At 64.3% G+C, this 57,671-nt stretch carries 49 protein-coding genes (2 of these 49 only partly in view); 26 read left to right on the forward strand and 23 right to left on the reverse strand.

The features are described 5' to 3' along the window. Both CGLAU_RS02545 and CGLAU_RS02550 read left to right on the forward strand, forming a co-directional pair. Positions 1-1,175: the 3' portion of an amidohydrolase gene (locus tag CGLAU_RS02545; protein WP_095659343.1), read on the forward strand. 37 nt of this gene lie to the left of the window's left edge; the window shows 1,175 of its 1,212 coding nt (coding positions 38-1,212); the start codon falls outside the window, past its left edge; the stop codon is at positions 1,173-1,175. A 74-nt stretch (positions 1,176-1,249) separates the two neighbouring features. Beyond that, positions 1,250-2,656, forward strand: a complete 1,407-nt coding sequence (locus tag CGLAU_RS02550; protein WP_095659344.1) for an NAD(P)H-quinone dehydrogenase — start codon at positions 1,250-1,252, stop codon at positions 2,654-2,656. Between the two features lie 28 nt (positions 2,657-2,684). Here CGLAU_RS02550 and CGLAU_RS02555 read toward each other — a convergent pair whose 3' ends face one another. Beyond that, positions 2,685-3,959, reverse strand: coding sequence for a short-chain fatty acyl-CoA regulator family protein (locus tag CGLAU_RS02555; protein WP_095659345.1), 1,275 nt, complete (start codon positions 3,957-3,959; stop codon positions 2,685-2,687). A gap of 224 nt (positions 3,960-4,183) precedes the next feature. On the opposite strand from CGLAU_RS02555, the gene prpD reads away from it, so the two are divergent. The 4 genes from prpD to CGLAU_RS02575 all read left to right on the forward strand — a co-directional run bounded on the left by prpD (position 4,184) and on the right by CGLAU_RS02575 (position 11,397). Further along, positions 4,184-5,695, forward strand: coding sequence for a 2-methylcitrate dehydratase PrpD (prpD, locus tag CGLAU_RS02560; protein ID WP_095659346.1), 1,512 nt, complete (start codon positions 4,184-4,186; stop codon positions 5,693-5,695). Beyond that, complete coding sequence (prpB, locus tag CGLAU_RS02565) at positions 5,695-6,627, forward strand: methylisocitrate lyase (RefSeq protein WP_095659347.1); 933 nt, start codon at positions 5,695-5,697, stop codon at positions 6,625-6,627. The genes prpD and prpB overlap by 1 nt, the downstream gene beginning before the upstream one ends. Before the next feature lie 39 nt (positions 6,628-6,666). After that, positions 6,667-7,809 carry a bifunctional 2-methylcitrate synthase/citrate synthase gene (locus tag CGLAU_RS02570; protein ID WP_095659348.1) on the forward strand — a complete coding sequence of 381 codons (1,143 nt, stop codon included), beginning with the start codon at positions 6,667-6,669 and terminating at the stop codon, positions 7,807-7,809. A gap of 159 nt (positions 7,810-7,968) precedes the next feature. Beyond that, positions 7,969-11,397, forward strand: a complete 3,429-nt coding sequence (locus CGLAU_RS02575; protein ID WP_095659349.1) for a pyruvate carboxylase — start codon at positions 7,969-7,971, stop codon at positions 11,395-11,397. A gap of 70 nt (positions 11,398-11,467) precedes the next feature. Here CGLAU_RS02575 and CGLAU_RS02580 read toward each other — a convergent pair whose 3' ends face one another. The 3 genes from CGLAU_RS02580 to CGLAU_RS02590 form a co-directional block, all read right to left on the reverse strand. Next, positions 11,468-11,956 carry a GNAT family N-acetyltransferase gene (locus tag CGLAU_RS02580; RefSeq protein ID WP_232507164.1) on the reverse strand — a complete coding sequence of 163 codons (489 nt, stop codon included), beginning with the start codon at positions 11,954-11,956 and terminating at the stop codon, positions 11,468-11,470. A 2-nt stretch (positions 11,957-11,958) separates the two neighbouring features. Continuing rightward, positions 11,959-13,743, reverse strand: a complete 1,785-nt coding sequence (locus CGLAU_RS02585) for an acetyl/propionyl/methylcrotonyl-CoA carboxylase subunit alpha (protein WP_095659350.1) — start codon at positions 13,741-13,743, stop codon at positions 11,959-11,961. Positions 13,744-13,849: 106 nt separating this feature from the next. Next, positions 13,850-14,785 carry a sulfurtransferase gene (locus CGLAU_RS02590; RefSeq protein WP_095659351.1) on the reverse strand — a complete coding sequence of 312 codons (936 nt, stop codon included), beginning with the start codon at positions 14,783-14,785 and terminating at the stop codon, positions 13,850-13,852. A gap of 217 nt (positions 14,786-15,002) precedes the next feature. Here CGLAU_RS02590 and CGLAU_RS02595 point away from each other — a divergent pair, with 217 nt between their 5' ends. Beyond that, positions 15,003-16,067, forward strand: a complete 1,065-nt coding sequence (locus tag CGLAU_RS02595; protein WP_095659352.1) for a Cj0069 family protein — start codon at positions 15,003-15,005, stop codon at positions 16,065-16,067. A gap of 63 nt (positions 16,068-16,130) precedes the next feature. Here the strand turns inward: CGLAU_RS02595 and CGLAU_RS02600 are convergent, their stop codons facing one another. After that, positions 16,131-16,829 (reverse strand): hypothetical protein, encoded by a 699-nt coding sequence (locus tag CGLAU_RS02600; RefSeq protein ID WP_095659353.1) that lies wholly within the window; start codon positions 16,827-16,829, stop codon positions 16,131-16,133. 274 nt (positions 16,830-17,103) lie between these two features. Between CGLAU_RS02600 and CGLAU_RS02605 the strand changes: the two genes are divergently transcribed. Together CGLAU_RS02605 and CGLAU_RS02610 are read left to right on the forward strand one after the other, a co-directional pair. Beyond that, positions 17,104-17,505: a hypothetical protein gene (locus CGLAU_RS02605; RefSeq protein WP_095659354.1), complete on the forward strand. Its 402-nt coding sequence runs from the start codon at positions 17,104-17,106 to the stop codon at positions 17,503-17,505. 171 nt (positions 17,506-17,676) lie between these two features. Next, complete coding sequence (locus tag CGLAU_RS02610) at positions 17,677-17,979, forward strand: DUF4282 domain-containing protein (RefSeq protein WP_095659355.1); 303 nt, start codon at positions 17,677-17,679, stop codon at positions 17,977-17,979. A 269-nt stretch (positions 17,980-18,248) separates the two neighbouring features. Here CGLAU_RS02610 and CGLAU_RS02615 read toward each other — a convergent pair whose 3' ends face one another. The 6 genes from CGLAU_RS02615 to CGLAU_RS02635 form a co-directional block, all read right to left on the reverse strand. Further along, on the reverse strand, positions 18,249-18,656 hold the full coding sequence (locus CGLAU_RS02615; protein WP_095659356.1) for a DUF3151 domain-containing protein: 408 nt from the start codon (positions 18,654-18,656) through the stop codon (positions 18,249-18,251). A gap of 10 nt (positions 18,657-18,666) precedes the next feature. Beyond that, positions 18,667-19,257: a Maf family protein gene (locus tag CGLAU_RS02620; protein WP_095659357.1), complete on the reverse strand. Its 591-nt coding sequence runs from the start codon at positions 19,255-19,257 to the stop codon at positions 18,667-18,669. Positions 19,258-19,261: 4 nt separating this feature from the next. Continuing rightward, positions 19,262-19,489 (reverse strand): acyl-CoA carboxylase subunit epsilon, encoded by a 228-nt coding sequence (locus tag CGLAU_RS02625; RefSeq protein ID WP_095659358.1) that lies wholly within the window; start codon positions 19,487-19,489, stop codon positions 19,262-19,264. Between the two features lie 57 nt (positions 19,490-19,546). Next, a complete protein-coding gene (locus CGLAU_RS02630; protein WP_095659359.1) occupies positions 19,547-21,103 on the reverse strand; it encodes an acyl-CoA carboxylase subunit beta in 1,557 nt (518 codons plus the stop codon). A 67-nt stretch (positions 21,104-21,170) separates the two neighbouring features. Continuing rightward, positions 21,171-21,320: a hypothetical protein gene (locus tag CGLAU_RS12230; protein ID WP_157731241.1), complete on the reverse strand. Its 150-nt coding sequence runs from the start codon at positions 21,318-21,320 to the stop codon at positions 21,171-21,173. Then, on the reverse strand, positions 21,313-21,726 hold the full coding sequence (locus tag CGLAU_RS02635) for a DoxX family protein (RefSeq protein WP_095659360.1): 414 nt from the start codon (positions 21,724-21,726) through the stop codon (positions 21,313-21,315). The genes CGLAU_RS12230 and CGLAU_RS02635 overlap by 8 nt, the downstream gene beginning before the upstream one ends. Positions 21,727-21,756: 30 nt before the next feature. Here CGLAU_RS02635 and CGLAU_RS02640 point away from each other — a divergent pair, with 30 nt between their 5' ends. After that, the gene (locus CGLAU_RS02640) at positions 21,757-22,752 is read left to right on the forward strand and encodes a hypothetical protein (protein WP_095659361.1); all 996 of its coding nucleotides are present in this window, start codon (positions 21,757-21,759) and stop codon (positions 22,750-22,752) included. Here CGLAU_RS02640 and CGLAU_RS02645 read toward each other — a convergent pair. Beyond that, complete coding sequence (locus tag CGLAU_RS02645; RefSeq protein ID WP_095659362.1) at positions 22,749-31,820, reverse strand: type I polyketide synthase; 9,072 nt, start codon at positions 31,818-31,820, stop codon at positions 22,749-22,751. The two genes, CGLAU_RS02640 and CGLAU_RS02645, sit on opposite strands and share 4 nt — an antisense overlap. Positions 31,821-31,863: 43 nt before the next feature. Continuing rightward, entirely contained in the window at positions 31,864-33,489 is a 1,626-nt protein-coding gene (locus CGLAU_RS02650) for an acyl-CoA carboxylase subunit beta (protein WP_095659363.1), read from the reverse strand. Between the two features lie 145 nt (positions 33,490-33,634). Here CGLAU_RS02650 and acpS point away from each other — a divergent pair, with 145 nt between their 5' ends. The 3 genes from acpS (at position 33,635) to CGLAU_RS02665 (ending at position 35,299) form a co-directional block, all read left to right on the forward strand. Next, positions 33,635-34,012 carry a holo-ACP synthase AcpS gene (gene acpS, locus CGLAU_RS02655; RefSeq protein WP_095659364.1) on the forward strand — a complete coding sequence of 126 codons (378 nt, stop codon included), beginning with the start codon at positions 33,635-33,637 and terminating at the stop codon, positions 34,010-34,012. 74 nt (positions 34,013-34,086) lie between these two features. Continuing rightward, complete coding sequence (locus tag CGLAU_RS02660) at positions 34,087-34,806, forward strand: biotin--[acetyl-CoA-carboxylase] ligase (RefSeq protein ID WP_095659365.1); 720 nt, start codon at positions 34,087-34,089, stop codon at positions 34,804-34,806. Positions 34,807-34,843: 37 nt separating this feature from the next. Continuing rightward, complete coding sequence (locus CGLAU_RS02665) at positions 34,844-35,299, forward strand: hypothetical protein (RefSeq protein WP_095660989.1); 456 nt, start codon at positions 34,844-34,846, stop codon at positions 35,297-35,299. Here CGLAU_RS02665 and budA read toward each other — a convergent pair. Beyond that, positions 35,296-36,033, reverse strand: coding sequence for an acetolactate decarboxylase (gene budA, locus CGLAU_RS02670; protein ID WP_095659366.1), 738 nt, complete (start codon positions 36,031-36,033; stop codon positions 35,296-35,298). The genes CGLAU_RS02665 and budA overlap by 4 nt on opposite strands. 37 nt (positions 36,034-36,070) lie before the next feature. Between budA and CGLAU_RS02675 the strand changes: the two genes are divergently transcribed. Genes CGLAU_RS02675 through CGLAU_RS02685 form a run of 3 tightly spaced genes read left to right on the forward strand, consistent with a single transcriptional unit; the run spans position 36,071 to position 38,243 of the window. Further along, positions 36,071-37,264, forward strand: coding sequence for a 5-(carboxyamino)imidazole ribonucleotide synthase (locus CGLAU_RS02675; RefSeq protein WP_269768548.1), 1,194 nt, complete (start codon positions 36,071-36,073; stop codon positions 37,262-37,264). A 3-nt stretch (positions 37,265-37,267) separates the two neighbouring features. Further along, entirely contained in the window at positions 37,268-37,768 is a 501-nt protein-coding gene (gene purE / locus CGLAU_RS02680) for a 5-(carboxyamino)imidazole ribonucleotide mutase (protein ID WP_095659368.1), read from the forward strand. After that, a complete protein-coding gene (locus tag CGLAU_RS02685; protein ID WP_232507165.1) occupies positions 37,761-38,243 on the forward strand; it encodes a YdcF family protein in 483 nt (160 codons plus the stop codon). Before purE ends, CGLAU_RS02685 begins: the two co-directional genes overlap by 8 nt. Here CGLAU_RS02685 and CGLAU_RS02690 read toward each other — a convergent pair. Beyond that, on the reverse strand, positions 38,149-39,288 hold the full coding sequence (locus CGLAU_RS02690; protein WP_095659369.1) for a DUF418 domain-containing protein: 1,140 nt from the start codon (positions 39,286-39,288) through the stop codon (positions 38,149-38,151). The two genes, CGLAU_RS02685 and CGLAU_RS02690, sit on opposite strands and share 95 nt — an antisense overlap. 246 nt (positions 39,289-39,534) lie before the next feature. Here CGLAU_RS02690 and CGLAU_RS02695 point away from each other — a divergent pair, with 246 nt between their 5' ends. After that, positions 39,535-40,617: an HNH endonuclease signature motif containing protein gene (locus CGLAU_RS02695; protein ID WP_095659370.1), complete on the forward strand. Its 1,083-nt coding sequence runs from the start codon at positions 39,535-39,537 to the stop codon at positions 40,615-40,617. On the opposite strand, the gene CGLAU_RS02700 is transcribed toward CGLAU_RS02695, so the two are convergent. From CGLAU_RS02700 to CGLAU_RS02725, 6 genes are all read right to left on the reverse strand, one after another. Beyond that, complete coding sequence (locus CGLAU_RS02700; RefSeq protein WP_095659371.1) at positions 40,614-41,402, reverse strand: acetoin reductase; 789 nt, start codon at positions 41,400-41,402, stop codon at positions 40,614-40,616. The genes CGLAU_RS02695 and CGLAU_RS02700 overlap by 4 nt on opposite strands. A gap of 141 nt (positions 41,403-41,543) precedes the next feature. Next, complete coding sequence (locus CGLAU_RS02705; protein ID WP_095659372.1) at positions 41,544-42,365, reverse strand: carbohydrate ABC transporter permease; 822 nt, start codon at positions 42,363-42,365, stop codon at positions 41,544-41,546. Further along, on the reverse strand, positions 42,362-43,492 hold the full coding sequence (locus tag CGLAU_RS02710; RefSeq protein WP_095659373.1) for a carbohydrate ABC transporter permease: 1,131 nt from the start codon (positions 43,490-43,492) through the stop codon (positions 42,362-42,364). Before CGLAU_RS02710 ends, CGLAU_RS02705 begins: the two co-directional genes overlap by 4 nt. 147 nt (positions 43,493-43,639) lie before the next feature. Continuing rightward, positions 43,640-44,938, reverse strand: a complete 1,299-nt coding sequence (locus tag CGLAU_RS02715; RefSeq protein WP_095659374.1) for an ABC transporter substrate-binding protein — start codon at positions 44,936-44,938, stop codon at positions 43,640-43,642. Positions 44,939-45,052: 114 nt separating this feature from the next. Continuing rightward, positions 45,053-45,751 (reverse strand): TIGR03089 family protein, encoded by a 699-nt coding sequence (locus tag CGLAU_RS02720; RefSeq protein WP_095659375.1) that lies wholly within the window; start codon positions 45,749-45,751, stop codon positions 45,053-45,055. Between the two features lie 19 nt (positions 45,752-45,770). Beyond that, a complete protein-coding gene (locus CGLAU_RS02725; protein ID WP_232507166.1) occupies positions 45,771-47,348 on the reverse strand; it encodes an LCP family protein in 1,578 nt (525 codons plus the stop codon). A 55-nt stretch (positions 47,349-47,403) separates the two neighbouring features. On the opposite strand from CGLAU_RS02725, the gene CGLAU_RS02730 reads away from it, so the two are divergent. From CGLAU_RS02730 to CGLAU_RS02740, 3 genes are all read left to right on the forward strand, one after another. Next, positions 47,404-48,321, forward strand: coding sequence for a glycosyltransferase family 2 protein (locus tag CGLAU_RS02730; protein WP_415877141.1), 918 nt, complete (start codon positions 47,404-47,406; stop codon positions 48,319-48,321). A 50-nt stretch (positions 48,322-48,371) separates the two neighbouring features. Next, positions 48,372-49,469 carry a mannose-1-phosphate guanylyltransferase gene (gene manB, locus CGLAU_RS02735; protein WP_095659377.1) on the forward strand — a complete coding sequence of 366 codons (1,098 nt, stop codon included), beginning with the start codon at positions 48,372-48,374 and terminating at the stop codon, positions 49,467-49,469. Positions 49,470-49,831: 362 nt separating this feature from the next. Beyond that, on the forward strand, positions 49,832-50,080 hold the full coding sequence (locus CGLAU_RS02740) for a WhiB family transcriptional regulator (RefSeq protein ID WP_187370955.1): 249 nt from the start codon (positions 49,832-49,834) through the stop codon (positions 50,078-50,080). 67 nt (positions 50,081-50,147) lie between these two features. On the opposite strand, the gene CGLAU_RS02745 is transcribed toward CGLAU_RS02740, so the two are convergent. Next, the gene (locus CGLAU_RS02745) at positions 50,148-50,630 is read right to left on the reverse strand and encodes a metallopeptidase family protein (protein WP_095659379.1); all 483 of its coding nucleotides are present in this window, start codon (positions 50,628-50,630) and stop codon (positions 50,148-50,150) included. 95 nt (positions 50,631-50,725) lie between these two features. Here CGLAU_RS02745 and CGLAU_RS02750 point away from each other — a divergent pair, with 95 nt between their 5' ends. From CGLAU_RS02750 to manA, 4 genes are read left to right on the forward strand one after another with little or no spacing between them, the layout of a single operon-like run. After that, positions 50,726-51,250 carry a DUF3499 domain-containing protein gene (locus tag CGLAU_RS02750; protein WP_232507168.1) on the forward strand — a complete coding sequence of 175 codons (525 nt, stop codon included), beginning with the start codon at positions 50,726-50,728 and terminating at the stop codon, positions 51,248-51,250. A gap of 10 nt (positions 51,251-51,260) precedes the next feature. Then, positions 51,261-52,622, forward strand: a complete 1,362-nt coding sequence (locus CGLAU_RS02755) for a phosphomannomutase/phosphoglucomutase (protein WP_095659381.1) — start codon at positions 51,261-51,263, stop codon at positions 52,620-52,622. 10 nt (positions 52,623-52,632) lie between these two features. Beyond that, entirely contained in the window at positions 52,633-53,646 is a 1,014-nt protein-coding gene (locus CGLAU_RS02760) for a hypothetical protein (protein ID WP_095659382.1), read from the forward strand. Between the two features lie 53 nt (positions 53,647-53,699). Further along, the gene (gene manA / locus CGLAU_RS02765; protein ID WP_095659383.1) at positions 53,700-54,878 is read left to right on the forward strand and encodes a mannose-6-phosphate isomerase, class I; all 1,179 of its coding nucleotides are present in this window, start codon (positions 53,700-53,702) and stop codon (positions 54,876-54,878) included. Here manA and CGLAU_RS02770 read toward each other — a convergent pair. Further along, entirely contained in the window at positions 54,875-55,789 is a 915-nt protein-coding gene (locus tag CGLAU_RS02770; protein WP_095659384.1) for a hypothetical protein, read from the reverse strand. The genes manA and CGLAU_RS02770 overlap by 4 nt on opposite strands. Positions 55,790-56,049: 260 nt before the next feature. On the opposite strand from CGLAU_RS02770, the gene CGLAU_RS02775 reads away from it, so the two are divergent. Both CGLAU_RS02775 and ahcY read left to right on the forward strand, forming a co-directional pair. Beyond that, positions 56,050-56,421 (forward strand): DUF4259 domain-containing protein, encoded by a 372-nt coding sequence (locus tag CGLAU_RS02775; RefSeq protein WP_095659385.1) that lies wholly within the window; start codon positions 56,050-56,052, stop codon positions 56,419-56,421. A gap of 148 nt (positions 56,422-56,569) precedes the next feature. After that, a protein-coding gene (gene ahcY, locus CGLAU_RS02780) for an adenosylhomocysteinase (protein ID WP_095659386.1) crosses the window boundary here: on the forward strand, positions 56,570-57,671 show its 5' portion. The gene runs 353 nt beyond the window's last position; only the first 1,102 of its 1,455 coding nucleotides appear in the window; its start codon is at positions 56,570-56,572; its stop codon lies beyond the right edge, outside the window.

Below are 57,671 nucleotides of genomic sequence, written 5' to 3' on the forward strand. Positions count from 1 at the left end.
TGGGTGCGCACCTAGACACCGTCATTGGGTGGCGCCGCCACATCCACTCGCACCCGGAGCTGTCCAACCAAGAGGTGGACACGACCGACTTCATCGTTGAGGTGCTGGCCCAGCACGGGCTCCAGGCCGTGCGGTTTCCGGGGACCGGCTGTTACGTGGACATCGGGCCCGACGGCGGAGAGCGCCTGGCGTTTCGCGCGGACATCGACGCGCTTCGCGTGCCTGAGCAGACCGGGCTGGACTTCGCCTCGATCATCCCGGGCATTTCGCACGCGTGCGGCCACGACGTGCACACCACGGTGGTGCTTGCGCTCGCGTGCGCGCTGGCGTCGGTGGACATTCCTTTCGGCGTGCGCTGCATTTTCCAGCCGGCCGAGGAAGTGATGGGCGGCGGCGCGCTCGATGTCATCGAATGGGGTGGGCTGAACGGGGTCGCGGCGATCTTCGCGCTGCACGTGGAGCCGAAGCTGCGCGTGGGCCAGATCGGCGTGCGCGCCGGTGCGATCACCTCTGCCGCTGATGTGATCCGGGTGCGCCTAGACGGCCCCGGCGGGCACACTGCGCGGCCGCATTTGACCTCGGACGTGGTCTACGCGCTCGGCGCGTTAGCGACGCAGCTGCCTGCGCTGTTGTCGCGGCGCGTCGACCCGCGCACCGGCACTGTGCTGGTTTTCGGCCACGTCGAAGCGGGCGACGCGCCGAATGCGATCCCGAAGCAGGGACTGCTTGCCGGCACGGTGCGCACGGCGGACATCGGCACGTGGCGCGCGTTGGAGGATCTGCTCACCGACCTCATCGACCTCATCGTTGCGCCGACAGGCTGCACCTACCAGCTCGATTACATCCGCGGCGTGCCACCCGTGCTCAACGACGACGCCGCCACCGCACTCGCCGTCGAGGCCGGCCGCGCGATCGACCCGCACGCGATCGTCGCCGCACCGCAGTCGTCCGGTGGCGAGGACTTCTCCTGGTACCTCGAGCACGTCCCCGGCACCATGGTTCGTCTCGGTGCGTGGGACGGCAAGGGGGAAAAGCCAGACCTGCACCAGGGCAATTTGCTTATCGACGAACGCGCTATCGGCGTCGGAGTGCGACTCTTCGCCTCGATCGTGGAGAAGTACTACGCCGCAAACCACGCGGAGCGTGACTCCCGCCACGATATTGCCAGCGAATAGCCAGGAGTTCACCTAGACTGGCCTGCGTATTTTTGCACGGTAACCACGAACTTGAACACAGGAGAGTACGCAACGTGTCCAAGAAACTCGTCATCATGGGTGGAGGCCCGGCAGGCTATGAGGCGGCGCTTGTCGCATCGAAGTACGGTGCGGACATCACACTGATTGAAGACCAGGGCGCGGGTGGCTCGGCGATTCGGAAGGACGTCGTGCCGTCAAAGGGGTTCATCGCCGGCGCGAACATTAAGACCGACCTGCGACGCGCCGACGACATGGGCCTGAACCACGGCCTGGGCGACGCATCGCTGTCCCTGTCGGCGTTGAACAACCGCGTGGTTGCGCTCGCCGCGGAACAGTCGCGCGACATTTATGCGCAGCTCGACCGTGTCGGCGTGCGAATTTTGAACGGTCGCGCACGCTTCGCCAGCGAGCAGTCGGGCCACACCACCCATCGTGTGGTGGCACAGCTTGCCGACGGCAGCGAGGAGCGCATCGACTGCGACATGGTGCTGGTGTGCACCGGCGCGTCACCGCGCGTACTCAAGGGCGCCGAGCCGGACGGCGAGCGCATCCTCAACTGGCGCCAGATGTACGACCTGATCGAGATGCCGACGCACCTCATCGTGGTCGGTTCCGGCGTGACCGGTGCCGAGTTTGTCTCCGCCTACGCGGAGCTCGGTGTGCCAGTGACCATGGTGGCGTCGCGCGACCGCATCCTTCCGCACGACGACGCGGACGCCGCCGACGTGCTGGAGACGGTGCTGCAGAACCTCGGCGTGAAGCTGGAGAAGGACGCCCGCGTGGACAACGTGGAAAACACCGGCGAGGGCGTCATCGTGCGCACCACCGACGGTCGCGAGATCGAAGGCTCCCACGTCATGATGTCCATCGGCTCCATCCCGAACACCGCCGACCTCAACCTCGAGGCCGCAGGCATCGAGGTGACCCCGTCGGGCCACATCCACGTCGACCGCGTGTCGCGCACAAACGTGGCTGGCATCTACGCCGCCGGCGACTGCTCCGACCTCATGCCGCTGGCCTCGGTCGCGGCGCAGCAGGGTCGCATCGCCGTCGACCACGCGCTCGGCGAGGGCGTCGCCCCGATCCGCCTGAAGACGGTGGGCAACGCCGTGTTCACCCGCCCGGAGATCGCCGCGGTGGGTGTGACCGAGCAGCAGATCACCGACGGCGAGGTCGAGGCCGATATCTACAAACTCCCGCTGGCCACCAACGCGCGCGCGAAGATGCGCTCGCTGCAGCACGGTTTTGTGAAGATCTTTGCTCGCAAGGGTTCCGGCGTGGTCATCGGCGGCGTGATTGTCGCGCCGACTGCGTCCGAGCTCATCCACTCCATCACCATCGCCGTGACCAACAACCTCACCGTGCGCCAGCTGGCGAACTCGATGGCGGTTTACCCGTCGCTGTCCGGCTCCATCACCGAGGCGGCGCGCCGCCTGATCAGCCGCACCGATCTGGACTAGCCAGACCGGCCGCGCTGGCCCGACCGGCTCACTGCGTCGGCACCATCGCCGGGAACGCGCGCTGCGGGCAGGCGCTGCGCGGGCACGTCTCGCATCCTGGACCGATCGGTGTCGCCGAGGTAGGGGAGAGGTCAAGTCCGTCTGCATAGACAAGCCGGTCGGCGTACGCCGCATCGCAGCCAAGCGCGACGGCATTTTCCTGCCGCGGGGTGCCAAACCCCAGTGGCGGGCCCTGCACCATGCGCGCCATCCACAAATACGTCCGGCCATCCGGCATCACGGAGACCTGCCGGGTCACACGGTTCGAGGTCTCGAACGCGCGGTGCACCACCCACAGCGGGCACGTGCCGCCGCGCTGCGAGAAGTGAAACGACGTCGTGGACTGCCGCTTCGAGATGTTGCCGGCCCGATCGGTGCGCACAAACACAAAAGGCACTGCCCGCTCGCCGGGTCGCTGCAGCGTGCCCAGGCGTTGGCAGGTCGATTCAAAACCGGTGCCGAACTGCGCCGCGATCATGTCGATGTCGTAGCGCGTCGCCTCGGCGGCGGTAAGAATCTCGCCGTACGGCATGGTTACCGCCGCGGCAAAATACTGCCCCAGCCCATGGCGGCCCAGCTCGCGTGCTGGCTCGTTCCCAATCTGTGCCACGTGCGCATCAATCAAGCTCGCATGCGCGATGCGGCCATAGTGGTAGGAAAGCTCGAAGGTCTGCTGGGCTTCAGTCAGGCCGGCTCGCAGCCGAATCTCGCGAGCATGCTTATCGACGACTGACCTCGCACCCGCACTCGGTTGGTTAAAGCGCACCGAGTAGCCGAAATCCCGGTCAAACGCCGCGGCCAAACGCGTCAGCCGCAGCTGCCGCGAGGGCGCCTGGAGCGCGAAGCGTTCGGCAGCCTCGTCCAGGTCGTGGAAGTAGTTCTCGTTGTCCTGGAAAAAGTCGCGGACGATGAGGTGGGGGTTTGATGACGAAGCGTCGATAAGCGATGGAATGCTCAAGACTGCCTCAGCGATGGATGGAAACCGATGGGCAAAATTGGCGAGTTCGTCATCGGCGACGCTCGGAAGCAGCTCTGCGAGTTCGCCGAGGGTGCGCTGCTGCGCGTCGGAAGAGAAGAAGGAGGCCTCGACCCCGAAGACGCGGGTCAGTTGCAGCAGCACCGTGACTGTCAGGGGGCGCTGGTCGTTCTCGAGCTGGTTGAGGTAGCTGGTGGAGATGCCCAGTTTGCGCGCCATCTCGACCTGAGTGAGACCGCGGTGCGTGCGAAGTGTGTGAATCCGTGCCCCCGCATAATGCTTGGCCAAACTGGTTGCCTCCGGAAAAATGGGCGTGAGCTGAGCTTTTACAGAGTTTACAAAAAGCGCGGCATCACGACACAGTTTTACGCAACTTAGATCATGACCCACGCCACACTTTGGCCCCTACTATGAGGTGTGACGCTCGGCCCGAGTGAGGCCGGGCCCAACGCAACGCTGTATTCGACTTTCATTTCGACTTCCGCAAAGGATCCGTTAAGGAGCTGACCTGCATGATTGAGCACGAGGTACGCACGCGTAAGTCCGCCGAGGACTTCCCGATTGAAGAGCACCTGGCGTACAAGATCGCCCAAGTCGCCGCCGATCCGGTCGAGGTGCCGGAAGACACCAAGGAAATGATCATTAACCGCATCATCGACAATGCGTCGGTCGCGGTTGCCTCCTACGCCCGCCGCCCGGTCACCACCGCCCGCGTGATGGCAGAGGCGCACCCCGTGCAGGAAAACGGTGCGCAGGTCTTCGGCATCGACGGCGCGTACTCCGCGGAGTGGGCGGCGTTCGCGAACGGCACCGCCGTGCGCGAGCTTGATTACCACGACACCTTCCTGGCTGCGGAGTACTCCCACCCGGGCGACAACATTCCGCCGATCCTCGCCGTCGCGCAGCACAAGGGGCTCGACGGCAAGGCGCTCATCCGCGGCATCGCTACCGGCTACGAGATCCAGGTCAACCTGGTCAAGGGCATCTCCCTGCACGAGTTCAAGATCGACCACGTCGCGCACCTCGGCCCGTCGGCCGCGGCCGGCATCGGCACCATGCTCGATCTGGACGTGGACACCATCTACCAGGCAGTCGGCCAGGCGCTGCACACCACGACTGCGACCCGCCAGTCCCGCAAGGGCCTGATCTCCTCTTGGAAGGCATCCGCTCCGGCGTTCGCCGGCAAGATGGCCATCGAGGCGGTTGACCGCGCGATGCGCGGTGAAGGCGCACCGGCGCCGATCTGGGAAGGCGAGGACGGCGTCATCGCTTGGATGCTGCACTCCCCGGAGCGCACCTACACGGTTCCCCTGCCTGAGCCTGGCGAAGGCAAGCGCGCAATCCTGGACACCTACACCAAGGAGCACTCCGCCGAGTACCAGGCGCAGGCTCCGATCGACCTCGCGCGCCGCATCAAGGCCACCATCGAAGAGGAGGGCAAGTCCACCGCGGACATCGAGTCCATCGTGCTGCACACCTCTCACCACACCCACTACGTGATCGGCACCGGCGCGAACGATCCGCAGAAGATGGATCCGACGGCATCCCGCGAGACGCTGGACCACTCCATCATGTACATGTTCGCCGTTGCGCTTGAAGACGGCACCTGGCACCACGTGGATTCCTACCTGCCGGAGCGCGCGGGCCGCCCGGAAACCGTGGAGCTGTGGCACAAGATCTCCACTGTCGAGGACGAAGAGTGGACCCGCCGCTACCACTCGACGGACCCGAACGAGAAGGCATTTGGCGCGAAGGCCGTCATCACCTTCAACGACGGCTCCGTCATCGAGGACGAGATGGCTGTGGCCGACGCGCACCCGCTCGGCGCCCGCCCGTTCAAGCGTGACAACTACATCAACAAATTCCGCACCCTGGCCGAGGGCATCGTCGACCAGGCGGAACAGGACCGCTTCCTTGAGGCCGTGCAGAACCTGGAGAACCTCACCGACCTGTCCGAGCTCAACATCGTGGTCAATGAAGCTGCGCGCGCTGAGGCGCCGGAGATCCCGGGAGGTATCTTCTAATGTTCGCACCGGAGAAGACTCCACGTGAGCGTCGACAAGCATTGCGAGAATCGCTTGCCAGCGAGACGATTACCAAGCTTCCGGGTGCTTTCAACCCGCTGACCGCGCGCCTGATTGAGGATATCGGCGGGTTCGAGGGTGTCTACGTCTCGGGTGCGGTGCTGGCCAACGACCTCGGCCTACCGGACATCGGCCTGACCACCCTCACTGAGGTGGCGCACCGCGGTGGCCAAATTGCCCGTGCGACGAACCTGCCTGTGCTCATCGACGCCGACACCGGCTTCGGCGAGCCGATGTCCGCCGCGCGCACCGTTGCAGCGTTTGAGGCTGCCGGCCTCGCGGCGCTGCACCTGGAGGACCAGGTGAACCCGAAGCGCTGCGGCCACCTGGACGGCAAGGAAGTCGTGCCGCGCGATCTTATGGTGCGCCGCATCACCGCCGCTGTGCGCGAGCGCCACGACGACGCGTTTGTCATCTGTGCCCGCACCGACGCCGCCGGCATCGAAGGCATCGACGAAGCCATCGAGCGCGCCAAGGCCTACGCCGACGCGGGCGCGGACATGATCTTCACCGAGGCGCTGTACTCGGAGGCCGACTTCGAGCAGTTCCGCGCCGCTGTCGACATCCCGCTGCTGGCGAACATGACCGAGTTCGGCAAGACCGACCTCATCCCCGCCCCGCGCCTTGAAGAGCTCGGCTACAACGCCGTGATCTGGCCGGTGACCACCTTCCGCCTGGCGATGGGCCAGGCCGAGGAAATGCTGCGCGACATGGCCGCCACCGGCACCCAGGAGCCGTGGCTGGACAAGATGCAGCACCGCTCCCGCCTCTACGAACTCGTCCGCTACGACGAGTACAACCAGTTCGACCAGTCCGTCTTCACCTACTCGAAGGACACTTACCAGTCCACGTTCCAGACGGAATCCGAGTAGCTCCAAGCCCTTCCAACCCAGCCGAAAAGGAGAACCATCATGACCGAGCCAGATATCCGCAAAGGCCTCAACGGCGTTGTCGCCGACTACACCGCTGTGTCCAAGGTCAACCCGGAGACGAACTCCCTGCTCTACCGCGGTTACCCGGTGCAGGAGCTCGCGGAACACTGCACCTTCGAAGAGGTCGCGTACCTGCTGTGGAACGGCGAGCTGCCGAACGCGCAGGAGCTCGCGGACTTCCGCGGCGGATGCATGGCCAACCGCGACATCGACGAGGAACTGATCCAGGTGATCAACTTCCTGCCGAAGGACTGCCACCCGATGGACGTCCTGCGCACCGCCGTGAGCTACCTGGGCACCCACGACCCGGAGAAGTTCACCACCGACGTCGCGCACCTGCAGTCCATCGGCCGCCAGCTGCTGGCCAAGCTCCCGACCATCGTGGCCACCGACATTCGCCGCCGCCAGGGCAAGGAGTACATCGCCCCGTCGAAGGAGAAGGGCTTTAGCGAGAACTTCCTCTGGATGGTCTTCGGCGACGAGAAGTCCCCGGCGAACATCCCGTCCGACATTGAGGCGTTTGAGAAGACCATGATCCTCTACGCTGAGCACTCCTTCAACGCGTCCACCTTCACAGCCCGCACCATCGCGTCGACGATGTCGGACGGCTGGTCTGCGATCACCGGCGCTATCGGCGCGCTGAAGGGCCCGCTGCACGGCGGCGCGAACGAGTTCGTCATGCACCACATGGAGGAGATCGGCGACCCGGCGAAGGCAGAGGAGTGGTGCCTGAACAAGCTCAAGAACAAGGAGCTTGTCATGGGCTTCGGCCACCGCGTGTACAAGAAGGGCGACTCCCGCGTACCCACCATGGAGGCCGCGTTCAAGAAGCTCGCCGCCGAGCACCCGGAGAAGGACTCCCAGAAGTGGGTCGAGATGTACGACATCATGGCCAAGACGATGTACGAGAACACCTCGATCAACATCCGCCCGAACCTGGACTTCCCGTCCGGCCCGGCGTACTACATCCTCGGTTTCGACATCGAGTTCTTCACCCCGCTGTTCGTTATGTCCCGCATCACCGGCTGGACCGCGCACATCATTGAGCAGTTCGAGAACAACTCGCTGATCCGCCCGCTGTCCGCCTACAACGGCCCGGACGAGCGCCATGTAGAAAAGTAAGGTCAGCGGTCGCGGGCGTCGGAGCATTTTGCTTAACGACGCCCGCGTTGTTGTTCGTATGACCTATTCGCCACACCGGGACTGAACTAGACTTAAACTACATTCAGCCGAATTGTGCTCTAAACCCTTCTTGCTCCTTCGCTACGGAAAGGACACCCTATGAATCCGGATACGCTTCCGCTCAACGACCTGCCCTCCTTCAAGAAGATCTTGGTCGCCAACCGCGGCGAGATCGCAGTGCGCGCGTTCCGCGCCGCATTTGAGACCGGTGCAAAGACCGTCGCCGTGTACCCCCGCGAGGACCGCAACTCCTTCCACCGCCCGTTTGCCAATGAGGCGGTTCAGATCGGTGTTGAGGGCCAGCCGGTCAAGGCTTACCTGGACATCGACGAAATTATTCGCGCCGCCAAGGAGACCGGCGCGGACGCGATCTACCCGGGCTACGGGTTCCTTTCCGAGCGCGCGGATCTGGCGCGCGCTTGCCGCGACAACGGCATCAAGTTCATTGGCCCAACCCCGGAGACGCTGGATCTGACCGGCGACAAGTCCGCCGCGGTGCAGGCTGCTGAGCGCGCTGGTCTTCCAGTGCTGAAGGACTCGGAGCCGTCTTCGGATCCGAAGCAGCTCGCGGAGTACGCGAAGGATTTCGAGTTCCCGGTCTTCGTCAAGGCGGTCGCCGGTGGTGGCGGACGCGGCATGCGCTTTATTGAGAAGCTGGAGGACGTAGAGTCGTTGGCTGCGGAGGCATCCCGCGAGGCGGAGGCCGCCTTTGGCGACGCAAGCGTCTACATCGAGCGTGCCGTGATCAACCCGCAGCACATCGAAGTGCAGATCATGGCGGACTCTCACGGCAACGTGGTGCACCTCTTCGAGCGCGACTGCTCGGTGCAGCGCCGCCACCAGAAGGTGGTGGAGATCGCGCCGGCACAGCACATTACTGAGGAGCAGCGCCAGCGCATCTGCCAGGATGCGGTGAACTTCTGCAAGGAGATCAACTACGAGGGTGCTGGCACCGTCGAGTTCCTGGTGGATGAGCAGGGCAACCACGTGTTCATCGAGATGAACCCGCGTGTGCAGGTCGAGCACACGGTGACTGAGGAGGTCACCGGTGTCGACATCGTGAAGAACCAGATGTACATCGCCGCCGGCGCGAAGCTGGAGGATGTGCACCTCACCCAGGACCTTATCGAGGTCAACGGTGCGGCGCTGCAGTGCCGCATCACCACCGAGGACCCGAAGAACGGCTTCCGGCCCGACTCCGGAACGATCACCGGTTACCGCTCCCCGGGCGGTGCGGGCGTGCGTCTCGACGGCTCCGTGGCCGTCGGCACCACGATCACCCCGAACTTCGACTCACTGCTGGTGAAGATGACGTGCCGCGGGCGCAACTTCCAGGTCGCCGTGGACCGCGCACTGCGTGCGCTCAACGAGTTCGCCGTTGACGGTGTCTCCACCAACATCGGCTTCTTGCGCGCGCTGCTGTCCGAGCCAGAATTCCGCCACGAGCGCATCAACACCGGCTTTATCGCGGATCACCCGAACCTGCTCGACGCACCGGACGCCGCCGATGATGCCGGCAAGATCCTCAACTACCTTGCCTCGGTGACGGTGAACAAGCCGAACGGCCCGCGCCCGACGAACATCCAACCGTCGAAGAAGCTCCCGCGTGCTGAATACGGCGAGACCCCGCGCGGCTCGCGCGACGAACTGCTTGAGCTCGGCCCGGTGAAGTGGGCAGAGAAGCTGCGCAACCAGACGGCGCTCGGCGTCACCGAGACCACTTTCCGCGACGCTCACCAGTCGCTGCTGGCAACTCGTATCCGCACCAACACCCTTGTCGCGGCGGCCAAGCACGTCGGCCACCTCACCCCGGAACTGACCTCGGTTGAGGCCTGGGGCGGCGCGACCTTTGACGTGGGCATGCGCTTCCTCCACGAGTCGCCGTGGATGCGCCTCGACGAGATCCGCGAGGCCCTGCCGAACGTGAACATCCAGATGCTGCTGCGCGGGCGCAACACCGTCGGCTACACCCCGTACCCGGATTCGGTGACACGTGCCTTCGTGCAGGAGGCTGCGGCTTCCGGCATCGACATCTTCCGCATCTTCGACGCGCTGAACGACGTCTCCCAGATGCGCCCGGCCATCGACGCGGTGTTGGAGACCAACACCACCGTCGCCGAGGTTGCGATGGCTTACTCCGGCAACCTGCTGGATCCGGCTGAAGACCTCTACACCCTTGACTACTACCTCAACCTCGCTGAGGAGATCGTGGGCGCTGGTGCCCACGTCTTGGCGATCAAGGACATGGCTGGCCTGATGCGCCCGGCAGCGGCCGCGAAACTGGTCACCGCCCTGCGTGAACGCTTCGACCTGCCGGTCCACGTCCACACCCACGACACCGCTGGCGGCCAGCTGGCCACCTACCTCGCTGCCGCTAACGCCGGCGCGGACGTCGTCGATGTGGCGTCCGCACCGTTGGCCGGCACCACCTCGCAACCGTCGATGTCCGCACTTGTCGCCGCCTTCGCCAACACCGAGCGCGACACTGGCATCTCTCTGCAGGCCGTGTCCGACCTCGAACCGTACTGGGAGGCCGTGCGCCAGGTTTACGCCCCATTCGAGTCCGGCATCCCGGGCCCGACCGGCCGCGTGTACAAGCACGAGATCCCGGGCGGTCAGCTTTCCAACCTGCGCACCCAGGCAAAGGCGCTGGGTCTTGAGGACCGCTTTGAGCTGGTGGAGGACTACTACGCTGGCGTGAACGAGATCCTTGGCCGCCCGACGAAGGTGACCCCCTCTTCCAAGGTCGTCGGCGACCTTGCCCTGCAGCTGGTGGGCCAGGGTGTCAGCCCGGAGGAGTTCGCCGAAAACCCGCGCAAGTACGACATCCCGGAGTCCGTGATCGGCTTCCTCCAGGGTGAACTGGGCACGCCTCCGGGTGGCTGGCCGCTGCTGCGCGAGAAGGCCCTGGAGAACCGCGACGAGGTCGACCACACCGTGCAGGTGCCGGAAGAACTCGCCCCGGCGCTGGAGAGCGGCGAGCACGAGACTCGCCGCATCGCGCTGGACAAGCTGCTCTTCCCGAAGCAGTACAACGAGTTCCTCGAGCACAGGCGCGCCTACGGCATCACCGACCAGCTCGGCGACAAGACCTTCTTCTACGGCCTCGAAGAGGGCGAGGAGACGATGATCTACTACGGCGAGATCGACGCGAACACCCCGCCGCTGGTGGTGCGCCTCGATGCCGTCGGCGAGCCGGATGAGAAGGGTATGCGCCAAGTCATCCTCACCGTCAACGGCCAGGTTCGCCCGATGTCCATCCGCGACGAGAACGCCGAGTCCACCGTCGCCGAGGTGGAAAAGGCTGACTCTGCGAACCCGGGCCACGTCGCAGCCCCGTTCGCCGGCGTGGTCAACGTGACGGTCAGCGCTGGTGACGAGGTCAAGGCTGGCGATCAGGTTGCCACCATCGAGGCGATGAAGATGGAGGCCTCCATCTCCGCGTCCGTCGACGGCACCATCGAGCGCGTGGCCCTGTCGCAGGCAACGAAGGTTGAGGGCGGCGACTTGGTCGTCGTGATCAGCTAGTCGCACCAAAGTGGAAAGCTCCGGGTTGTTTGCCCGGAGCTTTTTGCTTATCGACGTCTACGCCATCGCCCTACAGCGCATAGACCATCGCGCCCTCAATGGTCGGGTGGTCGGTGAACCCGAATTCCTCGTAGCGGTGGCGCGCCCGCGGGTTCTTCGCATCCACCCACAGCGCGATGCGCGTGGCGCCCTGCTCGCGAGCGAGCTGAACCGCCTGTCCCAGCAACTGTGCCCCGAGGCGCTGTCCCGCGTACCGGTTCTCGACTGCGATGGCGATTTCTGGCACGTCCGGCCCGAGGTTCGCCCACCCATCTTGCGGTTCCGACCAATAGCGCAACCAGACGCCACCAGCAGGGGTACGAAGCTCATCGAAGGCGATGACGCCGCCGTCACGCTCGGGGTCCCACTCGTCCACGTATTTCTCAACCCCTGGAAGCACGTCCGGCTCCAGGTCAGCGGTCTCGTCGCCGAACGCGTCGGCGAGGAAGTTCAGGCGCTGCAGGTACGTCCGGTCCGCCTCCCTGGCGCGTCGGAACGTGAACTCCACGGATTCAACCACCACTATTTCAACTCCATGAGGACGGCAGATTTCTGCACCTGCGCACCCGTCTCTGCCGCAAGACCGGTCACCGTGCCGGACTTGTGCGCCTTGACCGGGTTTTCCATCTTCATCGCTTCAAGGACGAGGAGCACGTCGCCCTCCGCAACCTCTTCACCCTCGGACACGTTGACTTTGATTACGGTGCCCTGCATCGGCGCCGCAACAGCATCACCGGAGGCGGCAGCCTTGGACCCGGCCGCGCTGCGCCTCTTCGGGCGCTTGCGCTGCCCGCCACCGAAGACCAGCGACGACGGCAACGCAATCTCAATGCGACGCCCGTTCACCTCCACGGCAAAAGTGCGGTTCTCGCCATCCGGATCGGCACCGTCCGCGTCGCCGTCGGCATCAGTATCCGCAGGGACGAGCTTGTTGACCCACGCTTCCTCGATCCAGCGGGTGTAGACATCGAAGTGCTCGCCGTCGCCAATGAATGCGGGGTCGTCAAGAACGGCCTGGTGGAAGGGGATGACGGTCGGCAGCCCTTTCACCACGTACTCACTCAGCGCACGGCGAGAGCGCTGGAGAGCTTCCTCGCGGTCCTCGCCGTAGACGATGAGCTTCGCCAGCATCGAGTCGAACTGCCCGCCGACCACAGAGCCAGCACGCACGCCGGAATCCACGCGCACGCCCGGACCGGCCGGTTCCACGTACTCGGTAATGGTGCCTGGTGCGGGCATGAAGTTCACTGCCGGGTCTTCGCCGTTAATGCGGAATTCGATGGCATGTCCGCGCGGTTCCGGGTCCGTCGTAAAGCGAAGCTCCTCACCTGACGCGATGCGGAACTGTTCACGCACCAGGTCAATGCCGGTGGTGATCTCGGTGACCGGGTGCTCCACTTGCAAGCGGGTGTTCACCTCGAGAAAGGAGATGATGCCTTCCGGGTGCTGCTCGGTGCCAGCGCTGACCAGGTACTCGACCGTGCCCGCGCCGTAGTAACCGGCCTCCTTGCAGATCGCCTTCGCGCTTTCGTGGATCCGCGCGCGCTGCGCGTCGGTCAAGAACGGTGCCGGCGCCTCTTCGACCAGCTTCTGGAAGCGGCGCTGCAGGGAGCAGTCGCGGGTGCCCACGACGATGACGTTGCCGTGCTGGTCTGCAAGCACCTGCGCCTCGACGTGGCGCGCCTTATCAAGATAGCGCTCGACAAAGCACTCTCCACGGCCGAACGCCGCGGTGGCCTCACGGGTCGCCGACTCGAAGAGCTCGGGAATCTCTTCCCGGGTGTAGGCGACCTTCATACCGCGCCCGCCGCCGCCGTAGGCAGCCTTGATGGCTACCGGCAGGCCGTGCTCGTCAGCAAACGCGACCACCTCATCGGCGTTCGCAACGGGGTCCTTCGTGCCCGGTGCCATTGGCGCATCGGCGCGTTCAGCGATGTGGCGGGCGGTGACTTTGTCGCCGAGCGCCGCAATCGCCTCCGGCGACGGGCCGATCCACGTCAGGCCCGCGTCGATGACCTTCTGCGCGAACTCCGCGTTCTCAGACAAGAACCCGTAACCGGGGTGGATTGCGTCAGCCCCGGAATCAGCCGCAGCCTTGAGCACCTTCTCCATGTCCAGGTACGACTCCGCCGCGGTAGTGCCGCCCAGCGCGAACGCCTCGTCTGCCATCGCCACAAACGGGGCGTCGGCGTCGGGCTCTGCATAGACAGCAACGGAGGCGAGGCCAGCATCTTTCGCGGCGCGGATGACGCGCACGGCGATCTCGCCGCGGTTGGCAATGAGCACCTTCGATAGGGGAGTAGGCACGAGTAATTCCGCCTTTACTAAATATTTGCTAAATGGTTAGGTCTACCAACATATCTTGGCTGTGCCGCTTCATATTACAGTCCCGCTCGGCGTTTTCCGCACTAAGTTACTCTTGCGTAGGTTCTGGGTTGGGCTCGGGCGTGGCTTCGGAGCCGCGCTCAATAGGCACACGAACCATGTTTCCCCATTCGATCCAGGAGCCGTCGTAAAGCGAAGCATCCTTGAACCCCAGGATGTGGGTGAGTACGAACCACGTGTGCGCCGAGCTTTCCCCCATCTGGCAATAGATAACGGTGCGCGCGTCGCGGTCGAAGTCGCTGTAGATCTCGGCGATTTCATCTGCGCTGCGAAACAGCGCATTCGGGTACACCGATCGCCCCCACGGCACGTTCACAGCACCAGGGATATGTCCCTGCCGCAGGGCAAGCGGAGCTTGTTGCTTATCGACGGCCCCTGCGACCTCATCGCCAGCGTAAAGCTCGGGGGTGCGGGCGTCGATCAACTGAATGCCTTGAATTGGCGTGCCCTGCTCGCGCAAGCCGTCGAGCAGCTCGGTCGCGAACGTCCGAGTCGGGGTGTCGTTGCGCTCTACGGTGGGGTAGTCGCTTTCCGGGTATGTGGGCACGGCGAAGGACGTGTCGCGCTCTTCTCCCATCCACGCGTCGCGGCCGCCGTCGAGAAGCCGCACATCCGGGTGGCCGAACAGCTCGAAGACCCACGCGGTGTAGGCCGCCCACCAGTTCGCGCGGTCGCCGTAAACCACTACCGTGTCGTCGCGTGAAATGCCCCGCTCGCGCATCAGTGCGGCGAACGCCGCGCCGTCGATCAGGTCGCGCTGGACGGGGTCGTTGAGGTCGCGGTTCCAATCGATGCGCACCGCGCCCGGAATGTGGCCGATGTCGTAGAGGTAGGCATCCTCGTCGCTTTCCACGACCTTCAGGCCGTCGACGCCCAAGCGAGCAGAAAGCCACGCGGCGGAAACGAACTTCTCTGGATGCGCGAACGTCTCGAACTGCGGGTTGTGCTCAAGCTCAATTCCCACTTCGATGATTCCTCTCCCTGGGCGCCATGAAATTGCCACTCCACGATACCGTCGTTGGCGGGAAGTGGGCTGCCCAACTGGGCGAAATCAGGGGAGTTTCCGGCGCTGAGACGGGTCTTGTGAGCTTAACCACTAACCGGCGGTCTTCCCCGGCCAACCCACGAGAAAAGACTTAGAGTTCGATGCGGGAACACGATCAACATCGAAAGGGATCCTAGTGAAGAAGGCAATTGTAGTTTTCGAGGTTGAGGGCGGCTCCGACAAATACATCGACGGCCACCGCAAAGACACCATGCCAATCGTCAACGCGATCAAGGACAAGGGCTGGAACGCAGAGGTTGTGTACTTCCGTCCGGAGTGGGCATCGGACCTCTTTGAGTACGTCTCCGAGAACTTCGACGCGTACATCTCCCGCGTGAACCCGGGCAACATCCCGGGCGGCGAGAAGGGCTACTTCGACCTGCTCACCCGCCTGTCCGAGGCTGGCCTCGTCGGCATGTCCACCCCGGAGGAGATGATCTCCTACGGCGCCAAGGACGCTCTGGTGAAGCTCAACCAGACCGACCTGGTTCCGTCCGACACTGCCGCGTACTACGACGTGGAGTCCTTCAAAAACACTTTCCCGACCTCCCTGTCCTACGGTGAGCGCGTGCTGAAGCAGAACCGCGGCTCCACCGGTTCGGGCATTTGGCGCGTCCGTCTCGCGGACGAATCGCAGGCAGCCAACGTTGAGCCGGGCACCGCACTGCCGCTGGACACCAAGCTCAAGTGCACCGAAGCTGTGGACAACCACACAGAGGATCGCGAACTTGGCGAGTTCATGGATTTCTGCGAGCAGTACATCGTTGGTGACAACGGCATGCTCGTCGACATGCGCTTCATGCCGCGCATCACTGAGGGTGAGATCCGTATCCTCCTCGTTGGCCCGCACCCAGTCTTCGTCGTGCACAAAAAACCGGCCGAGGGCGGTGACGCGTTCTCCGCGACCTTGTTCTCCGGCGCGAAGTACACCTACCAGAAACCGGAGGAGTGGCAGGAGCTCGTCGACATGTTCGCCGAGGCACGCCCTGTCATCGCTGAGAACCTTGGCGGAGACAACATCCCGCTGATCTGGACCGCGGACTTCATGCTTGCCGACGATGACGAGACCGGCGAAGACACCTACGTCCTCGGTGAGATCAACTGCTCCTGCGTCGGCTTCACCTCCGAGCTGGACATGGGCATCCAGGAGATGGTGGCTGACGAGGCCATCAAGCGTGTCGAGGAAAAGCACTCCGCGTAGCGCTTCTGCTTGACGACGATTGAAGCCCCGGCTGCGGCCGGGGCTTTTCGCGTGGCGGCGGGCTTAATTGAGCAGGTAGCCGGGTTGGGACCAAAGCTGAGCGAACTTCTCGGTGTCCCCGGCGACCGCTTGCACGGTGCCGCTTTGGGCCGTGAGATCCACCGTGTAATGGTCGGTGATGCCTGCGGCGGTGGCACCTCCGCGCTCGCCCCACGTGAGGCGAACCTGGCCGTCGTCAAGCATTTCAATGCTCTCTACCTTGGTAAAGAGCCGCATTTCGCCGTCGGGCTGGCCGTTGACGTAGAGCGCTAGTCCGTCACTGATGGAGGCGCCGGTGCCTGCCGGCCCGTCTTCGCGGCCGAGTGAACCGCGGAAGGTGATCCAGCTCAACGGGGCGCACGGATCGTAGTGATTCTCGATGTCTTCGATCCAGTAATTGGTGTCGGTGTGATTCTCGGCTGGCATGCGTCCCGGAGCGGTGCCGGTGGCGTATTGCTGGCGTGGGTCTGTGGGCGGCGTGGTGCAGTCGCCAGCTGGGGTGGTTGCCCCGGCCGGCGGGGCTGCGGTGTCGACCTCGGTGGTGGGTTGCTGCGTGACTGTCTCGACTGTCGCTTCCTGGGTGACCGCTTCCGTCACCGTTTCCGGCGCCGACGTTGCCGCTGAAGTCTCAGCGGTGGTGTCGTCGGTGGCGCTGCACGACGCAATCGCGAGCGCCGCCGGAACTGCAATGAGTACTTGGGTGGCTAATTTGAGTCGCGTCATGCCCCTCAAGGATAGGTGCTTCGCCACCTTTGCTGGCTCCGTATCGGTGAGCACCGGGCAACAATGCCGGATTCCGCCTGGTAGCAGCTCGCCTGTGAAGTCTCTGCCAAGTCAGTAATGGCCTCTATTTCAGCCCCAGTTTTCCGCGTTTTTGGGGTCCACAGGTTTGCGCTGTGCTTCGCTGACTTGCCGTCTCCACTATGCAGCCGGGGGCTTACCCCCTTAGAATGCATTAAGCAAAAGCTCAAATCAGTGATGAAAGAAGGCAGGACCCATGTCCACTCCGTTCAACCCTAACGACCGTGACCCGAATAAGGACGTCTCGTCCCAGCCGTTCGGTGCTGGCTCCTCCGACTCGCAGTCCAGCCAGCCGACCTGGGGTTCCAACAGCACCGGCTCGTCCCAGACTGGTTGGGGTTCCTCCGACTCGAACTCGTCGCAGTCCGGCTGGGGTGCATCCGATTCCAACAGTTCCCAATCTGGCTGGGGCGCATCTGACTCCAGCAGCTCCCAGTCCAGCGATTCTCCGTACGGTCAGTCGCAGTACGGCCAGAGCCAGTCCCAGAGCGGCCAGGGCAGCCAGGGCAGCCAGTACGGTCAGACCCCAGCCTACGGCCAGTCCGGTTTCGGGCAGGCGGGTCAGAGCTACGGTCAGTCTGATTACGGTCAGTCGTAGTACGGCCAGAGCCAGTCCCAGACTCAGGGTCAGACTCAGGCCTACGGCCAGACGCAGGGTGGCCAGTACGGTCAGACCCAGGGCTTCGGCCAGCCTTACAGCGGTTTCCAGCAGGACGGTGGCAGCGCGAACAACGCGGCCCAGGGCCAACGCCAGAACTTCTTCAAGGCGTTGTTTGATCGATCGTTCGAGCGCTCCTTCACCCTTGACTTCCACAAGACGCTCTTCACCATCGCGCTCGTGTTTATCGGCATTTTCTGGGTGCTTGGTCTCATCGGTTCTCTGTCCACTTTCACCGAGGGGGCTGGTGAAGGTGTGCTGGCACTTGTCATGTTCCTGATTTTCGGTACCTTCGGCGTGCTGTTCTGGACCATCATGATTCGTGTCAGCCTGGAGTTTTACGTGGCAATGATGCGCACGCAGCGCGATGTTAAGCGCCTGGCTGAGGACGACACCACCTCCAGCACCAGCTAACCTCTTCTTTACGACGAACCCCAAGCCGCGTGAACGCACGCAGCTTGGGGCTTCGTTTTGCCCTGTCTAAGTGGAGCGGGCTGGTCGGTGATTTCCGCCGCGGTCCCGGCCACTGTCTCAGGCCACTGTCTCAGACCACTGTCTCAGACCACTGTCGGTCACCGGAAGTCGATGGTGCCGAAGATGCGGTTGGCTCAGCCACCGGGTCTGGGGCGTTCGAGCAGGGAACCAAACCAAATGCAAGGAACCCCCATGGGTGTCACCTGCGGCTAAACATTTGAATCGAGAAGGGTTTCCACACTGGCCGGGTCCGCGTCGGAAAGCATCTGGCGGCAGCGGTCGTACTCATCAGTCTCACCGATGGCTTTGGCAGCCAGGGCGAGCATCGCGATCGCTTTGAGCACCGGCTGGTTCGCCTCGTGCGTTGCAGGCACTGGGCCCCAGCCTTTCCAGCCGTTGGCGCGCAGGCGGTCAAGGGAGCGGTGGTAGCCGGTGCGCGCGTACGCGTAGGCAACGATCGGGTCGCCTTCTGACAATTCCTTCTCCGCGCGGGCGGCCCAAACCGCCGGGGAGTTGGGGTGGGCGTAGACCGAGGCGTCGTCAAGCAAATTGCTCTTCGAAGCGGGGTCTTCCGGGAGTTTCACGGGTGGGGGAGCGAGCATGTCGTTGATGTCCATGGGTGCGAAGCTAGTCCCAGAACGCGCTCGCGTCGAGGCCGAACTGATAGAGCGCGCGGCGCAGAAACGGCATCGAGAGGCCGATGACGCTAGTCGGGTCGCCGTCGATGGAGTCGATGAACCAACTGCCTAGAGCCTCGAGGGTGAACGCGCCGGCGCATTCAAGCGGCTGTCCGGAGCGCGCGTAGGCCTCGATGTCGGTGTCGGATACGTCGCCGAACTGGATGGCGGTGCGCACAGTGTGCTGCACCCACTCGCCGCGGTACGTCGCGGCATGGCCGGTGAGCAGGTGCGCGGTGCGGCCGCGCTGGGCGCGCCAGCGTTCGATTGTGGCTTCGACGGTGTGGGGTTTACCGAGCAGCTCGCCGTCGAGGAGCAGCATGGAGTCGCACCCGATCACCACATCGTCGGGGTGGCCGGGCGCGATCGCGTCGGCCTTTGCGCGGGCGAGCGCGGCGACAACGTCAGCTGGCGCGGTGCCGCCGAGTGAGGCGATCAGCGCGTCTTCGTCAATGTTGGCAGGTCTCAGGAGGGGAGACACCCCACCTTGCTCAAGGAGCATGCGTCTCGACGGTGATTTGGACGCCAGCACCAGCCGCACAGCGTTAGAAGTAGGCAACGTTGCCAAATGCGTGCGGGTTGTACACCGCACCTTGGTGGTGGCTCGGGCGAGGTGCGCCCCAGCCGTTGCGGTCGGCCGGATTCTGGGCTGCTGCCCGTGCGGTCTGCTCGGCCTGCAGGTCAGCGATGACGGTGGTAAGCGCCGCAAGCTCTTCTTCGTTCAGGTGTCCCTTGGTCACGGTGAACAAGGGCGCAGCGTTTGGTGTCGTCATGGTGAATCTCCTTTCACCGAGGATTCAGGCTCTGCCAGCTTACGGTGGCGTAGGTTTCTAGAGGGGGATGTTACCGTGCTTCTTCGTTACTGGGTAGATCACTTTGCGCTCGAGGAGGCGCAAACCTTCAAGCACCTGCGCCCGGGTCTGGTGCGGCTCGATGACCGCGTCCACGAGACCGCGCTCGGTAGCTACGTACGGGTTGAGGTTCTCGGCCTCGTACTCCGCCGCGTCCGTACCGATCGCGGTTGCCGCCGTTGGGGCATCAGCCAGCGCGATCTGAGCGGTAGGCCACGCAAACACCAGGTCCGCACCCAGGCCCTTCGAGCCGAGGACGGCGTAGGCGGTGCCGTGCGCCTTACGGGTAATCACCGTGATGGTGCCAACCTGGGCCTCGGCGAACGCGTACGCAAGCGCGGCAGCGCCAGCAGCGGCGCCGGCTCGCTCCTCGTCCGCTGACGGCACGAAACCGGGGCAGTCCACGAACTGCACGATCGGCAGGTTGAACGCGTCGCACGTGCGGATAAACCGGGCAGCCTTGCGCGCACCGTCGTAAGTCAGGCAGCCAGCAAGCACACTCGGCTGGGTGGCGACAACGCCCACTGCGCGACCGCCGATGTGGGCGAATCCCGTGACTACGTTTCCGGCGAAATCCGCGCCCACTTCAAACAGCTCACCGTCGGTGACCGCGGTGATGATGTCGGCGACGTCGTACGCCGCAGCGTCGTCGTCTGGCATAAACGTATCCAGATCGAGATTCTGCGCTTCGACACCGGCGGCACCAGAATCGGCACCGGTTGCGCCCGTATTTAACCCCGCCCGGCCCGCGCCACCCGCAGCCTGGCCAAGCGGCGAGCCGGCCAGGTTGTTCAGCGGCAAATAGCCGACCAGGCTACGCACCTGCTCAAGCGCATCCGCATCACTTGCCGCAGTGAGGTGCGCAAGCCCGGACTCAGACGCGTGCACGCGGGCGCCGCCAAGCGCATCCGCGTCCACGCCAGCGTCACCGGACACCGCGCGAACCGCTTCGACATCGGTGAGGTGCAGCGCGGCACCGTCGACCATCACAGTGAGGTCCGCCAGCGGCACCGTCGCCGCCGCCAGCCCAGCCGTGTCGCCAGCCACGACAGCGATCTGCGGGATCAACCCTGACGCCACCGACGCCGCGCGCAGCAGCTTCGCCTGCATGTGCGCGGTCACGATGCCTTCTTGCCAGCGCGGGCCCGCAGAGTTGTAGATGCCGATCACCGGCACGCCAGTCTTGGTAGCCAACTCGTAGATCTTCAGCATCTTCTCGGCGTAAACCTCGCCGACTCCGCCGTCGAAGATGGTGCCGTCCTGGGAGAATACGCAGACCCGGCGACCGTCGATAAGCCCATAGCCCGTAATCACCCCATCGGTGGCGGGCTTGGTGCGGTACATCTTGTATGCCTCGATGCGGTGGCGGGCCAGCGCGTCCGTCTCCACGAATGTGCCAGTGTCGAGGAGCTGCTCCACCCGCTCGCGCGCGGCGCGATCCGCGTCTTGTCCGACCGGCGCTTGCGATTCCGCAAGACGGTTGCGCAAGTCCTCAATACGACCGGCAGTGGTGGTCAAGTCGGGTTTAGAAGTCATAGGCCTCAAGTGTAGAGATCGGGGTTTGCAACGCCACATTGCCCATCGTCCGGCCCTGCCGCGTGCGTTACGGCTCCTGCCAATTCAGCCCGCGGCGAATGCGGATCGGGCCCTTCACCGCGGCGATGTTGACCTCGCAGATCGAGGATTCCGGTTTGCGCGCCGCGAGCAGGTTGCTTATCGACGCCCCAATGACACCGCTATCCACCTCAGCCAAGATGCCCTTCCTTGTACACGCGCCATGCGGCGCGAATCATCGGGATCTGCAGGGGCAGGCGGGCGATTCCGAGCGCCTGTTGGGGCCACGACTTATCCCGCCACTGCCACGCCATGTAGAAGTTCGCGGGCCAGACTGCGGTGAGCAGTGCCGCAGAGAACAGGCCCCCGGCGCGTTGGATTCCGCGAGAGCGGCGGCGGTGGCCCGGGTTGGACTGCGGGCCGAGCGCGGGCGCGGCGAGCATCACCGCCGCCGCCAGCTCCGCCACGCCGGAGACGTACGTGTAGGTCCGCGGCGCGCCGGGCAGCGCCGGTGGCACAATCGCGTCGAAGACATCAGGCTTGGAAAAGTGCAGCGCTCCTGCGATGCCGAAGATCGGGATCAACGCGCGCGATGGAAAATGCATGGGGCCAGGCTAGCGGAGGAGGATGGCGCGGTGACCAAGATCGTCTCGTTCGATACCACGTTGCGAGGTGCCCCGCTCCGGGTCGAGGTCTGCGTGACACCGGTTCGCGGCGGCCAGCTCGGTGACGGGCATGAGCGCCTCGCCCGCAAGCTCGCGCACAGGCTCATGGATGCCAGCGCGGAGTTTGTCCCAGCACAGGTAGAGGGGCAGGGTGCGGGAGTAACCGATCGCATGCTGCCTGAGTTCGACAAGCCGCGTGCCGACTCCAGCCCGGTGGAACTGCGGGAGTTCTTTCGTGGCGTGGCGCAGCGGCTGAATCCGCTGGCCCAGCGTGATCCGCGGATGGTCGGCGCGTTGTACGCAGCCCGCGCGGGTGAAGAATATGCGGGCGATCTACGCACTGACTTCCTTAGCGAGGTGCTCGCGGGAATGCGGGAGATGGGAGGGCGTCGGGTCGTCGTCAAGCGAATGCTTCCTGGTGCTGAAATGACCTGCGCAATCGAGTCCGGGGATGCTGAGCTTGTGCGGGCCCTGGCTGAGGCGGCGTGGGAAGCGACCGGGCCGCAGCTGCATGCGCTCGATTTCTACGCGGCGCTGGCGGCAACGAAGCGCGCGTGCCGGGCGGGCGACCGGGCGGCGCTGGAACGTGGTTTGAGAGTTTTGACGCAGTTTGGGCCGGAGTTCGAGGTGCCGGCGGGTCTCGACGATGTTGGGGTGGTTGAGGCGTGGTTGCCGCGGGCGGTGGGCGAACTAGTTCCGGCCGGTTGGGTGGCTGGGGCCGACGCAGCGTTCGATGCAGCCTTCGATGCTGCGTTCGATGCGCGGTTGCTCGACGGGCTCAACGCGCTGCCCGGCGCGCGCTTCGTCGCGGTGTCCGAGCGCGGCGGCGAGCAAGCGGGGGAGCTGAGCCCGGGGCAGGTGAGCCCGGGGGAGCTGAGCCCGGTTGACTTGGGCGCGGCGCTTACCGCCGAAACGCTGCGCGCGGTGAGCGCACAGGGCGCGCAGACGTTTCGCGGCTGGATCTAGCTGAGCGGGTACTTACCGTCCTCGCCCAGGCGAGCATCCGGGTTGAGCAACAGCGCGATCTCGCCGTCGTGGGTGTTGCCCTCGACGAAGCGGCGGTTCTCCACCTGCTCGAACAGCGGGCGGCGGCCCACCATGCCGGCCTCGAGGTGATCGGCACCTGCGCGCAGGCGCTGGGTCGCGCGCTCACGCCACTCGGCTGCCGCCGCCTCACCGCGCGCGGCGACCACGGCCGCCTCGAACACGCCCGGGTGCGCGAGCACGACCAGAGCGCCAACGTGGCCGAAGCCGAGTGAGGTCAGTGCGGCCGCCTTCACACGGCCTTCGCCAAGCGCGAGCGGGGCGCGCAGCCACACGAGGTTCTTGGCTTTCGGTGAGATGAGTGGATCGACGCAGTCCAGGGACGCGTTCTGCGGCAGGTTGCCGGTGCGCAAAACGTCGATCAGCCCGCCGATCTGGAACAGGGCCGCACCCGCCTTGGAGTGGCCGGTGAGCGTCTTCTGCGAGATGACGTACAGCGGCGCGCGCGCATCGCGGCCGATGGCCGGCCACAGAATGGAGTGCAGCTCCGACTCGTTCGGGTCGTTCGCGTTGGTGGAGGTGTCGTGCTTGCTCAGCACGGTGACGTCGTCAGGCGTTAGCCCCAGCGAAGCGAGATTCTTGGCCAGGCGCGACTGCTCGCCGCCGCGCGCTGCCGCCAGCACGCCCAGGCCCGGCGCCGGAATCGAGGTATGAGCGCCGTCGCCGAAGGAATGGGCGTACGCGATCACGGCGTGCACCGGCAGCCCCAGTTCAGCCGCAAGCGAGCCGCGCGCGATCAGCACCGTGCCGCCGCCTTCGGCCTCGAGGAAGCCGCCGCGGCGTCGGTCGTTGGCGCGCGAGATGAAGCGGTCGTCGATGCCCTTGGCGCGCATCGTCTCCGTGTCCGCGGTGGCGTTCATATTGCCGAAGCCTTCCAGCGACTCGACCTGGACGTCGTCGATACCGCCGGCGACCACAAAGTCCGCCTTGCCCAGCGCAATCTTGTCCACGGCCTCCTCGACCGACACCGCCGCCGTCGCACACGCACCGACCGGGTGGATCATGGAGCCGTACCCACCAACCAGCGCCTGCATGACGTGCGCCGCGACCACGTTCGGTAGCGCCTCCTGCAGGATGTCGCTTTGGCGCTCGTGGCCCAGGAAGCGGGACACGAACACCTTGTGCAGGGACTCCATGCCACCAATACCGGTACCTTGCGTCGACGCCACGTCCGCCGGGTGCACGGCCCGCATCAACTCCGCCGGGGTGAAGCCGGCGGAGATGAACGCGTCCACCGCGGTGACCAGGTTCCACACCGCCATGCGGTCCATGCCGTCGATCATCTGCGCCGGGATGCCCCAGTTCGCCGGGTCGAAATCGTCCGGCATCTGCCCGGCAACGGTGCGCGTCAGCGTCGCCTTGCGCGGCATCGCGGCCTTCGCGCCCGCCAGTCGGGTCACGGTCCACTCGCCGTCGTTGCTGCGCACCACAGTCTTCTCGGGGTCGGCAGTTGCGTAGTCGCGGGCTTCGCTTTCCGACGCCACCGTGAACGTCACATCACGATCCAGGAAGACCTCAGTCATATCGATGGAGCCACGGTCAGTGAGGAAGTACTTGTCCGTCAGCTCTCGCACGCCGGCGCGCGCCACGACTTCGTCCCGGAAGCGCTCGTAGATGTCTTCCTCGGGCACTTCGGCGCCGTCAGCGTCGTACCAGCCCGGGGTCGGGTCTTCGGCCCAGGTCACCAGGCCCGTCATCCACGCCAGCTCGAGCACGCCGGCGGCGGTGAGATCAACCTCGCCGTTGCGCTGGATGCCGTATTCCGCTTCACGACGGGTCCTGCCGGAACCCCACGACGAGACCTCGCCGATGCCGCAGATGACGATCATGTCGTAGAGCGAGCAGGTCACCTCGCCAACCTCAATGCCAGTCGGCTGCACCGGGTTGGCCACGTTCGGCAGTGCCTTGATGGTCTCGGCAGTGGCGGCACCGGTCTCAGCGCTCGCGCCAGCGTTGTCGTCTGAGTCAGCAGCGCGGCCGCGGCGGGCGAGGTCCGCGATGGACACACCCGCGTCCGCGAGTCCGCCGGTGAGGTCGAGATCCAACGGGCCCTCAGCGGCGCGTGTCCGAGACTCCTGCGACACCAAACCCATGAGCTCGGAGGAGATCTCCTCCGGATCCCACACGTGGATGCCGGCTTCTTTTGCCGCCGGGATGAGCACGTCGTTGCCGCCCATTAGCGCAGTACCGGACACCCAGCCGATGCGCGCCTGCGCTAGCGTCACGCCTTCCGGCCAGCCGGATTCGGCGGACCACTTGTTCAGCACCGCATCGAGCGCGGCCTTGACCTCGCCGTACGCGCCGTCGCCGCCGAAGGTGCCGCGGTTCGGCGAACCCGGCAGCACCACGTGGGTGCGCACCGCCTGGTCGGAGGCCTGCGCGAGCTCGGACAGGCGCGCAATCGTGCGCTCCACCGACCACAGCAGCAGGCGCGCCTGGGTCTCGGCGTTGCCGCCGACTTCGGCCAGCGAGCCGGAGACACTCGGCGCCGCGAACGGGAACGCCAGCGTTGGGGTCAGCGCAGGCTTGATCACCTTGACCTCGTTGCCCACCGTTTCCTTCTGCTCGGTGCCAATCCAGTCAATCAGCGCGTCAATGTCGCGGTACGAACTCAAATTCGCCGGCACCAGCCACAGCGCCGCGCCCTGCGACGCGTGGTCGCGGTAGAGCTTGCGCGCGAACTCCTTGCGCGCCTGGTTCACGCGCGAGGCGGTCATAATCACCGTCGCGCCGCCTTCCAGCAGACGCTCCACCAACGCAGTGGCAATCGAGCCCGGCGCGGCACCGGTCACCAGCGCCACGTCTGCCGCGTACTCCAGCTCCGGCACCTCGGCCGCAACACTCGCGATCTCCGTCAACGGCCCGTCGAAACCGTGCTCGGCGTACCACGTTGCCTGGTCCACGATCGTCTGACCGGTACCGGCGAAGCGAGCCACGTCAATGTCTACCTCGCCCAGCGCGACTCGCGTGAGATCCTCGCGGGCTTGGGCCCACCGGTCGTCAAAAAGCACTGCTCTGCGGGCGTCGAAGACGGGGGCGACCTGCGAGGTCCAGCCGGAGCCGAGCTCTGCCTCGATCGCGTCGATGATGGTGGTGTCCGGTGCTTCGATCTCGGCGTGCTCGTCCTCGATGCCGAGCTTGCCCAGCAGCGTGCGCGCGGTCGCGACCAGAGTGTCGGTCACTTCCTCACGGTAGGCATCCAGTGCTGCCGAATCCACCACTCCACCACCGGAGCTTGTGCTTGTCGACGCCCGGCTGACCGCCTGCCCATGCGCCGCAGCGACGCGCTCAATGGCGGCGTCAATGAGCGCACTGACTTCGGCCTTGCTCGCCGCGGCCGGCAGCGTGTTCAGCGTGCCGCCGCGCACGGACTCCTCGTCGCGGGTGCCCAGAAAGATTTCCGCCTCGATGTGCGGAGTCCAGGTGGCCGGCAGGCCCCAGGTGCCGGTGACATACTCGCCGACGTATGCGGGCTTGAGACCCGCAGCACCGAGCACCTGGCGCAGGCGCGCGGTGACCGCCTCGGTGAGCACCGCTCCGAACGGCGAGTAGCCGGGCGCAGCGGAGTTCACGCGTTCGCGCAGCGTGGTCACGTCCGCTTCGGCCGCACCGTCGATCGCGGGGACACCGAGCTCAGCCGACATGTCCATGAGCAGCTGGTTACGACGGCTGGAGACGCCGCCGGTGAGCTCCTCGATGGTGTCAGAGTCGTTGATCTGCTCGATGCGCAGCTTGTTCTGGAAGGCGAAGAGCGCCATGACGGCGTCGGCGGCCTTGAACGGGATGTCGGTGGCGGCGCTTGCCGGTGTTCCGGTTGCCGGCGCGACTGCCGGCGCGGGTGCTGGGGCAGGCGCAGTTTCCGTCGACTCTGCTGCCGGTGCAGCCGATTCGGGGGCGGCCGGGGCGGCGGCGTCGTCAAGCTCTTCGAGCTCCGGCTCTGGTGCGGCGACGGCATCGTTGAGCATCACCTGGTCCTGGTTCGCCTCGACGTTCAGCACCGGGATGTGGTGGCCGATGATGTCCATCTCGCGCTTGGCCAGGTTGGTCAGCGTCGGCGAGGACGCCAGGCCCACCTCGATGGCCTGGTCGACACGGCGGAAAATGAGGTCCTGGGTCTCAATCCAGCGCACCGGGGAAGCGAACTGCCACGCGAGCAGTTCGATGAGCAGCAGGCGCGCAAGCGCGGACGGCTCCAGCGACTCCGGCGTGACGCCGTCGAGCGCCTTGGTGGGTACCTCGGCCTTGATGGCGTCGATGAAGTCCTGGGTCAGCTCGAAGGGGCGCGCCACGAGGTTCGGCACGTAGCGGTCCACCAGCGCCTCGACGTCGATCTCGGCCGGGAGCAGCTCGTCGAGCTTCTGCTCGAAGTCCGGCACGCCCGAGCGCAGGACGCGAGAGTGGAACGGCACATCGATGCCCGGGATGGGCACGTAGGCGCGCTCGCGCACACCGTTGGCGCGGCGGGCCAGCTCTGCGAGGCCCTTCTTCGAGCCGGCCACGGAGTACTGCATGCCCTTGATGTTGTAGTTCACAATCTCGAGGAATTCGCCGGTGTCCTCGGACACCTGTCCCACATAGTTGGCGACGTCCGAGTCGCTCACCCCGATCATGTTCGGGCGCAGCGCGCCCATGGCGTACTCGGAGTTGCCCTCGGCGTCGCGCGGCACGAGCGAACCCATCGAGGAGCCGCGCGAGTACACGATGTCGATCACGGCCTCGAGATCGAAGATGTTGCCCAGGCTGGCCAGGGCGGTGTACTCGCCGAGCGAGTGGCCGGCGTACATCGCACCCTCAGCCAGCGCGTCGGCCGCGCGCAGGCGCTCGGTCTGCGCGTACGCCACAACCGCCAGCGCCACCTGCGTGAACTGCGTCAGATGCAGCACGCCGTCCGGATGGCGGTGCACTTCGCCCTTGACGGTGACTTCGGTGGGGTTTTCGTCGACAATCTTCTGAATCGAGAAGCCCAGGTTGGTTCGCGTGTGGCGGTCGGCGCGGCGCCATGCCGCGCGCGCAGCGGGGCAGACGTCGCGGTCGCCCTTGCCCATCCCGACGGCCTGAATGCCCTGGCCCGGGTAGATGTAGGCGGTGCGCGGCTGCGCGAGCAGGGCCTGGCCGCGCGAGACCACCTCGCCGCCTATGCGGCAAGTCACCTCGAGCGCCGGGCGGATGCCCACGCGGCCGACGCGCTCGGCGGTGATTTCCACTTGGTCATCGAGCTGCACCATGCCGTACATGGAGTAGGTCCAGCTCTTAACGTCGCCGTGGCGGCCAGCGAGGTGCTGCGCAGTAGCCGACAGCCACATGCCGTGCACCAGCGGCGCCTTAAGGCCCACCAGGCCGGAGGCGTTGTACGAGGAGTGGATCGGGTTGTAATCGCCGGACACCAGCGCAAACGGGGTCATGTCGTGCGGTGCGGTGACCACGGCGCGGTCTACAAACGAGCGCGGGGTGGCCTGGATCTCGGCTGCCTCCGGGGCACCGCCGTAGGCCGGGGCCTGCGCCGGCGGTGTGTTCGTGGTGGCGCGCCCGCGGATCGCAAAGCGGTGCATCTGCGTCGCAACAACCTCGCCCTCGGGGTCGGACGCATCCCGCAGCTCCAGCTCCACGGTCACGAGGCGCCCGGAGACCGACTCGTCGATGGAGGAGCACCACGACGTCACCTCGATGGTGCGGCCGTCCGCAAGCTCGTGCAGGTCGGCGCGCAGGTTGATCACGTGGTCGAGGTGCACCGCGTTGAGCAGGCCCTCGATCACCGGGAAGCCGTCCTCCAACTGGCCCGAGCCCAGTGCGGTGTAGATCGCCGGCCAGCACGGACCGACCAGCACGTCCGGCGTGCCCACCTTCACGTCCGCGCCCAACGCCGCGCCGGTGACTGCCGTGTGCGCTGCCAACAGGGACGCCGGGAAGGTGAACGAGGACTTGGCCAAGCCATACGGTGTGGCGTCGGTCACGGTGCCGTCGATAAGCGAAGGAAGCTCCCGGATCTCATCCCCGGCCTCCGAAGTGGAACCGACACCCGCAAGCCCGGCGAGCAGGTCGAATACGGCCTTCGGCAGGCGCTCGTCCGACACGACCGGAGACGCGCCCGTGGACACGCCTTCCGGCAGGTCGATCGGGATCATCACATCGCGCACGTAAAACGGGCGCTGCTCCTCCGGCAGGTGGTCCCAGAACGAGTCGGTGACGATACGGATCGACCACTGTTTGGTGCAGTCTTCGAGTTCTTCTGAAACGATCTCGTAAGCAGCCTCGTCCATCGCGTATGCCGGGTTTTCCATCAGATGCCCGTGCCACATCATCGTCGGCGCGGCCTTGATGAACTCCTCGACCGTCGCCGCGTCGTTCAGGCGCGCGAACTGCTCGGCCGGTTCCAGACCGGCGACTTGCAGTTGCTCGGTCGCCGCCGCCTCGAAGCGCGCGAGCAACTCCGCGACCGGCTCGTTCTTCTTGGTAATGCCGGCCACCGCGACCGGGCCCGGAATGATGCGCACCTGGTCGGCGGTGTAGCGCTCGTCCTGCGCCTGCCACAGGGTGTCCTTGCCAAACCACATCTTCAGGTCGCCGTCGATTGCTGGCACCCACGGCATCGGCTTCGGGTATTTGTAGTGCAGCTGAATCCACCACGCCGCATCCCGCGGGGAAACATGCACCTCACGGGCCTGCGGGTATGAAGCAAAAAGCTTATCGACGGCCTGTTTCGCGTCAATCCCTTCCCCGGACGGAAACAGCGTGTCGATCTCGCCGTGGTCCTGTGGGTTGAGACGGGCCTCGATGCGGTGCAGGGTTTCTTCGAAGCGTGCATTCCAGGTCTGGTCGACAAATGGGTAAGCGAGCTCTACGAAGCGCTCGATCCACTCGGCGTAGGTCATGTCTTCGATGTCGCCGAAGAACGGCTTCGAGGTGGCCGCGAGGGCGTCGATGATCTCCTCGCGGCGGTCCCGGTATTCCTCCGCCGGCATGTTGGTGATCAGACGCGCCGCCTTGGCAAAGGAGTTGTCGAGGTCGTGGATGTCGGCGAGCAGGTGCGACTGGCTCGACGCCACGCCGTTGCGGCCGGTGCCGCGCGAGACCCAGCCGCCGTTGTCCTCCGGGGTCAGGCCTGGGGTATTCACCAGCAGGTCCTTGACACTGTCGGTGGCCTTCGCTTCCTTGGTGGCCATGGCCACGGTGCCGAGGAACACCGCGTCAACCGGCATCTTGGTCACGCCGTAGCGGGTCGCCCACTCGCCGGTGAGCAGCGCCGCCGCGCGATCCGGGGAGTACACGCCGCCGCCGACGGTGAGCAATGCGTTGTCGTGCGCGCGGACTTCTGCGTAGGTGGACAGCAGCATGTCGTCGAGGTTCACCCAGGAGTGGTGGCCGCCGGCGTGGCCGTCTTCAATCATGAGGATGACTGGGACGTCCGGATTCGCCTCAGCGATTTTCAGGGCGTCGCGGATTTGCTTCTCGGTGCCCGGCTTGAAGGCGACGTACGGGAAGCCGTCTGCAATGAGACCTTCGATGATCTCGGTTGCCTCGTCCACTTCCGGGATGCCGGCGGAGATGCACACGCCGTTGAATGGCGCCCCCTGGGTGCGGGCCTTGGGCACCATGCGGGTCTGGCCGAAGTGGAGGTTCCACAGGAAGCGGTCGAAGAACATCGTGTTGAACTGGGCGGTACGGCCCGGCTCAAGGTGCTTGATCAAGGTGTCGCGGTGTGCGTTGAACACGTCCTCGGAGTACATGCCGCCGCCGGCGAGCTCCGTCCAGTAGCCCGCGTTCGCGGCTGCGGCGACGATTTCCCCGTCGGCCGAGGTCGGGGTCATGCCGCCGAGGATGATGGGGGACAGGCCCGTGACGGTAGAGAAGCGGGTCTGGGTGTACACCTTGCCGTCCGGCAGGCGCACCAGGCGCGGGGCGAACTTGGAGTAGTCGGCCGCCTCGGGGATTTCGGTGCCTGGGGTGGCTAGCGCATCGCGGCCCTTTGCCGTGTCGGCGGTGAGCACCGGCACGCTCGCGCCGGCGGCGAGGCCGCGGATGATGGAAGAAATGCCGTGCTCGAACGACACAATGTGGCTCGCGCCCCGCTGGAGCACGTCAGAGATGCGCTCGGGGAAGTTGAATTGGTCAACCAGGATGGTTTGCGCCATCTCCCGCGGCGTCGCGGGGGAGGTGATTGCGATGCCGCAGGAGCGCGACCAGTCGTCGACAAGCGAAACTGCTCCGGTGTTGCCCTGGGTGTGGAAGGGGTAGGCGACGTCGAGCGTGTCAAAGATGGGCTCGAGCTCGGAGCCGCCGAACTCCGCGGCCTCGAGCTTGGCGTTGTAGGCCTTGGCCACCGCCTCGATTTCGCGCTGCGCGTCGGCGAGCTGCTCCGGGGTGCCGGAGAGGATGACGTGGCGCGGGCCGTTGATCACGGACACGACGGCGCGGTTGTTGGCGTCGGTGTCGGTGCCGGTGTTGGGGAAGCGCTCCAGCATCTGCGGCGCCGGGATGCCCCGCACGGACAGCATGCGCGACTCCGCGTCGGTCGCGCCGAAATCCTGCGAGGCGGCGGCGCCGAGGATGAACGCGTACGCCAGCGCCTGCGCGGGGTTGTCCACGGCCGCCGCGGCGATGATGCCCTGCGAGTGGCCGTCGATGATCGTCCTCTCCGCGTCGACCGGAAGCCCGAGGTCGCGGAGGTGCTCGAGTTGCGCAATCTGCGCAAGCAGGATGCCGGGTACACTCACGGCCGGCAGCGCGTCGATGTCTTTGCGCGCCACTGCGCCGGCGGCTGTGGCGTCGGAATCGATGAGTTCGCGAAGGCGCTGCGCAGCGCCCGGCACGACCGACGCCAGCGGGCGGGCAACCGGGCCGGTGATGTTCTGCGCTTCGTCGAGAAGCTGGCTCAAGCGCGCGGCGGTGGCGGGGGAGGCGGCGGCGTCGGAGAGCGCGGTCTGCCAAGCGCTGGCCTGGCCGGGGAAGATGAGCGCCGGGTTGGACATGGAAAGCAGCGGGGTGAGGTTCATAGTGGCGAAGGCTTTCTCGGTTTTAAGTGCTATTGGGGGGGCGTTAAAGCGGGATGTTGCCGTGCTTGCGCGCCGGGCGGGCGACGGACTTGTCGCGGTAGAGGCGCAGGTTGGCGGCGATTGCGGTGCGGGTCTCGCTTGGCAGGATCACGGCGTCGATCAGCCCACGTTCGGCGGCGTTGTACGGGTTCAAGATGGTGTCTTCGTATTCGCGCTCGAAGCTGGTGATCAGTTCGGTGAGCGCGGCCTCGTCCATGCCGGATTCGCGCGCCGCCTTGATCTCCTTACGGTTGATGAAGCCGACGGCGCCTGCCGCGCCCATGACGGCGATCTGCGCGGTAGGCCACGCGAGGTTCACGTCGGCGCCAAGGCCTTTCGAACCCATCACGCAATACGCGCCGCCGTAGGCCTTGCGCATGGTCACAGTGATCTTCGGGATCGTTGCCTCGCCGTAGGCGTAGAGCAGTTTCGCGCCGCGGCGCAGGATGCCGCCGTACTCTTGGCCGGCACCCGGTAGGAACCCGGGAACGTCGACCAGCATCACGATCGGGATGTTGAACGCGTCGCAGGTGCGCACAAAACGCGCGGCCTTCTCCGAAGAATCGATGTCCAGGCACCCCGCGTACACGCTGGGCTGGTTCGCCACGAAGCCGACGGCCTGGCCTTCGATGCGCGCGAACGCGACGACGACGTTTTCGGCGCGCTGCTGCATGATCTCCATGTACTCGCCGTCGTCGGCAAGCCTGCTGATCACTTCGCGCACGTCGTAGGGCTGATTCGGGCTGTCCGGCATGAGGGTGTCCAGCTCAAGGTCGGTCTCGGTCACGGTCGGCTCGAAATCGTGCGGTTCGCTCGGAGCTTGCAGTTTGCTATTCGACGGCAAGTACGAGACGAGGTCCACCACCCAATCGAGTGCCTCTTCATCCGTCTCCGCCACGTAGTGGCAGTTGCCGGCAGTGGCCATGTGGGTCCACGCCCCGCCGAGTTCTTCTTGCGTGATCTCCTCGCCGGTGACCGTCTTGATCACGTCCGGCCCGGTGACGAACATCTTGGACGTCTTGTCCACCATGACCACGAAGTCGGTGAGCGCGGGGGAGTAGGCGTTGCCGCCGGCGCACGCGCCGAGGATCACCGAAATCTGCGGCACGACGCCCGAGGCGCGCACGTTTTGGTAAAAGGTCTGCGCGATCCAATCGAGCGACACCGCGCCGTCTTGGATGCGCGCGCCTGCGCCTTCATAGAGGCCGATAAGCGGCCGGCCGGTGGTGACGGCGAGCTCCTGAATCTTCACCATCTTCTCGCCGTAGACTTCGCCGAGCGCGCCGCCGAAGACGGTGCCGTCCTGGGAGAAGATGCACACCTCGCGACCGTCGATGGTGCCCCAGCCGGTGACGATGCCGTCGGTAACCGGGCGTTTTTGATACATGCCGAAGTCGTGCGTGCGGTGGCGTGCCAGCATGTCCGTCTCGACGAAGGAGCCTTCGTCCAAGATGTAGTCGAGTCGTTCGCGAGCGGTGAGACGGCCTGCATCGTGTACCTTGTCGTAGGCCCGTTCGCCCATCGGCGCCTGGGCTTCTTGCCTGCGGCGCTGCAAGTCGGCAATTTTCTCTGCAGTGGTTTGTGGACCTTTAATCCCGCCTAAGCCCTGTGTATCGGAGGAAACAGTCATGTTCGTCACCTTAAACTTTTGTAGGCAAAAATATTGCAAGCCGAGTCCTAAACCTACGAACTCGTAGGTTACGTCAAGGTAGCTCTGGGCGTTATAGTGCCGTTATACGCTGCTGTGAATTCAGTCACAAGTACGAAGGGGCCTGATGCACGTCGGAACTGATCTTGTTCACATCCCGTCTTTCGCGGCGCAATTGTCGCAACCCGGGACCCGCTTTGCGACGGTCTTCACCGACCGCGAATTGCGTAACTGCGCCGACAAAGTTGATCGAGACGCCTCCCTCGCGGCGCGGTGGGCGGCAAAAGAGGCGTATGTGAAGGCGTGGTCGAACTCGCACTACGGCACCCCGCCGGTGCTCGACGCCGACACGGTGAACTTCGCCGAAATCGAGGTCGTACCCGACGCGTTCGGCCGCGTCGCAATCGTGCTGCGGGGACACCTCGCTCGCGTCTCCCCGCCTGCGGCATCACTGTCGATCAGTCACGACGGTGACTACGCGCAGGCGGTGTGCGTGGTGCTGTAACAACGTGGTGGTGTAACAACCTCGCCGAGCTACTTCCCGCGGCGTTGCGTCGCCCAGCGTTAGACTCGCAAACCATGACTGTGCGAGACATCCAACGCATCCAAGACGCCGTCGCCGAGTACTGGCCCAATGTCACTTGGGTGGAGTCCACCGGCTCCACCAACGCGGACCTGCTGCGTGAGGGCGCGCCCGGCACCGTCCTCATTGCCGACGAGCAGACGGACGCGAAGGGTCGCCTTGGGCGTCAGTGGGTCTCGCCCAAGGGAGCGCAGCTGGCGATGAGCATGGTGCTCGAAGTCCCGGACCCGCCCCAGCCGTTCGGCTTGCTTTCAGTCGCGCCGGGAGTTGCGGTCACCGATGTCGTGCCCGAAGCGCAGTTGAAGTGGCCCAACGATGTGCAAATCGGCGGCAAGAAAATCGCGGGCATACTCTCGGCGCTCGAGATGCCCCGCGTCATTGTCGGCATCGGCATCAACGTCGCCATGCGGACCGATGACCTGCCCACCGACACCTCCACCGCGCTCAACCTTGAGGGTATCGAGGTCGATTTCGACGACTTCACCATCGACATCCTCACGGCAATGGGGCGGCGTTTCGCTCAGTGGCAACAGGGCGACCCGCAACTGCTCGCCGACTACCGAGCGGTCTGCTCCACCATCGGCCAGCAAGTTCGCATTGAGCTTCACGACGGCTCCGTGACCGGCGCCGTAGACACCATCAACGACGAAGGAGAAGTGGTCATCGACGGCACTGCCTACGCCGTCGGCGACGTCCACCACCTCCGCCCGCAATAACCCGGGGTGAACCAACCGCCGACTACACTTGTCCGACGTGGCGCGACAGGTTGAGTTCCGGGTCGGCGAGGGCGAAGTAGTCCTCGCCGATGTCAACGCGCCCTTGTCCACCCTGATCTTCCCGTTGCTGGAGCTGGTCGTGCTCACTGGCGTCGCCTGGATCGCGATCGGGTGGATGGACATCACACCGGGGATCCCGCCGGTGGTTCGCAACCTCGTCGTGGCGCTGTGGGCATTGCTTGCGTTCTTGCGCTTTCTACTACCGTTGCTGCGCACGCGCCGGCGGCGCTTTATCGTCACCGACCGCCGAGTCCTTGCTCGCGGGCGCAGCGGCTCGGTGGATTCCATTCCGCTTCGCCAGATCCACTCGGTGCGTCGCTCGCGCGGCGGCATCGATCTGGGCATCTACGGTTTCGGCAGCCCCATCCACTTCGAGCACGTAGGCAAGTCCCGCCAAGTAGAGAAGGTGCTGCACAGCCGCCTGCGCCGCTAGTCCTTCACCTCTGTGGTGTGCAGCTGCTTGTCCAGATCCTCCGGCGCCAATTCGCCCTCCTGGAACGCCGTGGTCACCGGCAGGTGTAGCGCCATGTCAGTGCCGGGGCACAGCTCGATCACCGCTTCATCGACGGTGTAGTCGAGCACATGCCCGCCGCTAGTGTGAGCGTCGTTGATGAAGTGCACGTGGCAGCCCGGCACGCCAATGCCCTTCGCGTACGCCGGGGTGCGGAACCCGCCGATTACCCCGTTCACGTCAGTGAAGCGGTGTTCCGCATCGTCGCCAACAGCCTCTGACATTGGCGGGTACGGCTTGGACTGCTTACTCACCGTGCGCACCACCACCTCGGAGAACCGCCCGGTGATTTTCACCGCGTAGAAGTAGTTCGCGCTGGGTTCCAGCTGGTCGATGAATGAAGACAGCTCCGCCCGCACCATGCCGTGCGGCGCGTCGACCCTGATCCGCGGCACGAAGTTCGTCACCACAGTAAACGGGGTGCGTTGGTCCAAGTCCGCCACGCGAGCTTTGCCGTCGGAGGTGAGTTGGTGGCATACACCGTCGAGAATCAGCATCTCGCCATCTAGCGCATCGAAGGTGCCCAGGCCGAAGTTCCCGTGGCTCAGAATGTCGCCGATGGTCAGTTCGCCGTCGTAGATTCCGTCGAGGAGCGCGGTCATTAGCGAGTTTTGGAAGATGGTGTGCCGTTGCACAGAATCAGCCTGGTCAGCCATATCTGCGATAGTAGCGCGGAGGGCTAGAGTATTCGGCGTGAGTAACGCGTATGGAATGCCCATTGTCGCCATTCTCGGCGACGGTCAGTTGGCACGCATGATGCAAACCGAGGCCATCGAGCTCGGCATTGAAACCCGTCTGCTGGCCCGAGAGCCCGACGCATCCGCGGCACAGGTAATTGCGGACGTGCGCATCGGCGATTACACCAACTTCGGCGACGTCGAGTCGATTGCGAAGGGTGCAGATGCGGTCACCTTCGACCACGAGCATGTGCCGAATGAGCATGCACAATTGCTTATCGACGAAGGCGTTGTCGTCGAGCCACGCCCAAACGCTCTTCTTTACGCCCAGGACAAGCTGAAGCAGCGTCGCCGCCTGAAGGCACTTGGCGCCCCGGTTCCCGAGTTCGCTCCCATTAATACTGAGGCGGATGCGGAGGCCTTCTGGAACGTCGTCAACGGGGAGGTCTGCGTCAAGGCCACCCGCGGGGGGTATGACGGGCATGGCGTTTGGTTCCCGGCGTCGATAAGCGAAATGCTCGACTTGGTGCGAACCGTTGATGTCCCACTGATGGCCGAGCGAAAAATCGGCTTCGACCGCGAGCTTTCCGCGATGGTGGCGCGCAACCGCTCGGGTGAGGTGAGGGCGTGGCCGGTTGTGGAATCGCGGCAGGAGGGCGGCGTGTGCCGCGTGGCCATCGCGCCGGCGCCAGGCTTGGATCCGGAGTTGGCGCGCGAGTGTGAGCAGTTGGCGTGCCGGATTGCCGAGGAGCTCGACGTGACCGGTGTGCTGGCAGTCGAACTGTTTGAGACGGACGGGCGTGTGCAAGTCAATGAGTTGGCGATGCGCCCGCACAACACCGGCCACTGGACCCAAGACGGCTGTGTCACCAGCCAGTTCGAGCAGCACCTGCGTGCGGTACTCGACTGGCCGCTCGGCGCGACGACGCCTACCGCCCCGGTGACCGTCATGGTGAACACGCTCGGCGGCGAAGCACGCCCCGAGATGCCGGTGGCGCAGCGGGTAGCCGAAGTGATGCGCCGTCACCCGCAGGCGAAGGTGCACCTGTACGGCAAAGATTTTCGTGCCGGGCGAAAACTGGGCCATATTAACGTGGCCACCGAATCGCTGGACGAGGCGCTGACGGTTGCTGAAGACGCAGCGCATTTCATTGTCCACGGCACGTGGCGCGACGCTGCCCACACCGCGAACAACGCAAAAGGAGAGTAAAGCATGCAGCCGCAGGTTGGTTTGATCATGGGGTCGGATTCCGACTGGGACACCATCGCACCCGCCGCCGAGGTGCTCAGCGAGTTCGAAGTGCCGTTCGAGGTTGGCGTGATTTCTGCGCACCGCACGCCGGTGAAGATGCTGGCGTACGCCAAGCACGCGCACGTGCGCGGGGTGAAGGTGATTATCGCGTGTGCCGGCGGCGCGGCGCACCTGCCGGGCATGGTGGCGGCCGCGACACCGCTGCCGGTAATCGGTATTCCCCGGGCGTTGGCTGACCTGGACGGGTTGGACTCGCTGCTGTCGATCGTGCAGATGCCGGGTGGGGTGCCGGTAGCTACCGTGTCCATTGGCGGCGCGAAGAATGCGGGCCTGCTTGCCGTGCGCATCCTCGGCGCCGGTGATCCTGCACTGGTTGAAAAGATGGCGCGCTACCAGTCGGATCTCTCCTCCGAGGTGGAACGCAAGGACGAGGCGCTGCGAAAGCGTTTGATGGGTGAGTAAGCACCCAATCGTGGTGCTCGGCGCCCGAGTGATCGACGGGCGCCCGTCACGCATGCTTCAAGCTCGCTTATCGACGGCCATGGGTGTCTACCGGTCTGCCCCGCGACCGATCGTCGTCAGTGGTTACGGTGAAGCTGAACCGATGGCTGCCTGGCTGGTGGAGCGCGGGGTGCCTGCGGCTGATGTGGTGTTAGAGCCGCTGGCGCGCTCGACGAACGAGAACCTCGAGCACGCGTGGGCGATGTACCCGGATGCGGAGCGCCTAACGGTGGTCACCAGCGCGTTTCATGTCGCTCGCACGCGAGTGTGGGCGTGGCACCTGCAGATCCCGGTCGAGGTCGTGTCTGCGCCGATGCCGCCGGGACGGCCGCTGAAGAATCTCAAGCAGTACGCCCGGGAGCTGATTGCGGTGCCGCATTCCTTGGCTCGGGTGTTGTGGCGGCGTGTGATGCGTCGGGTGCGGGCGGGGCGTTAACGGGTTCCGGGGTAGCCGGCTCTGGGGCAGCCGGTTTCGGGGCAGCCGGTTTCGGACCGCCGCCAGCATTCCAGGTGAGCCAACGCCATGCCTTCTCCAAAGGGCCTTGGCCAAAGTATTTGAGCCACAGCGTTGAAAGCAGCGACTGGACGACCAGCATCGCGGCCATCACCGCGAATCCGGTGAGGAACATGTCGTTGGTGACCACATCCGGGAGCCGCGGGATGCCCAGGGCGATGCGTGCGCCGATGATCACGAACGTAGCCACGATGTAGTTCGTCAGCGCCATGCGGCCAAGCGGCGCGAACACGGCACCAAGGAATGGACGCAGGGGAGTGCGGACAAGCACCACGGCGAGGGCCGCCCACGTCGCGGCGTACACCAAACCTGCCACTGACGCGACGAAGGGATACTGCTGCGTGCCGTAGCTGGAGTACTGCAAGTACTCCATGGCTGCGGTGAGAGGCAAAAGGCCGATCAGGGCGTAGGCGGCGGGAGTCGGGTCTTGATCAAGCCGCATCGGCAGCGACCATTCGGCGAACGCGAACCCGAGCAGTAACAGACCCGGAATCACCAGGATGCCTCCCAGCGGCGCTCCCGCCAGCGTGAGAATCACGCCGAGCCACGTCGCGGTGGTGCGTCGCCGTTGGGTGTCTCGCACGAAGGTGAGGGGAAAGAGCACAACGAATCCGAATTCCGCATAGAACATCAGCGCCTCTCCTGGGTGCAGGAATTGGTGGGCGATACCGAGCAGCAGGAGCGGGGCAAGACGGCGGGCCATTACCCGCGGCTCGCTCACACCACGCCGTCGAGCACTTTGCATGATCATGCAGAACCCGATACCGAAGAGGAAGGTGAACACAGGGAAGAAGCGCTGGCGGGCCAGCAGATCGAGCCACATGTACGCTGGCGTCTCCGCATCCGGATTGGGGTAGAGGATCCACTGCTGCTGCACGTTCACAAATGCAATGCCGCACAAGGCGATCCCGCGCACAACGTCGAGGGACAGCATGCGGTTAGAGATGGAGGTATTCGATGTACGCATACTCTCTACCTCACTGGGACGCGAAGTGAAACGCAATGGTGTGCGCACTCTATTGTCGGTAGCGCCAGCACTACCATTGGGCCAGCGGGTTACCTTGCTGTATCGCGCGGCGCTCTCTGTCTGCCCAGCACAAATGACCAGCTCAGAACCGAGCCTGTGGATAACTCGGCGGTGTCTCAGGACTTATCCACAGGCTGGAGGGTCGTGCCCTTCCGTTCAACGCAAATCGCGTTTAGGGTGCGCAGCATGAACAACTTCCACGATTTCCTCCACGCGATATCAGCAGCAGCGCTGGACACTCTGGTGGGCTTCGACCGGCAGGCTGCACTCGACGCCGGCGTTGACCCGTCCAGGGCGAAAGCCTGGGCTGAACTCCACGACGTTTACTTCGGAACCACCAACTCACCCCAAAAGCAGCGGCTCGCTGGTGAAAAAGCCAGGCGACACGGCTTCTCCCTCGACCAGCTGGCGCTGCTGGAGCGGCGCCTCAGACCCATCAAACACGCCCGCACTCGGATGAAGCTGCGTCTCGCCCTGCTCGACGCAAAATGCACGTACAAAAAGCTCAGCGAACTGGCAAACAAGCTAATCCCGAAGACACCGCCGGAACCGCCGCGGAAACAGGTGAGCTTCACGCGCTCTCGTCAAGGGTACCGAACCATGCGGGTCACAGCGGACGAGCGTGACCTGGCCGACCTTGAGCATGCTCTGCGCGCTGATCTCGACTCGACAAAACCCATTGCACAACAGATGTTGGAGCGTTTCCTCGAACTCATGCGTGGCGACGGAACGGGCGTACCCAAGGCGGTGCCCCGCCCGTTACTACTCATCCCGTTACCGGAGTGGATCAAGGTGCTGCGCGACGAGGGCGACGACACGGTGCTCGGGCTTAGCGACGGCACGACGATCACTGGTGCCGAATACCTGAACCGGCACCACGCAACCGTCGAAAATGGCCTTGAGGCTGCTCTCTTTCACCCGGAGGAAGGGCCGGTGAACCTCTACCGCGATCAGCGTTTTGCGAACCAAAAGCAACGCGATCTCGCGCGGGCGACGCTCACGATGTGCCCGGTGCCGGATTGTCGCCAGTCAGCCGACTCCTGCGAGATCCACCACATCAGGGCGTGGAAGCATGGCGGCGAAACGAATCTGAACAACCTCGCCCCGCTATGCCGGTACCACAACAGGGTCAATGATGATGACCCTGAGCGCGCCCGGCGCGGCCGCATTGAGAACGTCAGCGGCACGCCGGTATGGCACTCGCCGCGTGGCTACCGCGCCACCAACACGCACCATCCGTACGGAGCGATGCAGACCTTGTTCGGTTAGCGGTAGACCAAGCCACCGTCGGTGAGGATCGCCTGACCGGTGATGTAGTCCGAGTCCGGCGAAGCCAAGAACGAAACCAGGTTGGCCACGTCCTCCGGGGTTTGAGCGCGCCCAAGCGCAATGCCCTCGACGTTCTCCTTGTACGTCGCACCCAGCTCTGCACCGGTTAGCTCATGGAACCGGCGGTCAATGTCTTCCCACATGCTGGTGCCCACGATGCCAGGGCAGTACGCGTTCACAGTGATTCCGTCCTTGGCGTACTCCTGGGCGGCGACCTGGGTTAGGCCGCGGACTGCAAACTTGGAGGCCGAGTATGCACCGAGGATCGGGAATCCATCGTGTCCAGCGATCGAGGATGCGTTGATGATCTTGCCCCCGTGGCCGCGCTCCTTGAATTTCGCGGCTGCGGCCTGAATGCCCCAGAGGACACCCTTGACGTTGATGTCAAAGAGCGCGTCAACTTCCCCGTCCTCGATCTCCGCAATCGGCTGGACCTGGGCGATACCGGCGTTATTGACCATGATGTCAAAACCGCCGAGCTCCTCTTCGGTGCGTGCGATGGCGGCGTAGATTTCGTCACGCTTCGACACGTCTGCACCAATTGCGATAGCTTTCCGGCCGAGCTGCGCAATCTGATCGACGGTTTCCGCGCAAGCGTTTTCCTCGAGATCGAGAACCGCTATGTCCGCGCCGTCCTGAGCTAGACGCAACGCTAAGCCTTGGCCGATGCCGCGGGCGGCACCAGTAACGAGGGCGACCTTGCCGTCAATTCCCTGAGTAGGCATGGTGTACTCCTTCCGTACCGTGATTGGTTGACACTTTCCACCGTACAGAAGCCTGTCCAACGCGGAACGTGGCGTTTACCACTCGTTTCCGCAACTCCAATAGCCGCGGCTACCACCCCGCCAGTACGCGAAGACGGCCGGTTAGCCCTTCACACCGCCGGCGGTCAGGCCAGAGACGATGCGGCGCTGGAACACCAACACCATGATGATTAGCGGGATGGTCACCAGGGACCCAGCCGCCATGATCGCGGCGTAGGGGTACTCAAACGCACTCGGGCCACTGAAGCGCGCGATGGCCACGGTCACTGGCTCCGTCTCGGTGGTCGAAAGCTGGCGCGCGAGCATGAACTCGTTCCACGTCGTGATGAACGCGATGATTGCGGTGGTGAAGATCGCCGGTGCGGCTAGTGGCAGTAGCACGAGGCGGAATGCCTGGCTGCGGGTTGCCCCGTCGACGCGCGCTGCCTCCTCGAGCTCCCACGGCAGCTGCTGAAAGAACGAGATGAGCGTGTATACCGTCAACGGAAGCGCAAAGGAGATGTTCGGGATGATCATCGCGCGGTAGGTGCCAATCCACCCTAGGTCCCCGAATAGCTGGAACAGGGGGGTCACCAGCGCGATGCCCGGGAACATCGAGGCAGCCAGGATGATGCCGGTGATGAAGCCCTTGCCGGGGAAATCGAGCCGCGCGAGTGCGTATGCGGTGAATACGCCGACGAGCACCGCGATCGCAGTTGTTGTCAGCGAAATGATCAGCGAGTTGCCGATCGCCCCGAGGAAGTCATTGCCCTTGTCCGTCGCCAGCGCGTCACGGAAGTTGTCGAGCGTGACGTGCGTCGGCCATGGAGTGGTGTCGAACGTGTGCCGTTTGTCGCGCAACGCGGTCACCAGCATCCAGTAGAACGGGGCAAGGCCCCAGATCATGATGAAGATGACGCCGAGGTAGTGACCAAGCTTTTTCATCGCGAAGCCTCCTCAAGTCGGGCATTCAATGCTTCTGCATCTTGAGCAGTTGCTTGTCGACGGTCCTTTGCTCCGTGCTTTTCTTCCTTCTTCTGCGTCCTCTTGGGTGTCCTCTTGGGTGTCCTCTTGGGTTCCCTGACGGCGCCACCCACATCGGCACCGAGGAACCGGATCATGATGAACGCGACCGCAAAAATGAGCAAGAAGATCAGCGTGGACAGGGCAGAAGCGGAGTTGAAGTTGTTTTGCCGCATGTCTTCGACCACCAGCTGCGAGATCGTTGCAGTGGGAGAGTTCGAGGAGCCGGAGATCATGATTACTGGGAGGTCGTACATGCGCAGTGCGTCGAGAGTGCGGAAGAGTACGGCCACCATCAGCGCCGGGCGTACGAGTGGCAGGGTGATGCGGGTGAATTGCTGCCACGTCGACGCTCCGTCGACACGCGCGGCTTCGTATACGTCTTTCGGAATCATCTGTAGTCCGGCGAGGATCAGCAGTGCCATGAACGGCGTGGTCTTCCATACGTCGGCGATGATGACGGCAAAACGCGCAGCCCACGGGTCAGTCGTCCAGGCAATGTTTTGACCCATCACAGAGTTGACGATGCCGCTGGGTGCGAACATGAATTGCCAAAGCTTCGCGGTCACTGCCGTCGGGATGGCCCAGGGGATGAGCACCGCCGCGCGGATGAGCGCGCGGGCCTTTGACGGGTGGTTCATGATGAGTGCCATTACCATGCCGAGGATCGTCTCCAACGCGACAGTGACCACGGTGAAGAACAGGGTGATTCGTACTGCTGGCCAGAAGTCGGTGGCAAGAACGCCGGGAGGGCAGGCGCCCACCACGCCGGATGGGCTCATGCACCGATTGGTGATCCAATAGAGGTAGTTTTCGAGGCCCGCGAACCCCCCGTCCACAAATACGCCGGTGGATGGGTCAAGGCGCCGGTTTCCTTGGAAGGACAGCCAAATCGCGCGCACGATCGGGTAGCCAATAACAATGGCAAGCACGATGAGGGCGGGTGCGATGAGGGCGTAGGCCTTTCCTTTGTCACCCTGCTTCTGGTTTCGACGTGAATTTGGCGCCTTCGTGCGCCGAGTGGTGCCAGGCTCAGTGATGGTACTCATGCCAGCCTTCGGATCTATTTGTTCCATTGGGGAGTAAACGGGCCAACGCCCGCACCGGATTTTAAACGGTTGCGGGCGTTGGGCGCGCCAGTTTGATGACCTGGTTCGCAGGTGTGTGAGTTTCCAGGTGAACTACTGGGGGGTGAACTACTGGGCCTGCTTGATGGCGGCAGCCATATCCTTGGTGGCGTCATCGACGCTCTTGCCAGAGGTAAGCGCTGCGTAAGCGTTGTCCTGGACGGCCTTGGAGATCGCCGGGTAGAACGGGGAAACTGGGCGTGGCTTCGCGTTTTCCAGGGATTCTTTCAATGCCGGCAGGTACGGATGCTCCTTGATCAGGTCTTCATTGTCGTAGATGGAGGCCAGCACCGGCGGGAAGGATGCTTCTGCGAAGGAAAGCTGATTCTCCTCTGAAATAATGAACTCGATGAAATCGCGGGCGGTTGCCTTGTGCTTGGAGTTCACATTGATGCCGTTGTTGTAGCCGCCGAGGGTAGACACGCCGACCCCCTTTTCTCCAACGAGTGGCTGCACCTCGAAGTTCAGGCCTGCTTCCTCGGAGTTGGAGTACATGTACGGCCAGTTGATGGCGAACGCGGTGTTGCCTTCGGTGAAGGCCAGGTTGGTCTCCTCTTCGGTTGCTGCAGTGGAGGCGGAGGCGATGGTGCCTTCCTTGTATGCATCAACAAGAGCTTGCAGGCCGGCCTTCGCCTCTGCGGATTCGACGGTCGGCTGTCCGGAATCGTCAATAACTTCGCTGCCCCAACCGTGGATGAAGTCGAGCGTGTTCACGGTGAGACCTTCATACTGCTTGAGCTGGGTGGTCAGGCAATCTGCGTCGCCTTCCATCGCCTCGCAGGCAGATTTGATGTCGGCGAAGGTGTCCGGTGCCTCCGGAATCATGTCCACGTTGCGGAACAGCAGCTGGCCGTTGGTGTTCTGCGGCAGGGCGTAGAGAGTGCCGTTGTAGGTTGCGGAGTCCACCGTGGATTGCAGCAGCTCGGACGTGTCGATCTTGTAGTCGCCCTCGAGCGGCTCGAGCCACTGGTTTGCGGCGAAGTCGGCGGTCCAGACAACGTCGAGCGCCATTACGTCGTAGTCGGAGTTACCGGCCTGCAGGGACTGCACGAGGGTGTCTCGCTGGTCGTCCGCCTCACCAGCGAGCTCACTGAGCGTGACTTCCTCGTCCGGGTGCTCTTCGTTCCACTTCTCAATGATCGGGATGACCTTGTCTGTGTCGTTCCGGCCCATAGCGAACGTAATGGGTCCGCGATCCTCGCCAGTAGCGGCCTTGTCGCCGTCTTTGGTGGACACGGCAGTCGCGGTGTCGGTTGCAGTTTTGGTCTCAGTGGTGTCGCCGTCGTTGGAGCAGGCCACCAAGGTGGCGGAGCTGAGTGCGAGAGCACAGATGGCAGCGCCAGTCTGGCGGGTTGCAAGCTTTTTCATACACAGACCTTTCGAATCGGAGGTGCCTTTAATCTAGAAGACCCAGGAATCCGAAAACGCCCAATTTGGTTGTTTACCCGACAATGGGGGTAGAGCTGGGGGAATGCCGGGAGATTAACCCGCAGTTAAGAATCGCGTTACCTTCTCTATCTGTGCGATCTCGTTCATCCGATTCGTCGAAACCAACCCGGCGGCAACTACCACCGAGCCCCCCGCAGCCAGGGGTGCGAGCACCGCATGTTCGAACTCATCCGTGGTGCTCCAGTGCGGCACCAAGTAGCGCTCGGCACCAAGCTCGTCCCGCGCAAATGTGCTGAGCTCCGGGCTTTCACCGAAGTACTGGTCGCCGTAGAAGCGGACGGTCGGCCCGAAGTCGATGGTGCCAGGGGGAAGGGCACCTCCGGCTTCCACAACGCCGCGACCGAACGCATCGTCAGAGACCACGACACAGTCGCACTCCGGAATGCCGTTCCAGGTGTCAGCGCCTGCAAGTGAGGTGAAGACGACGGTGGGGTTGTGCGTCGGACCGTCGAAACTCGGACCGTCGAAATTCGAACCGTCGAAACGCGGAATGCGCGAGGAGTTGTAAGTGCCGAGGGCGATGACCGTGGCCTGCCATGACACGGGCAGGTCAATGAGCACAGAGGAATCGTCTTCTAGCTCGAATTCCTCGTCGAGCAGGTTCGCGACCTTGCTTGCCCAGTTCTCTAGCGTCTGGCCCGAGAATTCCATGCGGGTGCCGCGCGCGTCGTTGTAAACGGTCAGGCGCGGCGATGCCGGGTCAGCGCGCAGGAGTGGGGAAAGCAGGCTCATGCCCGCCAGCGTAGACCAATTAATTCACGCAGCGCGGGCCCGAGCCGCCGGCGGTGATTTCGGGTGCGACCTCGGCCTCGCCGAAATCAGCGCCAGGCGTGCCGACGGGCTCTTGGAACTCAACCTGATTGTCAGCGTCAAGGGCGCCGGGCCCGGTGTAATCGTCGGCGATAACAAGGGCGATGCTGCCCGGTTCCAAGTTCGGGTTTGCGCTCACCGGCAGACCGCCGAGCGCGCGCGCCAGCTCCCGCGCGGCCGAATCATTCTCATCGGCTGCAACGACTTGGGAGAACGAGTAGAGGCCCTCCATCGCATTGGAAACGTCAACCACATTCACGTTTGCGGTTCGCAGGTGGTCTGCAACGGCGCTCGCCTGTCCCGAGATGGTGCCAGCGTTAAGTACGTAAACATCGTGACCTTGCAGCTGCGTGCCGATCGCCGGTGCCGTCGTCTGCGGCGTCGTTTCCTGCTCCTCGGGCGGATTCACCTGCTCATCCATAAACCGGTGCACCTGACCGACATCGACGGTGACGATGGATTCGCCAAGGTCGCCCACGCCGTTGACGGAGGTTACCGGAATGGTGGTGAAGGTGACATCGCCACCAGCCAAACCGGACATCTGCTGGGCAAAGCCCATGATGTCCCAACCCTGGTCCAGTGTGAGCGAGCGCTCGGCGGCATTCGCTAGGTCTCGCAGTCGCGCGGGATTGGTCAGGGTGCCAGCGGAAAGCGTCTTCTGCACTAGGGAAGCCATGTACGACTGCTGGCGGACAATGCGGTCGAGGTCCCCACGGGGCAGGTCGTGGCGCTGGCGTACGAACGACAGTGCCTGGGCGCCGCTGAGCGTCTGCACGCCTGCGGGGAAATCGGCACCTGAAAGCGGCTCCTGCACGGCCTCGTTCAAGCACACTTCGACGCCGCCGACCGCATCGGTGAGCAGAGCAAAGCCGAGAAGCCCGACCTGCGCGTAGTGGTCGACTTCCACCCCGGTGAGATCGGCAACCGCCTCGATGAGCCCCTCCTGGCCTGCGCGGGCAACCTGCTGCTCAAGGGCCTTGCCCTCGGACATGCCGGATTCCGTGAGTTCTTCACGCTTTTCCAACGCGTGCGCGCCGTACACACCGTTGATCTTGAGATTGCCGTAATCATCCGTGTGCACGTACGTGTCGCGGGGGATGGAGACCGCCGTTGCGCGCGAGCCGTCTTCCGGAATGCGAACAACCATGATCGTGTCAGTATTAATCTCGCCGTCTGCGATGCCAGCGTTGAGCCGCGCTAACTCCTCCTCGGACAGCGGGTTGCCCTGGGCATCGGTGCGGGAATCGGAGCCAACAAGCAGGATGTCGACGGCACCGTCGAGGACTGCCTCGTTGCCTCCTTTACCTCCGTGGCGCTGAGACTGGAGCTCCAGCTCGGATGCGCTGAGCTGGTTGCTGAGCCGCCCCACGGTGGCATAACCGACACCGGAAACAAGGATCGCTGCAGCTGAAAGGAACGCGAGCACCCACTTCACGACGGGGTGTCCAACCTGGCTGACGTCCCTCACACGGGAGGGTGCCGGCTGGATGTCGCGAGCGCGCCTCGAGTTGTCCGTCACAGGCGGAGAGTATACGGCACCGCTAGCTATATCTTTGCGTTCGCTGAGTAAGCTATTGCCCATTGTGAATAAGGCAGCAAATGATGGGACTTTCGGTCAGGCCCCGCTCGCGGTGGTGGCCGTGACCTACTCTCCAGGGCGCCATCTGGAAGAGCTGGTCGCTTCTCTGGAGACGGCTACGAGCACTGGCACAGTATTACTGTGCGCGGATAACGGGTCGCGCGACGGCGCACCCCAGTCTGCGGCAGCAAACCACCCGACCGTCGATTGGTTCTCCACCGAGGGCAACATTGGTTACGGTGCGGCGATTAATGCGGCCGTCGCAAAGCTGCGGGCGAAACGGGATCGTGGCGAGATCAACCCGAATTACTTTTTGGTGGCCAATCCGGATGTGACGTTCGCTGAAGGGGCCGTCGATAAGCTTTTGTTCTGTCTTGACCGGGCCCCGCGGGCTGGTGCTGCCGGCCCGCGCATCGAGGAGGCTGATGGTTCGACATACCCGAGCGCGCGCGAAGTGCCCGGGCTGGTGACGGGGATTGGCCACGCGCTGCTCGGGCAGGTGTGGCCGCGCAATCCGTTCACCGCTCGCTATCGGGCAGGTGCGGATATGTCGGTGCAGCGTACAGCGGGCTGGCTTTCCGGCTCGTGCCTCCTGGTGCGATGGGAAGCGTTTGAAGAAATCGGCGGCTTCGATGAGCGCTATTTCATGTACCTCGAGGACATCGATTTCGGCGATCGACTCACCCGTGCGGGTTGGGAAAATCTGTATTGCCCTGCGTCGGTGATCCAGCATGACCAGGGCCACGCAGCGCACAAACATGCAAGGGTGACGGTGCCGGCGCACCACGAATCTGCGTTCCGTTTCCAGCGCGACAGGCACCCGCACTGGTGGCAAGCGCCGATCCGTGGGGCGCTGTGGCTGGGGTTGCAACTGCGCAGCGTCGTGTCGTTGCGTCGCGGGGCAAAGCCGTAGCAGGCAGAGTAGAGAGCAAACAGCAGAGGATCTTGGAGCGAGGAAACAGCATGGTTGAACACACCACTGAAACGCGTGCCGCTGAAGTTGATGCGGTGATCTTGGTCGGCGGGCAGGGCACACGGCTGCGGCCGCTCACGGTTTCCACGCCGAAGCCGATGCTGCCGACGGCGGGTCATCCGTTCTTGAGCCACCTGCTGGCGCGCATCGCGAAGGCCGGTATGCGACACGTGGTGTTGGGTACTTCTTACAAGGCGGAGGTGTTCGAGGAGTACTTCGGCGACGGCTCGGAGCTTGGCCTGGAGATCGAGTACGTCGTGGAGGAGGAGGCGCTGGGCACCGGCGGCGCGATCCGCAACGTATACGACCGCCTGCGCTACGACACTGCGATGGTGTTCAACGGTGACGTGCTCTCGGGTGCGGATCTCGGCGCGATTCTGAACACGCACATTGAGGGCGACGCGGATGTGACCCTGCATCTCGTGCGGGTGCCGGATCCGCGCGCGTTCGGTTCGGTACCGACCGACGCGGAGGGGCGCGTGCTCGAGTTCCTGGAGAAGACGGAGGATCCGCCGACCGACCAGATCAACGCCGGCTGCTATGTGTTCAAACGCGAGGTGATCGCGGGCATCGATGCCGGACGCGTGATCTCCGTTGAGCGCGAAGTGTTCCCGGGCTTGCTATCCGACGGCGCGCGGGTCCTCGGCCACGTCGATTCCTCCTACTGGCGCGACATGGGTCGCCCAAGCGACTTCGTGCAGGGCTCATCGGACTTGGTGCGCGGTATCGCGTACTCGCCGTTGCTGGAGGGCAAGACGGGCGAATCGCTTGTCGACGCCTCGTCTGGCGTGTCTGGAGGGGTCATTCTCGTCGGAGGCACGTCGATTGGGCGCGGCTGCGTCATCGGTGCCGGCTCGCGTATCGACGATTCGGTGTTGTTCGATGGCGTGACGGTGGAGCCCGGAGCCGTCGTGCGCAATTCCATCATCGCCGCGGGAGTGCGCATCGGCGCGAACGTGCGCATCCAAGATTGCGTGATCGGCGAAGGTGCGTCTATCGGCGCACGGTGCGAGCTTGAGGGCGGCATGCGCGTCTGGCCAGGCGTGAACATTCCCGACTCCGGAGTGCGTTTCTCACCCGATGCATAAGCGACACGCCGGATCGGTCAACTTGTGACCTAGTGCGGGGGACAGTACTACATCTTGTACCCCCTCCGTTCACCCCCGGGAGGGTCCTAACGATACTCCTGTGACTGGTGTGACTCAGGAGATTGTTTTGCTGGGATATCCATAAGATTGAACCAAGATCTCCCTACCAAGGTTGCAGTCATTTGGCGTTCCGGTGTCTAATCGCATTGGTGTAAGTCACCGCAGTCAGCACCGGCCTTTACCAGCAGGTTGGCGCAGGCAAACGGCGAAAATGTAATTGATATTCTTCGACAACGGAAGCAAGGGAGGGCGTGAAGGCTATGGCTGATGACGCCATTCTCCGTGGCGCTGCCGCGGGAGGAATGACCCTGGATGAGCTGTTCGGCACCGTCGAGCAGGAGTGGCAAGACCAAGCGCTTTGCGCCCAGACCGACCCGGAGGCGTTCTTCCCTGAAAAGGGTGGTTCGACCCGTGAAGCGAAGCGCATCTGCAAAGCGTGCGCGGTGCGAGACGAGTGCCTCGAGTACGCGCTTGAGCACGACGAACGCTTCGGGATCTGGGGCGGGCTGAGCGACCGCGAGCGCCGCCGCCTGAAGAAGCAGCTGGGCTAGTTTACGCTGCGACTCGCATTGGTGCTGAGCACCACAAACTGAAGCTCAGCACCACAACCTATTGTGGCTACCAGGGAAAGTCCGGGTCGACATCTCGGGGGTCGAGATTCAGGTAGTTCGCCACCAGAGCAGTCAGGATCCAAGTGAGCAGCTCGGAGCGCTCTTCGGGGGTACGCGACCGCTGCTCCACAGGGCGGCGAAACACAACAAACCTCGCTCGGGTGGGGTTTCCATAGCAGTCAACGCCGGCTTGTAGCACGCGCCCAAGGGGGACTGGGCCGTCGGCGACAATCTCATCCGGCAGCACCGACATATCAGCGCGCAGGCGCATCCGCGGAATGGTGTCCACCGCTAGATCTACTCCGGAGAGCTGATCAAAATACGCGTTGTGCAGCGGCGCATAGGTCTCCAGCACCAACTGGTCGAATGCCATAGAGCGTGTCCGATATCGTGGCACACCCACAGGAAGCACCGGCCCGCGTACGCCGCGTCCGTGCCGGTCGCGGCCAGGGCGCAGGTGTAGCGGTGTGTTCGAAGATCCGGGGTGCATAGCACCCAATGCTAAGACTCGCGCTCGACGCACAGACCCCGGCACGCCGCACCTCCACTACACAAAACTCAAGCCGGGGTTTAGACTTGGCCAGCGTGAATACTTTCCGTCGATGCTGCCGGCCAGGGTGCGGCCGGCCCGCTGTAGCCACACTCGTTTACGCCTACGCGGAATCGACGGCGGTTGTCGGCCCCCTCGCGCCGGTCGCCGACCCGCACGCATGGGACCTCTGTGAGCGTCATTCCGCGCACATCACTGCCCCAGTCGGGTGGGAGATGGTGCGCGTCGAGCAGATCGACATCACTGACGACGAGCTGGATGCCATGGACGACGCTGACCTCACCGCGCTGGCAGAGGCGGTGCGCGAGGCGGGCCGCGTCACTACCGGCCTCGTGGACACTTCCCAGGACCCCATTGAGTACGGCGCCACCCACGATTTCAACGATCCGGAGACCTCGAACCACCCGGTTCACCGCACAAAGCGCGTGGAAGAGCAGGCGGCGGCTGACCGGGCCGCGCGCCGCTCGCACTTGCGCATCGTGCCAGACCCCGCTGACCCGTCTGCAACAAACGGCGCGTCTGCTTCGACCCGCCAGGATCCGGGGGGCCAGGCGGACTAAGCTATCCCGCATGTCTGTTTACAGCGAAGGCACTCTGAACAAGGTCATCAAGGCCTATGACATCCGCGGCGTGGTCGGTGAAACTATCGACGAGGCGTTCGTCCGCGACGCCGGCGCCGCGTTCGCCCACATCCTGCGCGAGGAAGGCGAGCGCCGCATCGCGGTGGGCTACGACATGCGTCCGTCCTCGCCCGCACTTGCGGCGGCGTTCGCTGAGGGTGCCACCGCCCAGGGACTCGACGTCATCGATCTCGGGCTGACTTCCACCGACGAGCTGTACTTCGCCGCCGGCACGCTGAACTGCGCCGGTGCCATGTTCACCGCGTCGCACAACCCGGCTCAGTACAACGGCATCAAACTCTGCCGCGCCGGCGCAACCCCGGTCTCCACTGACACCGGGCTCGCACGCATGAAGCAGTTGCTTATCGACGGCATCCCGGCTTACGAGGGCGGTCAAGGGGGCGTCGATAGGCAAGATCTGCTTCCTGACTACGCAAAGTTCTTGCGAGACCTGGTCCCTGTGAGCCGACCGTTGACGATTGCTGTGGATGCGGCGAACGGCATGGCGGGGCTGACGGTGCCGGCGGTGCTGGGCGACATGGATGTGCGCGGGTTGTATTTTGAGCTCGATGGCACGTTCCCGAACCACGAAGCGAACCCGCTGGACCCGAAGAACCTGGTTGATCTGCAGCGTTTCACGGTGGAGCAGGGGGCGGACATCGGCCTGGCGTTCGACGGAGACGCGGACCGCTGCTTTGTGGTGGATGAGAAAGGCAACCCGGTCTCGCCGAGCGCGATCACGGCGCTGATTGCTACGCGCACGCTGGAGCAGCACCCGGGCGCGACCATCATTCACAACCTGATTACCTCGCACGCGGTGCCGGAGATCGTGACCGAGCTTGGTGGCACTCCGGTGCGCACTCGCGTCGGCCACTCCTACATCAAGGCCGAGATGGCGCAGCGCCAGGCGCTGTTCGGCGGCGAGCACTCGGCGCACTACTACTTCGCGGAGTTCTTCAACGCGGATTCCGGGTTGGTGGCGGCGCTGCACGTGCTCGCGGCGCTGGCGGAACAGGATCAACCGCTGAGCGAGCTGATGGCGGAGTTTGACCGCTACGAGGCTTCCGGCGAGATCAACTCCGAGGTGGCCGACCAGGACGCGGCGACCCAGCGTGTGCTTGACGCGTTCGCGGATCGCACTGCCGAGATTGACCGGCTCGATGGCGTGACCGTGCAGCTTGCGGATACCCCTGCGTGGTTCAACGTGCGCGCCTCCAACACCGAGCCGCTGCTGCGTCTGAACGTGGAGGCGTCGACCCGCGAGGAGGTCGACGCGCTGGTGGCCGAGATTCTGGAGCACATCCGCGCGTAAGCTCGCCGCCATGGACTATTACGAGGGCGCCCAGCACTATGACCGTGAGACGGTGCGCTTTTTCGATGTCGCTCACGAGGGCGCGCAACTGCGCGCTGTGTCGGGATCGCTCGACGCGCTCACGCGACTGCGTGGCATGAACCCGCGGTCCGTTGTTGTGGTGGGGACGGATCAGATTGCGTTGGCCGCCGCGCGTGCGATGGTCGAGCTGCGCACTCCAGTGCCGCTGCCGGTAGTGGTTACCGACACGCTGCCGAGCTACGTCGGGGCGCTCGATGTGGTGGTCATGGTCGGTGATGCGGCCGCGCGCGAGCAAGATCTCAAAGGGTTGCTCTCCGCAGCCAGCCGCGGGTGCGAAACAATCCTCGCTGGTCCCGGCAGGGGGCCATTGCTTGACGACGCCCCGCCGCAGACCACCATCATCCCAGCCCTTCCCACGGCCGCGGGTGCTTCCCCGGCGCGCACCATGGGCGTGGTTGGGGCCGTCCTGGACGCGCTGACGGGTGATGTCGAGGAGATCACGCAGGCCCTCGAGGTGGTCGCCGATGAGGTGGATCGCGAACTTGAGTCGCTCTCGCCGGAGCGCGACGAGACCATGAATCCGGCACGTCAGCTGCGCGCGTTCGCGGCGGATTCGCGGGTGCTGCACACAGGGACGAGTCGCTGCGGCGCGACCATTGCTGCGCTGATCGCGGATCTGTGGTCCGCCCGCGGCATCCCGTCAGGCTTCGTCCACGCCGAGGAACTGCCGTTGGCCACCGAGTTTTCCCGCCCTGCCGGCGGGGTGGGCGCCAACGACATCTTTCACGACCCGTTCATTGATGGGCCGTTGGAGCTGGTACCGTTAAAGACCATTCTGTGGGCACAGCAGGCACAGCCCGACAGTGCTGCTGCGGGCGAGTCTGCCGTGCCCAATTTGCGTGTCGAAGCAGTTGAGGCCGTAGGTCTTGGCGACACGGCGCAAGCCCTCCGCCTTATCACCCGCGCCTACGCCGCGACTGCGCTCGACGATCCGACTGCGTGAGTTGCTGCTCGCAGGAGGAGTCAAAGAGAGCCAGAGATAGAAGGAGATGTCGGATGCAGCTGCTCGAGGGGACACTTCGAACCTACCCCTGGGGTTCGCGCACCCTACTCGCAGAGCTCCGCGGCCTTCCCGCGCCGAGCCCGACACCGGAGGCTGAACTGTGGTTCGGTGCCCACCCGGCTGCGCCGTCGATGCTCGGCGGGCACCCGCTAGACGACATCATTGCCGCCGACCCCGAAGCTGCACTCGGCGCGCGAGTGGCGGGGGAGTACGGCAACCAGCTGCCGTTCCTGGTCAAGCTCCTCGCAGCTGGCGAGCCGCTCTCCATCCAGGCGCACCCGTCGCGTGAACAGGCGCAGGAGGGATTCTCCCGCGAGAACTCGCAAAATATCGCCCTCGACGATTCACGCCGCAACTACAAGGACCCGAACCACAAGCCGGAGCTAATTGTCGCTCTCACGCCGTTCCGGGCGCTCGCCGGATTCCGCCCCACGGAGCGCACCCAGCAATTGTTTGCCACACTCGGCGGGTTGGATCGCTACAGCTCCATGCTTGTCACAGACCGCCCCGAGGAGGGCCTGCGGGCAGTGTTCACCACGCTCATTTCACTCCCCACAACGTTGCGCATGAGCGTGCTTAACGACGTCAAGGCTGGCGCGGAGACCACCACCAACTCGGGGGCTGAACCGTGGATCGTCGATGTTGCGCAAACCTTCCTGCAGCTGACCGACCGTTACCCGGGCGACGTTGGCGCACTTGCTGCACTGATGCTAAACCTGGTCACGCTCGAACCGGGCGAGGCGCTCTACCTGGACGCGGGGCAGCCGCATGCCTACCTGTCCGGGCTTGGCGTCGAAGTGATGGCGAACTCAGACAACGTGCTGCGCGGCGGGCTGACTTCGAAGCACGTCGATGTCCCCGAGCTTGCGCGAGTGCTCAATTTCGCAGCACTCGAGCGCCCGCACGCCAAGTCGACGAAAAATGGTGGGGCGGAGCATTTTGAGCTCCCAATTGAGGACTTTCGCGTCAGCCGCCACACCTTAGCCAACGGCGACACTTTGCAGGTTGACACGGACGGCCCCGCAATCGTGCTGTGCACCGCTGGACGAGCGGCGATCGGCGACTTGGAACTCCAACCAGCGCAGGCCGCGTGGATCCCCGCCGCCGAACCATCGGTAGCGTTCACTTCCACCGGCGATACGCCCGCTGAGCTGTTTTTGGTCAGCGCCTAGGACGCTTCTGCCGGCGCGGTCTCACCTTGCGGCGCGGGTGCCGATTCCAGCTGTGCGGTCTCCGCAACGGATGGTGTGACGGTCGGCGCCACCGACGGCGTCATGGTCGGTGCCACCGATGGCACCATCGGTGCCGGAGTCGCTGACTCACGGCTGGTGTCGGATGATGCTGGCGCGCGTCCTTCGTTCGTTACCTGCTCACTGCCCGCGTTTGTGCGCATTTCGTCGTGGGCCTCGGAGTCAGGGCGGGGGTGCTCAACCTGCTCTTGTGGTGGAGCTGGGTCCGGCGTGGTTGCCGGGCCCGGTTCGGCCGGTGCGCTTGTCTGCACACCGTCCGCAGGAGTGCTCGGCGGGGTGGTGACCCCATTCGTGTCAGGCGTCTGTGCAGTTGCAGTTGCAGTTGCTGGTCCAGGTGCTGGTTCGGTCGCGTCGCCTCCGCTCGCGGTTGGCGGAACCACATTCGTCGGGCGGTAGATGGCGGTCGGCGCAGTAGACCTCGGCGCGGAAGTCACCGCAAGCGGCGGCGCGTACGGGTCCGACTCCATTCGGTAGTTCGGGTTGGGGCGGCCTGGCGCGTTGTTGAGAAGCGCCTCTCCTTCGATGCCGTAGACCCCGGAGGTCGGTGGGAGCCCGGAGTCGGCGAGCGTCTGCGATGTCAACGCGAGGGTCGAATGACCGGCTCCAGAACGTGACGCCGAGTTCGCGGATTCGCTACCTTCTGTGTCGCTTGCTGCGCTGCTGCGGGAGGACTTGGGAGAAGTGGTCTGTTCCACGGTCGCAGTGTCTGCTGCGTAGCCGGCGGTACTGGTTCGTCCAGGGGTCGACGCGCCCCACACGGCGAAACCCACAATCACTGCGATGGCAAGGCCGATCGCCATGAACGCGCCAACTCCGCGGCGGCTACCGTTCATGGTGAGACCTCCTTTGTGCTAATTGCTCAGACCCCGTTCAGTTACGAAATGATAACGGGCTGCGCGTCAAGTCGAAAGTGTGCTCACCCTACCGCGCGCTATATGTGACTGTAATCACGTTTTTGGAGTCCCGAAATCGGGGGAAACCCTAGCGGGACAAGCGTTCGCTGGCGTATATAGGGCTAGAGCGTGTGACCTACTTCTACCGCCGTTCGCGCGTTCCGCAGCGGCACCGCCCGTACGCATCGAAAGGACGACACATGAGCACGTGGGACCAAGAGATCTTTTCCGCCGAAGCGAACGCCGACTTTTTGGATGAGTTGGCGCAGCTTGAGCCTGAGGAGATTCTTGAGGCCGTCAGTGATGCTGTACTCCTCGCTGCCGGCGGGAACTCAGCGAGCGAGGAAGAGATCCTCAACGGTCAGGCCGCGGCCACCATCGCCGCAATCTGGGCGGGCGCGCCGTTCTCCGCGGGAGAAATCGCCGAGTCTTACCCGTTCATCCGCTCAAACCCGGGCGAAGTCAGCGAGCAACTCAACGAATCCGCGGTAACGGTGCTGGAAAAGGTGAGTGCAGATGCCGATGCCGATTCGGATACCGACATCGACCAATTCATCGAAGCTCTGTCCTAGGTTCTCTGTCTTTAGAGCAGCTGCAGGGGTCTGCCAGCGGCGCGCACCGGCGCGATGGGGACGCAGTTCGCGCAGCTACAGGCACGGCTACAGTAGGTGCAGCAAACAGACCGAAAAATATCGAATCCTTGTCAAGGAGAGCACCTCTATGGCTGACGCGGCCAACCCCACCGTGGGCGACTACAAGATCGCCGACATCAACCTCTACGAGTCCGGACGCAAGCAGATCGAGCTCGCTGAATACGAGATGCCGGGCTTGATGGCGCTGCGCGAAGAGTACTTCGACGAGCAGCCGCTGGCGGGGGCGCGTATCGCCGGCTCGATCCACATGACCACCCAAACCGCGGTGTTGATTGAAACCCTCACCGCGCTTGGGGCCGAGGTGCGCTGGGCTTCGTGCAACATCTTTTCGACGGAGGATCCCGCGGCGGCTGCGGTGGTCGTCGGCAAGCATGGGAGCCCTGAGAACCCCGAGGGTGTGCCTGTGTTTGCCTGGAAAGGTGAGACCCTCGACGAGTATTGGTGGTGCTTGCGGCAGGTCTTCGACTGGGGCGATCAGTACCCGAACATGATTCTTGACGACGGCGGCGACGCGACCATGGCCGTGATCAAGGGCACCGAGTTCGAATCGGCCGGAGCCGTGCCGCAGCCGCAGGAGGGCGACTCGGACGAGCAGATCGCGTTCTTCAACATGCTGCGCGAGGTCCTTGAGGAAGATCGCACCCGCTGGACCCGCACCGCTGAAGAAGTCAAGGGTGTCACCGAGGAGACGACCACTGGCGTGCACCGCCTGTACCACTTTGCCAAGGAAGGCGTTCTGCCGTTTCCGGCGATAAACGTGAACGACGCGGTGACCAAGTCGAAGTTCGACAACCGCTACGGCACTCGCCACAGCGTCATTGACGGCATTAACCGCGCCACCGACGTGCTCATCGGCGGCAAAAAGGCCTTGGTCTGCGGCTACGGCGACGTGGGTAAAGGTGTTGCAGAAGCGCTGAACGGCCAGGGCGCGATCGTGAGCGTCACGGAGGTCGACCCGATCAACGCATTGCAGGCGCTCATGGACGGCTACGCGGTCACCACTGTGGAGGACGCGATCGGTGACGCAGACATCGTCATCACCGCGACCGGCAACCTGGGCATCATCACGTTCGATCACATGCTGCAGATGAAGGATCACGCGATCCTGGGCAATATCGGCCACTTCGACAACGAGATCGACATGCACTCGTTGATCCACCGCGACGATG

Origin of the sequence: Corynebacterium glaucum, from assembly GCF_002287505.1 — a bacterium.
In the GTDB taxonomy this organism is placed as follows: domain Bacteria; phylum Actinomycetota; class Actinomycetes; order Mycobacteriales; family Mycobacteriaceae; genus Corynebacterium; species Corynebacterium glaucum.

Excerpts from the sequence above, each read along its gene's own strand:
- manA (WP_095659383.1), top strand. The coding sequence starts at position 53,700 with ATGCAGCTGCTCGAGGGGACACTTCGAACCTACCCCTGGGGTTCGCGC.
- CGLAU_RS02710 (WP_095659373.1), bottom strand. The coding sequence starts at position 43,492 with ATGAGTACCATCACTGAGCCTGGCACCACTCGGCGCACGAAGGCGCCA.
- CGLAU_RS02760 (WP_095659382.1), top strand. The coding sequence starts at position 52,633 with ATGGACTATTACGAGGGCGCCCAGCACTATGACCGTGAGACGGTGCGC.
- CGLAU_RS02615 (WP_095659356.1), bottom strand. The coding sequence starts at position 18,656 with ATGGACATCAACGACATGCTCGCTCCCCCACCCGTGAAACTCCCGGAA.
- CGLAU_RS02600 (WP_095659353.1), bottom strand. The coding sequence starts at position 16,829 with ATGACGCGACTCAAATTAGCCACCCAAGTACTCATTGCAGTTCCGGCG.
- CGLAU_RS02700 (WP_095659371.1), bottom strand. The coding sequence starts at position 41,402 with ATGCCTACTCAGGGAATTGACGGCAAGGTCGCCCTCGTTACTGGTGCC.
- CGLAU_RS02695 (WP_095659370.1), top strand. The coding sequence starts at position 39,535 with ATGAACAACTTCCACGATTTCCTCCACGCGATATCAGCAGCAGCGCTG.
- CGLAU_RS02650 (WP_095659363.1), bottom strand. The coding sequence starts at position 33,489 with ATGACTGTTTCCTCCGATACACAGGGCTTAGGCGGGATTAAAGGTCCA.
- CGLAU_RS02690 (WP_095659369.1), bottom strand. The coding sequence starts at position 39,288 with ATGCGTACATCGAATACCTCCATCTCTAACCGCATGCTGTCCCTCGAC.
- purE (WP_095659368.1), top strand. The coding sequence starts at position 37,268 with ATGCAGCCGCAGGTTGGTTTGATCATGGGGTCGGATTCCGACTGGGAC.
- CGLAU_RS02770 (WP_095659384.1), bottom strand. The coding sequence starts at position 55,789 with ATGAACGGTAGCCGCCGCGGAGTTGGCGCGTTCATGGCGATCGGCCTT.
- CGLAU_RS02755 (WP_095659381.1), top strand. The coding sequence starts at position 51,261 with ATGTCTGTTTACAGCGAAGGCACTCTGAACAAGGTCATCAAGGCCTAT.
- CGLAU_RS02720 (WP_095659375.1), bottom strand. The coding sequence starts at position 45,751 with ATGAGCCTGCTTTCCCCACTCCTGCGCGCTGACCCGGCATCGCCGCGC.
- CGLAU_RS02630 (WP_095659359.1), bottom strand. The coding sequence starts at position 21,103 with ATGACTTCTAAACCCGACTTGACCACCACTGCCGGTCGTATTGAGGAC.
- CGLAU_RS02705 (WP_095659372.1), bottom strand. The coding sequence starts at position 42,365 with ATGAAAAAGCTTGGTCACTACCTCGGCGTCATCTTCATCATGATCTGG.
- CGLAU_RS02635 (WP_095659360.1), bottom strand. The coding sequence starts at position 21,726 with ATGCATTTTCCATCGCGCGCGTTGATCCCGATCTTCGGCATCGCAGGA.
- CGLAU_RS02625 (WP_095659358.1), bottom strand. The coding sequence starts at position 19,489 with ATGACGACACCAAACGCTGCGCCCTTGTTCACCGTGACCAAGGGACAC.
- CGLAU_RS02715 (WP_095659374.1), bottom strand. The coding sequence starts at position 44,938 with ATGAAAAAGCTTGCAACCCGCCAGACTGGCGCTGCCATCTGTGCTCTC.
- CGLAU_RS02570 (WP_095659348.1), top strand. The coding sequence starts at position 6,667 with ATGACCGAGCCAGATATCCGCAAAGGCCTCAACGGCGTTGTCGCCGAC.
- budA (WP_095659366.1), bottom strand. The coding sequence starts at position 36,033 with ATGGCTGACCAGGCTGATTCTGTGCAACGGCACACCATCTTCCAAAAC.
- CGLAU_RS02605 (WP_095659354.1), top strand. The coding sequence starts at position 17,104 with ATGTCCACTCCGTTCAACCCTAACGACCGTGACCCGAATAAGGACGTC.
- CGLAU_RS02660 (WP_095659365.1), top strand. The coding sequence starts at position 34,087 with ATGACTGTGCGAGACATCCAACGCATCCAAGACGCCGTCGCCGAGTAC.
- acpS (WP_095659364.1), top strand. The coding sequence starts at position 33,635 with ATGCACGTCGGAACTGATCTTGTTCACATCCCGTCTTTCGCGGCGCAA.
- CGLAU_RS02745 (WP_095659379.1), bottom strand. The coding sequence starts at position 50,630 with ATGCACCCCGGATCTTCGAACACACCGCTACACCTGCGCCCTGGCCGC.
- manB (WP_095659377.1), top strand. The coding sequence starts at position 48,372 with ATGGTTGAACACACCACTGAAACGCGTGCCGCTGAAGTTGATGCGGTG.
- CGLAU_RS02740 (WP_187370955.1), top strand. The coding sequence starts at position 49,832 with ATGACCCTGGATGAGCTGTTCGGCACCGTCGAGCAGGAGTGGCAAGAC.
- prpB (WP_095659347.1), top strand. The coding sequence starts at position 5,695 with ATGTTCGCACCGGAGAAGACTCCACGTGAGCGTCGACAAGCATTGCGA.
- CGLAU_RS02775 (WP_095659385.1), top strand. The coding sequence starts at position 56,050 with ATGAGCACGTGGGACCAAGAGATCTTTTCCGCCGAAGCGAACGCCGAC.
- CGLAU_RS02575 (WP_095659349.1), top strand. The coding sequence starts at position 7,969 with ATGAATCCGGATACGCTTCCGCTCAACGACCTGCCCTCCTTCAAGAAG.
- prpD (WP_095659346.1), top strand. The coding sequence starts at position 4,184 with ATGATTGAGCACGAGGTACGCACGCGTAAGTCCGCCGAGGACTTCCCG.
- CGLAU_RS02645 (WP_095659362.1), bottom strand. The coding sequence starts at position 31,820 with ATGAACCTCACCCCGCTGCTTTCCATGTCCAACCCGGCGCTCATCTTC.